Source organism: Lactobacillus sp. ESL0260, assembly GCF_003692935.1.
In the GTDB taxonomy this organism is placed as follows: Bacteria; Bacillota; Bacilli; order Lactobacillales; family Lactobacillaceae; genus Lactobacillus; species Lactobacillus melliventris.
This window is the reverse complement of the sequence record NZ_REHO01000007.1, coordinates 115,343-163,750: the sequence shown is the minus strand read 5'-3', so window position 1 is coordinate 163,750 and position 48,408 is coordinate 115,343. Positions and strand designations below refer to the sequence as shown.

General features: G+C 37.6%; 42 protein-coding genes (1 of these 42 running past the window's edge). 3 read left to right on the top strand and 39 right to left on the bottom strand.

The window, feature by feature from the left end; translation table 11 throughout:
* The first annotated feature begins 3 nt into the window (after positions 1–3).
* The gene (locus F5ESL0260_RS09615) at positions 4–96 is read left to right on the top strand and encodes an IS3 family transposase (protein ID WP_370448574.1); all 93 of its coding nucleotides are present in this window, start codon (positions 4–6) and stop codon (positions 94–96) included.
* Positions 97–145: 49 nt separating this feature from the next.
* On the opposite strand, the gene whiA is transcribed toward F5ESL0260_RS09615, so the two are convergent.
* The 17 genes from whiA to F5ESL0260_RS03360 form a co-directional block, all read right to left on the bottom strand.
* Positions 146–1,081 (bottom strand): DNA-binding protein WhiA, encoded by a 936-nt coding sequence (gene whiA, locus F5ESL0260_RS03440; RefSeq protein ID WP_122025858.1) that lies wholly within the window; start codon positions 1,079–1,081, stop codon positions 146–148.
* A 6-nt stretch (positions 1,082–1,087) separates the two neighbouring features.
* A complete protein-coding gene (gene yvcK, locus F5ESL0260_RS03435) occupies positions 1,088–2,113 on the bottom strand; it encodes a gluconeogenesis factor YvcK family protein (RefSeq protein WP_046324618.1) in 1,026 nt (341 codons plus the stop codon).
* A 5-nt stretch (positions 2,114–2,118) separates the two neighbouring features.
* Complete coding sequence (rapZ, locus tag F5ESL0260_RS03430) at positions 2,119–2,997, bottom strand: RNase adapter RapZ (protein WP_046324617.1); 879 nt, start codon at positions 2,995–2,997, stop codon at positions 2,119–2,121.
* 95 nt (positions 2,998–3,092) lie between these two features.
* A complete protein-coding gene (locus F5ESL0260_RS03425; protein ID WP_122025857.1) occupies positions 3,093–3,635 on the bottom strand; it encodes an HdeD family acid-resistance protein in 543 nt (180 codons plus the stop codon).
* 54 nt (positions 3,636–3,689) lie between these two features.
* Positions 3,690–6,539, bottom strand: a complete 2,850-nt coding sequence (gene uvrA / locus F5ESL0260_RS03420) for an excinuclease ABC subunit UvrA (protein ID WP_122025856.1) — start codon at positions 6,537–6,539, stop codon at positions 3,690–3,692.
* Positions 6,529–8,571, bottom strand: coding sequence for an excinuclease ABC subunit UvrB (gene uvrB / locus F5ESL0260_RS03415; RefSeq protein WP_122025855.1), 2,043 nt, complete (start codon positions 8,569–8,571; stop codon positions 6,529–6,531). Before uvrB ends, uvrA begins: the two co-directional genes overlap by 11 nt.
* A 99-nt stretch (positions 8,572–8,670) precedes the next feature.
* Positions 8,671–10,395, bottom strand: a complete 1,725-nt coding sequence (locus F5ESL0260_RS03410) for a phospho-sugar mutase (protein WP_122025854.1) — start codon at positions 10,393–10,395, stop codon at positions 8,671–8,673.
* Positions 10,396–10,521: 126 nt separating this feature from the next.
* On the bottom strand, positions 10,522–11,457 hold the full coding sequence (gene trxB / locus F5ESL0260_RS03405) for a thioredoxin-disulfide reductase (protein ID WP_122025853.1): 936 nt from the start codon (positions 11,455–11,457) through the stop codon (positions 10,522–10,524).
* Positions 11,458–11,515: 58 nt separating this feature from the next.
* On the bottom strand, positions 11,516–12,535 hold the full coding sequence (locus tag F5ESL0260_RS03400; RefSeq protein ID WP_122025852.1) for an NAD(P)H-dependent glycerol-3-phosphate dehydrogenase: 1,020 nt from the start codon (positions 12,533–12,535) through the stop codon (positions 11,516–11,518).
* Between the two features lie 28 nt (positions 12,536–12,563).
* Entirely contained in the window at positions 12,564–13,400 is an 837-nt protein-coding gene (lgt, locus tag F5ESL0260_RS03395; protein WP_122025851.1) for a prolipoprotein diacylglyceryl transferase, read from the bottom strand.
* On the bottom strand, positions 13,397–14,359 hold the full coding sequence (hprK, locus tag F5ESL0260_RS03390; RefSeq protein ID WP_110445862.1) for an HPr(Ser) kinase/phosphatase: 963 nt from the start codon (positions 14,357–14,359) through the stop codon (positions 13,397–13,399). Before hprK ends, lgt begins: the two co-directional genes overlap by 4 nt.
* A 17-nt stretch (positions 14,360–14,376) precedes the next feature.
* Positions 14,377–14,658, bottom strand: a complete 282-nt coding sequence (locus F5ESL0260_RS03385) for a hypothetical protein (RefSeq protein ID WP_122025850.1) — start codon at positions 14,656–14,658, stop codon at positions 14,377–14,379.
* Between the two features lie 8 nt (positions 14,659–14,666).
* Positions 14,667–15,783, bottom strand: a protein-coding gene (prfB, locus tag F5ESL0260_RS03380; RefSeq protein ID WP_199700501.1) for a peptide chain release factor 2 whose coding sequence is annotated in 2 segments (ribosomal slippage) — positions 14,667–15,710 and positions 15,712–15,783 — 1,116 coding nt in all. Because the reading frame shifts where the segments join, the coding sequence is not laid out codon by codon here.
* Between the two features lie 80 nt (positions 15,784–15,863).
* On the bottom strand, positions 15,864–18,263 hold the full coding sequence (secA, locus tag F5ESL0260_RS03375; RefSeq protein WP_046324606.1) for a preprotein translocase subunit SecA: 2,400 nt from the start codon (positions 18,261–18,263) through the stop codon (positions 15,864–15,866).
* Between the two features lie 130 nt (positions 18,264–18,393).
* Positions 18,394–18,942 (bottom strand): ribosome hibernation-promoting factor, HPF/YfiA family, encoded by a 549-nt coding sequence (gene hpf / locus F5ESL0260_RS03370; protein ID WP_046324605.1) that lies wholly within the window; start codon positions 18,940–18,942, stop codon positions 18,394–18,396.
* Between the two features lie 94 nt (positions 18,943–19,036).
* Positions 19,037–19,726, bottom strand: a complete 690-nt coding sequence (locus tag F5ESL0260_RS03365; RefSeq protein WP_122025848.1) for a ComF family protein — start codon at positions 19,724–19,726, stop codon at positions 19,037–19,039.
* A complete protein-coding gene (locus F5ESL0260_RS03360) occupies positions 19,723–21,006 on the bottom strand; it encodes a DEAD/DEAH box helicase (RefSeq protein ID WP_122025847.1) in 1,284 nt (427 codons plus the stop codon). Before F5ESL0260_RS03360 ends, F5ESL0260_RS03365 begins: the two co-directional genes overlap by 4 nt.
* Positions 21,007–21,048: 42 nt before the next feature.
* Between F5ESL0260_RS03360 and F5ESL0260_RS03355 the strand changes: the two genes are divergently transcribed.
* Positions 21,049–21,717, top strand: coding sequence for a YigZ family protein (locus F5ESL0260_RS03355; RefSeq protein WP_370448582.1), 669 nt, complete (start codon positions 21,049–21,051; stop codon positions 21,715–21,717).
* A gap of 37 nt (positions 21,718–21,754) precedes the next feature.
* Here the strand turns inward: F5ESL0260_RS03355 and F5ESL0260_RS03350 are convergent, their stop codons facing one another.
* From F5ESL0260_RS03350 to F5ESL0260_RS03260, 19 genes are all read right to left on the bottom strand, one after another.
* A complete protein-coding gene (locus F5ESL0260_RS03350; RefSeq protein ID WP_046324601.1) occupies positions 21,755–22,909 on the bottom strand; it encodes a glycosyltransferase family 4 protein in 1,155 nt (384 codons plus the stop codon).
* A gap of 142 nt (positions 22,910–23,051) precedes the next feature.
* The gene (locus F5ESL0260_RS03345) at positions 23,052–24,848 is read right to left on the bottom strand and encodes an FAD-binding protein (protein ID WP_122025845.1); all 1,797 of its coding nucleotides are present in this window, start codon (positions 24,846–24,848) and stop codon (positions 23,052–23,054) included.
* Positions 24,849–24,869: 21 nt separating this feature from the next.
* Positions 24,870–26,675, bottom strand: a complete 1,806-nt coding sequence (locus F5ESL0260_RS03340; RefSeq protein ID WP_122025844.1) for an FAD-binding protein — start codon at positions 26,673–26,675, stop codon at positions 24,870–24,872.
* A 15-nt stretch (positions 26,676–26,690) separates the two neighbouring features.
* A complete protein-coding gene (locus tag F5ESL0260_RS03335; protein ID WP_158593804.1) occupies positions 26,691–27,686 on the bottom strand; it encodes a helix-turn-helix transcriptional regulator in 996 nt (331 codons plus the stop codon).
* 147 nt (positions 27,687–27,833) lie between these two features.
* Positions 27,834–29,465 (bottom strand): ribonuclease Y, encoded by a 1,632-nt coding sequence (rny, locus tag F5ESL0260_RS03330; RefSeq protein ID WP_046324598.1) that lies wholly within the window; start codon positions 29,463–29,465, stop codon positions 27,834–27,836.
* A gap of 131 nt (positions 29,466–29,596) precedes the next feature.
* A complete protein-coding gene (gene recA / locus F5ESL0260_RS03325; protein WP_046324597.1) occupies positions 29,597–30,706 on the bottom strand; it encodes a recombinase RecA in 1,110 nt (369 codons plus the stop codon).
* A gap of 151 nt (positions 30,707–30,857) precedes the next feature.
* The gene (locus F5ESL0260_RS03320; protein WP_046324596.1) at positions 30,858–31,517 is read right to left on the bottom strand and encodes an ABC transporter permease; all 660 of its coding nucleotides are present in this window, start codon (positions 31,515–31,517) and stop codon (positions 30,858–30,860) included.
* Positions 31,517–32,452 carry an osmoprotectant ABC transporter substrate-binding protein gene (locus tag F5ESL0260_RS03315; RefSeq protein WP_122025842.1) on the bottom strand — a complete coding sequence of 312 codons (936 nt, stop codon included), beginning with the start codon at positions 32,450–32,452 and terminating at the stop codon, positions 31,517–31,519. Before F5ESL0260_RS03315 ends, F5ESL0260_RS03320 begins: the two co-directional genes overlap by 1 nt.
* Positions 32,453–32,465: 13 nt before the next feature.
* Entirely contained in the window at positions 32,466–33,089 is a 624-nt protein-coding gene (locus F5ESL0260_RS03310) for an ABC transporter permease (RefSeq protein WP_110445849.1), read from the bottom strand.
* A gap of 1 nt (position 33,090) precedes the next feature.
* Positions 33,091–34,269 (bottom strand): betaine/proline/choline family ABC transporter ATP-binding protein, encoded by a 1,179-nt coding sequence (locus tag F5ESL0260_RS03305; RefSeq protein WP_046324593.1) that lies wholly within the window; start codon positions 34,267–34,269, stop codon positions 33,091–33,093.
* 159 nt (positions 34,270–34,428) lie between these two features.
* Positions 34,429–34,989 (bottom strand): CDP-diacylglycerol--glycerol-3-phosphate 3-phosphatidyltransferase, encoded by a 561-nt coding sequence (gene pgsA, locus F5ESL0260_RS03300; protein WP_046324592.1) that lies wholly within the window; start codon positions 34,987–34,989, stop codon positions 34,429–34,431.
* A gap of 27 nt (positions 34,990–35,016) precedes the next feature.
* Entirely contained in the window at positions 35,017–36,135 is a 1,119-nt protein-coding gene (locus tag F5ESL0260_RS03295; RefSeq protein WP_122025841.1) for a RodZ family helix-turn-helix domain-containing protein, read from the bottom strand.
* A gap of 65 nt (positions 36,136–36,200) precedes the next feature.
* Complete coding sequence (ymfI, locus tag F5ESL0260_RS03290) at positions 36,201–36,929, bottom strand: elongation factor P 5-aminopentanone reductase (RefSeq protein WP_046324590.1); 729 nt, start codon at positions 36,927–36,929, stop codon at positions 36,201–36,203.
* 171 nt (positions 36,930–37,100) lie between these two features.
* The gene (locus F5ESL0260_RS03285) at positions 37,101–39,551 is read right to left on the bottom strand and encodes a DNA translocase FtsK (RefSeq protein WP_122025840.1); all 2,451 of its coding nucleotides are present in this window, start codon (positions 39,549–39,551) and stop codon (positions 37,101–37,103) included.
* A 19-nt stretch (positions 39,552–39,570) separates the two neighbouring features.
* Positions 39,571–39,963, bottom strand: coding sequence for a DUF1149 family protein (locus F5ESL0260_RS03280; RefSeq protein WP_122025839.1), 393 nt, complete (start codon positions 39,961–39,963; stop codon positions 39,571–39,573).
* 1 nt (position 39,964) lies between these two features.
* On the bottom strand, positions 39,965–40,522 hold the full coding sequence (locus tag F5ESL0260_RS03275; protein ID WP_122025838.1) for a tRNA (cytidine(34)-2'-O)-methyltransferase: 558 nt from the start codon (positions 40,520–40,522) through the stop codon (positions 39,965–39,967).
* A gap of 57 nt (positions 40,523–40,579) precedes the next feature.
* Positions 40,580–41,776 carry an AI-2E family transporter gene (locus tag F5ESL0260_RS03270; protein WP_122025837.1) on the bottom strand — a complete coding sequence of 399 codons (1,197 nt, stop codon included), beginning with the start codon at positions 41,774–41,776 and terminating at the stop codon, positions 40,580–40,582.
* Between the two features lie 13 nt (positions 41,777–41,789).
* Entirely contained in the window at positions 41,790–42,170 is a 381-nt protein-coding gene (locus tag F5ESL0260_RS03265) for a PTS glucitol/sorbitol transporter subunit IIA (protein ID WP_122025836.1), read from the bottom strand.
* Between the two features lie 80 nt (positions 42,171–42,250).
* Entirely contained in the window at positions 42,251–45,007 is a 2,757-nt protein-coding gene (locus F5ESL0260_RS03260) for a cation-transporting P-type ATPase (RefSeq protein WP_122025835.1), read from the bottom strand.
* 164 nt (positions 45,008–45,171) lie between these two features.
* Here F5ESL0260_RS03260 and F5ESL0260_RS03255 point away from each other — a divergent pair, with 164 nt between their 5' ends.
* Positions 45,172–46,206: a lactonase family protein gene (locus tag F5ESL0260_RS03255; RefSeq protein ID WP_122025834.1), complete on the top strand. Its 1,035-nt coding sequence runs from the start codon at positions 45,172–45,174 to the stop codon at positions 46,204–46,206.
* A 65-nt stretch (positions 46,207–46,271) separates the two neighbouring features.
* Here F5ESL0260_RS03255 and F5ESL0260_RS03250 read toward each other — a convergent pair whose 3' ends face one another.
* The 3 genes in view from F5ESL0260_RS03250 to F5ESL0260_RS03240 are tightly spaced (each overlapping or abutting the next) and all read right to left on the bottom strand, a layout consistent with a single transcriptional unit that may run on beyond the window.
* The gene (locus F5ESL0260_RS03250) at positions 46,272–47,156 is read right to left on the bottom strand and encodes an RluA family pseudouridine synthase (RefSeq protein ID WP_122025833.1); all 885 of its coding nucleotides are present in this window, start codon (positions 47,154–47,156) and stop codon (positions 46,272–46,274) included.
* Positions 47,143–47,949, bottom strand: coding sequence for an NAD kinase (locus tag F5ESL0260_RS03245; RefSeq protein WP_122025832.1), 807 nt, complete (start codon positions 47,947–47,949; stop codon positions 47,143–47,145). Before F5ESL0260_RS03245 ends, F5ESL0260_RS03250 begins: the two co-directional genes overlap by 14 nt.
* Positions 47,949–48,408: the 3' portion of a GTP pyrophosphokinase family protein gene (locus tag F5ESL0260_RS03240; protein WP_122025831.1), read on the bottom strand. The gene runs 170 nt beyond the window's last position; the window shows 460 of its 630 coding nt (coding positions 171–630); its start codon lies beyond the right edge, outside the window — the gene reads right to left on this strand; its stop codon occupies positions 47,949–47,951. The genes F5ESL0260_RS03245 and F5ESL0260_RS03240 overlap by 1 nt, the downstream gene beginning before the upstream one ends.

Genomic DNA, 48,408 nt, shown 5'->3' with positions numbered 1-48,408 from the left:
TGGATAAGTTATTACAATGAAGATAGAATTCGGCACAAGCTAAAAGGCTTAACTCCGATTCAATATCGGAATCAAGCCTTAAGTAAAACGATATAAAACTAACGTCCAGTTTTAGGGGTTAGCTTCACATTGATGAGTTTCTTTTTTATTGCTCTAAACTTGCAGCAATATCGTGAATTTTTTTAAAGCGATGATTGACTCCAGATTTTGAAATCGGACCATCTGGCACCTGTTGCGCTATTTCTTTCAGTGATAGTTCCGGTTCATCTAATCTTAGTCTAGCCAAACCTTGCAATTTTTCAGGAATGTTTTCTAGCCCAATTTTACGTTCAATCAACTCTATATCTTCAACCTGCTTGGCTGCTGCATTAGCCGTCTTTTTTAAATTAGCTGTATCACAATTGACCAACCTGTTAACAGAATTACGCATATCACGCATAATGCGCAAATCTTCAAAAGACAACATTGCATTTAATGCTCCGACAATATGTAAAAAGTCACCAATTTTTTCGGCTTCTTTTAAATAAACAATATAGCCACGCCTTCTTGGTGTACTTTTAGCATTCAGATTAAAGCGGTCATTCATAATATGAAGCAAATCGTCATTATGGTCTTGATAAATAGAATAAATTTCCAAATGATACCGACTCGTATTAGGATTATTCACACTGCCACTGGCTAAAAAAGCACCACGCAAATATGACATCGACCCTTCCCGTGAATTAATTATTCTTTTAGGAATGCTAGTAATTAAATTCAAGCTTGGGGTCAAAATTTCCAAATTATTCAGTATTTCTTTAACGTGATTTTGTAATCTCACCAAATACTGATTATTTTTTTTAAGCTTCATTTTGCGAGAGACTATCAGTTGTGGTTCAACCTTATATGCAGTTTTTATCAATGAAAAAATACGTCTAGCTATGGCAGGATTTTCAGTAGTGATATCAAGACTAAATTTGTGCTCATGAAAATTCAAAACGCCATTCATACGCAGGAAAGCAGCCAATTCAGCTTTGGCATGTTCGCGGTGAATGGGCAGCGAAGTCAACTCTTTTTTTACGTTACTAGCATAGCTGGCCATTATTTGTTATTCCTTCCTGCGAGCCATTGCGGCAAATGCCAGGTTGATGATCTCTTTTGCTACCTTCTTACCGTCATGAAAAACCAATCCGCTACGCTGGTCAATAAAATCATCGGTAATCACCCGACAGCCCTGCTCGCGCAGTCCGTTAAAGTCTCTTTTTACCGGCTCAATATACGCATCGTAATCACTAGGATTAAACTTAGACATGTCAATTTTGGCACCATTAACTAAAGCAGTATTAATATAATGACCACCAAGATGTGCGTTAATTACTTTAACGTGATCACAGTCTGAAAAATGATCGGTTTCACCAAGCTGCGTCATAATATTGCAAATATATATTACTTCTGCACTAGTTTTCCTAACAGCTTCGCCTAAATTAGGTATCATCAGGTTAGGTAAGATTGAAGTAAACAAGCTTCCGGGTCCTAACACTACTGCATCAGCATTTTTAATAGCATTTAGCACTTTAGACACGGCTTTTGGTTCAGAATTTGAGTTTGTATTGGTAACCCAAACTCGTTTTATCCTCTTATCCTTATCAGTGATTTCCTTTTCTCCTGCTTGAATGGTCCCATCAACAAACTCAGCATTAAGTGTTAAGGGCTCGTTAGAGGCAGGATACACGTGTCCATCTACGTGCATCATTTTAGACAAAGACTGGACAGCATCAAAAATATTGCCATGCATCTCATTCAAAGCAGCAATGATTAAGTTTCCGATAGCATGCCCTGAAAAAAATGAATCGGAGGAATCAAACCGATATTGAAAAATATCTTTTTCTTCCTGTGAAATTCCACTTAAAGAAACCAGCACATTGCGAATATCACCTGGTGGAACGACATTGATAAAGTTGCGAATTGATCCTGAAGAACCACCATCATCTGATACCGTCACAATGGCGGTTATTTCAGCTTCCTGTTCTTTAAGCGCATTCAAAACAACTGGCAACCCAGTTCCACCACCAATGACCACAATCTGTGGTCTTCTACTTCTAGTTACACGAATCACTTTTTCAGCATATGTCATGAAAATCACCTTTTTCTAGTGTAACGACTAATTTCGCGGTGCGTAATATCAACTGTATAGTCTTCAGCCAAGTCCTGTGCCAATTGCTGTGCAATTGCAACGCTGCGATGCTGACCACCCGTACACCCAATTGCAATAGTTAATTTGCTTTTGCCTTCATTAATGTACCCCGGCAAAGCAACTTTTAACAAATCTAAAAATTTTTGATAAAAAGTCTGGGTTTGTTTTTTATCCATTACATAATTAAAAACCCGTTTATCGAGTCCCGTAAATGGCCTTAATTCAGGTATATAAAATGGGTTAGGCAAAAACCTGACATCCATCACAATATCTGCATCAATTGGCATACCGTATTTGAAGCCGAAAGATAATACTTCAATGGAAAATGGCTGTTTATGCTGTTTACTAAATCTATTAATCAGCTCCTGCTTTAGTTCCTTAGGTGACAAATTAGAGGTATCTATAATGTCATTAGCTCGATTCTTTATACCTGTTAAAATTCGTCTTTCTTCTAAAATACCGTCAAGCAAGCGGCCATTGCTTGCCAATGGTGGCACACGCCTTGTCTCTTTGTAACGGGCTACTAAAGTGTTATCGGAAGCATCCAGAAATACAATTCTAGTTTGAGCGTTGCCATTATCTTCAAGCGAATTGATCTCATTATCTAAGTCTTTATAAAACCGTCTAACTCGTAAATCAATTACCACTGCTACTTTAGTAAAATCATCCGACCTGACAATTAATTCCCAAAAACTAGGTAAAAGCGATGGAGGCAAATTATCAACTATAAAATAGCCCATATCTTCCAAAGCATGAGAAGCCACGGTTTTGCCCGCGCCACTCATTCCTGTAATAATCAGTAGTTGCTTTTTGTGCTCAGCCATTTTCAAACTACCCCCCCTATTAATAAAATTATACCATACCAGGTTTTTCCTAACTTTTTTGAGTAAAAAAAAAGTTCTAATGAACTTTTTATTTATTAGCGATTGACAAAAGCTGCAATAATTTGATTAATTCCAAAAATTAATAACCAGAATGACACTAACCAAATTAGTGTTAAAGCAGACAATGCCGGATTAAACATCAGGCTGATTGCTATCAATAATCCTAGTATATTTAATATTAGGTTTAGCCAAAAGAAGAAATTAGAAATTCTTCTCATCTGCCATGAAAAAACTATACCGGTAATCGAATCAAATAAGAACCAAAAAGCAAAAAGGTAGGCAATTGTTAATCCAGCAGCGTCGTATGAGTAAAGAAACAAAATTCCAACGATAATGTCCAGTACCCCTGAAACAATTGACCACCAGCTAGAAGGGATAAAATACCGAAAACGGCTGTAAAATACCAGCCAAACAAATCCCTGGACAATAGAGACAATAGCGAACAGCAAGACAAATGCGTGTAGTGCTTTACCAGGGTGCCGCAATAGAAATAACCCGGCAATTACCATTAAAATACCAGAAATAAATGCGGCCCAATTAAAACCACGATTTTGTCCGTAACTAGAAAAATTATCCATTTTTATTCCTCCTTGCGCTATATTTTACACTTTCTCACAAACAATTAATACTATTTAATTACTTTTTGCACTAGCCTTTTTTGTTAGTGACGTGTCACGCATAAGAACTGGCTTTAAATACTGACCGGTATAACTTTCCTTAACTTGTGCTACCTGCTCTGGTGTGCCAGTGGCAACTACTTGGCCACCACCTTCTCCTCCTTCAGGACCCAGATCAATTAACCAATCAGCATTTTTAATCACATCCAAATTGTGTTCGATTATCAAAACTGTATTGCCTTGATCAACGAGTCTTTGCAGCACTTCCAGTAAACGCTTGATATCATCTGTATGCAAACCAGTTGTCGGCTCATCTAAAATGTAAAAGTTCTTACCTGTTGATAACTTCTGCAACTCCGCAGCAAGCTTCATCCTTTGCGCTTCACCACCGGATAAGGTAGTAGCAGACTGACCTAGTTTGACATAACCTAAACCGACATCCACAATTGTTTGTAATTTGCGCGCAATTTTAGGAATATTTTTAAAGAACAAGCAAGCCTCACTAATTGTCATATCTAAAACCTGTGCAATATTTTTCTTGCGATAGGTTACTTCGAGAGTTTCAGAATTATAACGACTGCCATGACAAACTTCACACGGAACATAGACGTCCGGTAAAAAATTCATTTCTATTTTAATAATGCCATCGCCATGGCAGGCTTCACAACGACCGCCTTTAACATTAAAAGAAAAGCGCGCCTTAGTGTAACCACGAAGCTTGGCTTCATTTGTTTGGGCAAATAAAGCTCTAATATCATCAAAAACACTGGTATAAGTAGCGGGATTACTTCGAGGAGTGCGACCGATCGGACTTTGATCAATATCAATGATTTTTTCAATGTTTTGGTAGCCACTGATAGTTTTATATTTGCCAGGTTTAGTTTGATTTCGATTCAATTTTTGTGCTAAAGCACGTTTTAATATCATATTTACCAAGGTTGATTTACCTGAACCTGAAACCCCAGTAACCACAATTAATTTGCCTAAAGGAAATTCAACCTTTAAATTTTTGAGATTATTTTCAGCTGCACCGGTAATCGTAATTTTTTTACCATTACCTTTACGCCTTTTTAACGGAACAGGAACGAACTTTTTACCTGCCATATATTGTCCAGTTAGAGATTTCTCATTCTGTTCTACTTCTTCAGGCGTACCGGCAGCCATGACTTCACCGCCATAAGTCCCAGCACCCGGACCCATATCGATCAGGTAATCGGCTTGTCTCATAGTCTCGTCATCATGTTCAACTACAATTAAGGAATTACCTAAATCACGCATGCGCTTCAAAGCAGCTATCAGCCGGTCATTATCACGCTGATGTAAACCAATTGATGGCTCATCCAAAACATACATGACTCCTGAAAGATTTGAACCAATTTGGGTCGCAAGTCGGATTCTTTGAGCTTCCCCACCAGATAAAGTATTAGCAGAACGTGACAAGGTCAAATAATCTAGGCCCACACTATTTAAGAAGGTGAGCCTGTCACGCACCTCCTTTAGTATTGGCTTAGCAATGACAGATTCTTGTTCATCAAGTTTGATATTATTGAAAAATTCAAGGGCATGACTGATTGCCAAATCCGATGCCTCAGCGATATCCTTGCCATTAACTTTAACAGCTAATGCTTTACGATTTAATCTTTTGCCATGACAAGTTGAGCAAGTAAGTTCTGTCATATATTTGCCCATAACATCACGCATGAATTTTGACATCGGATGATAATAACGTCTTTCAACATTCTCCATAGCGCCTTCAAAAGGCGCTGTCGTATCATTAACTCCGAAATCACCGGTAACATGAAACTTAATTTTTTTAGTTGAGCCGTGTAAGATTGTCTCTTTTTGCTTCTTAGTCAACTTAGAAAATGGTTTATCAAGCGGAATTTTCAAAGCCGTACATGCCTGCTCAAGCATTTCCCCGTAGTACTTGGAATTTTTCCAAGGTGCAACTGCTCCTTCGGCTAAAGTTTTGCTTTGATCCGGAACAACCAAATCCTCATCAACTGATAACTTGACACCTAAGCCGTCACAATCAGGACAAGCGCCAAATGGTGCATTAAAAGAGAAGAGCCGTGGTTCCATTTCTCCTACAGTAAAGCCGCATTTAGGACAAGCATAGTATTCTGAAAAGTTGATCGTTTCTGCGCCGATCACATCAACATTCATATAGCCGTCCGATAAGCGCAGAGCTGCCTCTACCGAATCAAAAAGGCGTGACCGAATACCTTCTTTAACAATCAAACGGTCAACCACGATGTCAATTGAATGCCGCTTATTTTTTTCTAAATCAAATTTTTCACCAATTTCATGCATATCGCCATCAACAATAACACGCACATAGCCTGCTCTTTGTACCCGTTTAAAGACTTCTTTATGCGCACCACGTTTAGACCTGATTACAGGTGCCAAAATTTGAATACGGCTACGTTCAGGCAAAGCCAAAATGCGATTAACCATTTGCTCAACCGACTGTCTTTCAATTAAAGTACCATCGTTAGGACAAACTGGGTGCCCAACTCGAGCCCACAAAAGTCTAAGATAATCATTTATTTCAGTAACTGTGCCCACAGTTGATCTGGGATTATGCGATGTCGTTTTTTGATCAATTGAGATTGCTGGATTTAAGCCATCGATTGAATCAACATCCGGCTTATCCATTTGTCCTAAAAATTGGCGCGCATAGCTTGACAGTGATTGAACATATCTTCTGCGCCCTTCGGCATACAAAGTATCAAAAGCCAAAGAACTTTTGCCAGAACCCGACAGGCCGGTAATAACAACTAATTTATCCTTAGGTATAGACAGGTTAATGTCTTTTAAATTGTGTTCACGCGCACCCCGAATAACAATTTTATCATTTACCATTTAATGCTTTCCCTTTTTTCTTAATTGGACTTCTAGTTGAACTTTCCAGTTCCATGATAGCATCCCGCAAGGTTGCAGCACCTTCGAAATCAAGTTTCTTAGCAGCTTCCTGCATTTGCTTACGCAAGTCTTTAATCATGGTTCTCTTTTGTTTAACGGTTAATTCGTCAAAGTTCAAATCAGCAAAACTATCAGTTTGCGTATCTTCATCCGCCACTTTTGTAGCAGAAATAACATCCCTGATCGGTTTAACGATAGTTTTCGGTTTCATACCGTGCTCTTCATTAAATTTAATCTGTAATTTACGTCTTCTCTGCGTTGCATCAATAGCTTCCCGCATTGAGTCTGTGATTGTATCGGCATACATAATTACAGCCCCATCTGCGTTTCTGGAAGCACGCCCCATTGTTTGCACTAGTGGCCGGTATGCACGTAGAAAGCCTTCCTTATCAGCATCAAGAATTGCGACCAGTGAAACTTCCGGTACATCAATACCCTCACGCAATAAGTTAATACCAATTAAAACGTCATACTTGCCAGTACGCAAGTCACGCAATATTTGCATCCGTTCCAAAGTTTTAACATCTGAATGAAGATATTGCACTTTAATCCCGAGATCTTTTAAATAATCTGTTAAGTCCTCAGCCATTTTTTTCGTTAATGTAGTAACGAAAACACGTTCATTCTTTTCAATCCGCTTGTTAATTTCAGCAACTAGATCATCAATTTGACCCTCAACCGGTTTAACCTCAATTTTAGGATCAAGCAAACCAGTTGGTCTGATGATTTGTTCGACCTTATGATTTGTCCGTTCGAGCTCATAATCTCCCGGGGTTGCTGAAACATATAATATTTGGTTAACGTGTTTTTCAAATTCAGCCAGCTTCAAGGGCCTGTTATCAAGCGCAGAAGGTAAACGAAAGCCGTAATCAATCAAAGTCTTTTTACGGTTGCGGTCTCCGTTGTACATTGCCCTAATTTCCGGCATAGTTGCGTGAGACTCATCAATTAGAATGAGAAAATCATCTGGAAAGAAGTCAAGTAAAGTATAAGGGGGTTCTCCTTCTTTTCTTCCTTCCATATGACGAGAATAGTTTTCAATACCGTTGGTATAGCCAACTTCACCCATCATTTCCATATCGAAAGTGGTCCGCTGTTTAATACGTTCAGCTTCTAGCAACTTTCCCTCGCCTTCAAACTTTTTCACCTGAATATTCATTTCTTGTGAAATGGCCTTAAGAGCCCGTCTCATTTGCTCTTCATTGGTCATGAAGTGCGTTGCTGGGAAAAGTGAAATACTCTCTCTTTCACCAATAACTTCACCGGTTAAGGCATCAACTTCTACAATTCTGTCAATTTCATCACCGAAAAATTCAATCCGATAAGCGTGGTTAGAGTTGCCTGCAGGAAAAACTTCTACAACATCTCCACGAACGCGAAAACGACCACGTTGAAAGTCAATATCATTGCGGTCATATTGAATATTGACTAGATCACGCAGTAAAGTGTTTCTGTTGTATTCTTCACCCTCATGAACCGTAATCACACTCGCAGCATATTCTTTAGGGTCACCTAAGCCGTAAATGCACGAAACTGACGCTACGACAATAACATCGTTTCGTTCCATTAAGTCACTGGTAGCTTGGTGACGTAATTGGTCAATTTCATCATTAATTGCTGAGTCCTTTTCAATATATGTGTCTGATTGCGGCACATATGCTTCAGGTTGGTAATAATCATAGTATGACACGAAATAGTCAACGGCATTATGTGGGAAAAACTCTTTAAATTCTCCATATAGCTGTCCCACCAAAGTCTTATTATGAGAAATGACTAAAGTGGGTTTATTTAACTTAGCAATAATATTGGCCATAGTGAAAGTTTTACCAGTACCGGTAGCACCTTCCAAAATCTGTTCTTTATACCCTTTTTTAAAGCCAGCAGCCAATTTATCAATGGCTTTTTGCTGATCGCCTGCTGGATTAAATTTAGAAACGAGTTCAAATTTACGTTCTTCTTGTCGTTTAATCATCGAAAGACTCCTCGTAGAAAAAGTTGGACAAAATTGCCCAACTCTTATTTGACTTATTATATTTTACTCTCTCGAACGTATTTTCGCATCCTTTTTGTCTTATTTTAACAGTTTTGCCATTGCCTTTTGATAACTTTCAGCCGCCGCGTGAGCAGTTGCAATATCGGGCTTATTAACTCCGACGTAGGCTTTAATTACTGGTTCTGTACCAGATGGTCTTAAGGCCAGCCAAGTTTCATCTGCCAAATAATATTTTAATACATTGGATTTAGGTAGCCCTGCTAGCGGTTTAACACCATTCTCGGTAATTTCCTGCTGCTTTAAAAAGTCTTGGATTTTGTTAACCTTAACCCCATTTATTTCTTCTAAATGCTCTGAACGTAATTTTGACATCAAAAGCGCCATTTTCTTTTGTCCACCAATACCCGGCATTTCAATAGCTTTAGTAATTTCGTATGAAGTACCGTATTTTTGCCAAATTTCATTGAGACCATCTAGCACGGTCATGTTGCGTGAAGCATAATAAGAAGCTACTTCAGCAAACATTAGTGCACCCTGCATAGCGTCTTTATCTCGCGCAAAAGGCTTAAAAAGATAGCCGTAGCTTTCCTCAAAGCCCATCAAGAATTTGCCATCATGCATCTTACTCATGCGATCGATTTCTTCGCCAATAAACTTGAAACCGGTCAAAACATATTTGGTTTTAATACCAAAATCTTGGGCAATTTTAAACGGCATGCTACTGGAAACTACCGAGGTAATTAACTCATAATCGCTGGCTAATTGACCATTATTTTTTAAATTAACCAGCAAATAATAAATCATTAGCGTGGCAATTTGGTTACCAGTAAGCACTTGGAAATCACCATTTTTGGTGCGCACGCATGCACCCATTCGATCAGCATCAGGATCCGTGGCAATGATTAAGTCTGCCTGTTTTTCATTTGCTAACTTTATTCCCGGATCAAAAACATCACGGTATTCCGGATTTGGTTTTTTAGTTGTTGGAAATTCCGGATCAATGATTGTCTGGCTGGGAACCGGAATTACATTAGTAAAACCTCCTTGCCTGAATGCGCGATCATAAATCATTTTACCTGTACCATGCAATGGGGTATAAATAATGGTTAATTTGTCGGCATTTTGCCGGATAAGGTCGGTGTTAACATTTACCGTTTTCAATGCTGCTAAATATGCTTCATCAATGTCTTCACCAATCAGCTGTAAAGTTTTTCGTGCACGGAGTTGCCCTACTGGCGCTGCTTTAACGTTAAAAATATCTGTTACTCTTTGAGAATACTCAAAAACTCGCTCTGCATCTTCAGGACCCATTTGGGCGCCATCAGCACCATAGACCTTGTATCCATTATATTGTTTGGCATTATGAGAAGCAGTAATATTAATTCCGGCTGCAGCGTGTAAGTACCTAACAGCAAATGATAATTCAGGTGTCGGTCTTAAATCATCAAACAGATAAACATGGATATTATGGCTTCCTAGAATTCTGGCCGCATGATCCGCAAATTCACGTGAGTGATAACGTGAATCAAAAGAAATTACTACCCCATTATTTTGAGCTTGCTCACCCTTTTCATCTATTAACCGAGCTAAACCTTCTGTTACACGGCCAACAGTGTATAAATTGATGCGATTAGTCCCCGGCTCCAGTCTGCCTCTCATACCGGCAGTACCGAAATTAATATCTTGCCCAAACGCATCTTCAATCCAATTTGAATCTTGACCAAGTTCAGACAGTTGATCTTTTAAATAATCGGGCAGATTTCGCGCCTGTTGCCATTTTTGAAATGTTTCTCTTGCTTTCATTTCAGTAATGTTCCTCTTTTTCTAGCTTTTAATTCGTTTTCATAAATTATATTCTAGCATTTATCACTATTGCTATCTGTAAAAATAAAAAAAGAATTCATTTAAGCTGAATTCTTTTTGTAATCCTTATATTTTCCGATCATTTAAATCTTGCAAATAATTGTATGCCTGTTGGCCAGCAATACTGCCGTCACCAACTGCATTAGCAATTTGGCGCAAGTCTTTTGCCCTTACATCACCCAAGGCAAAAATACCATCAACCTTAGTTCTCATATGCTCATCTGTTGGAATCCAACCATTCTCATCAGTTACGCCCAAATCTTTAAAAGGAGCAGTTTGAGGAATAACGCCAACGTAGATAAAAACACCGCGAGTCTTTAAGTGTTTTTCTTCACCGGTCTCTTTATCTTTATAGGTAACGCCAGTCACCTTATTGCCGTCACCATCAATAGATTGAGTTAAGCCATTCCAAATGAAATGCATTTTAGGATTGGCAAAAGCACGTTTTTGCAGAGTTGGTTGAGCGCGTAGTTGATCCCGCCTATGTATAACCGTAACTGACTTAGCACTTTGAGCCAAGTAAATTCCTTCTTCAATAGCTGAATCGCCGCCACCTATAACCGCAATATCTTCATCTTTAAAAAAGGCAGCATCACAAACAGCGCAATAAGAAACACCCTTACCGGAATATTCATCTTCACCAGGAACACCTAAATGACGATGATCCGCTCCGGTAGCAATAATTAAGGCAGGTGCACTGTACTCGCCAGTATCTGTTTTAACTATTTTTAGGTCACCATCAGTGGTTACAGATTGAACGTCGCCATATTCAAATTTGGCACCAAACTTCATAACAGAATTGTACATTTTTTCGCCCAACTCTGGTCCTTTAATTTCACTAAAGCCGGGATAGTTATCAATTGCATCGGTGTTATTCATTTGCCCACCATACAAACCACGATCAAGCATTAACACTGAAAGGTTTGCACGAGAAGCATAAAGAGCAGCAGTTAAGCCACCAGGTCCTGCTCCGATAATGATTACGTCATATTTTTCCGTCATAGTTTTACCCCCAGTACTTTCTTATTTTTCGTAAGTAAATATTACAACGATTTGCATGTTAAAGTCTAATCTCCTGTTTAGGACTTCTACCCATCATCTGGGTAATTTCATCATCTACATTAGAATTTTGGTATAAAACGCGGTAGATAGCTTCACTAATCGGCATATCAATATGCTTTTCTGCGCATAATTCGTGCACAGCCTTTACTGTTGTAGCACCTTCAACAACCTGACCCATATTTTGCAAGACATAGTCAAGACTCTTGCCCTCACCTAATTGCTTACCACAGCGCCAATTACGAGAATTGACTGATGTACAAGTAACAATTAAATCACCTATTCCTGCAAGACCACTAAAAGTCATTGGGTCGGCACCAAAGTAATTAACTCCTAGGCGTGTAATCTCTGCTAATCCTCGGGTCATTAAAGCCGCCTTAGCATCGTCGCCATAGTGTTTACCAACTAAAATCCCTGCCGCGATTGCAATAACATTTTTAACCGCACCAGCTACTTCGACACCAATCAAGTCGCTATTGGTATATAAACGGAAATAGTCATTTGAAAATAACTGTTGCACCTTTTGTGCATTTTCCAGACTGGTTGAAGCACATGAAATGGCAGTCAAATCTTTTTGAGCAACACTTTCAGCATGGCTAGGTCCTGAAATAGCTACAATTTTATCCTCATCATCCGGATAGATTTCTTCAGTTAAAATTTCCGATATCAGTTTTTTGGAACCCGGTTCAATACCTTTGGTAGCAGTGACTATAAGCGGCTTTGAATTAGTTTGTCTTAAAATTTTACTTACATTCTGAGCAACACTGCGAATAGCTTGAGTAGGTAAAACAAATAATACAATTTCGGCTTCCGTTAAAGCTTCATTTAAGTCACCTGTCGCAACAGCCGTTTTATTTACCTGCCAGTTTTTCATATAGTGCTCATTAGTATGATACTGGTTAATTTCGTCATTAACTTTTTCGTTATTACCATACAGAACGATATTATATCCTTTATCTGCAAGCATTGATCCTAAAACCGTGCCCCATGAACCTGCTCCTAAAACTGCAATTTTTGTCATTTTTTACTCTCTTTCACTTAAATAATTATTAATCTCGACTATAAGGGTATTTCAAGCCACTGCCTTCTAGATACCATTTAGGTTTAACAACTCGTCTGCGATAAATAAATAATACTATAACCACAATCAGCAATATGACACTAAGCATTTGCGAAACCCGAATTGATTCCAAAAGGTAAAGACTATCTGTCCGCATGCCTTCTACGAAAAAACGTACGACAGAATACCATGCCAAATAGAGCATAAATATTTCGCCTTGTTTAAACAGATGCTTTCTGTGTCTTAATAACAATATTATCAGTAAACCAATCAAATTAAAGAAAGATTCATATAAAAAAGTAGGCTGATAGTAAACTCCACCAATTTTCATCTGATTAATAATAAAATCAGGTAAGTGCAAGCTTTGTAAAAAAGCCAAGGTTGTCGGTCCACCATGAGCTTCTTGATTAATAAAATTACCCCAGCGGCCTAATATTTGAGCAGCCATTACTCCTGGCGTAATGATGTCCAGCATCAGAAATGGTGGCAACATTCTCTTATAACAAAATACCAGTAAAACTGCCAATCCAGCCAGTAAGCCGCCATAGATAGCAATGCCACCATTCCAAATAGCAATTATCTCGTCAAGATGCTGAGAATAATAATGCCATTCAAAAATAACATAGTAAATGCGAGCACCCAAATATCCAAGAGGAACAGCCCATAACAGCAAATCCATGAAGTCATCACTTTCAATTTGACGTTTGCGACCTTCAAAAATTGCCATTGAGACAGCTAAAATAATTGCGACAGCCATAATAATGCCATACCACTTGACACTTAGGTTTCCAAATTTAAATGCTACTGGATTAATGGTCAATATCATTTATTCTTATCCTTTGCTGTGTCTGCTTGAGAGTTTTTCTTAATTAATTTCGTTAAATTACTGTCAAAAGTTTTGGTGGCATTATAGCCGCTTCTCTTGGCGCGAAAATTCATAGTTGCAATTTCAATAATATCTTCCATGTTACGACCGACTTTAACAGGAATAGTGATTTGGGGAACTTCAACATTACAAATATCTCGTTTGCTTTCCTCAAAACCTAAACGATCATAATTAGCTTTCTTATCCCAATTGACAAGTTTGATAACCAGCTGGATGCTTTCACGGTTTTTAACAGCTCCAACACCGAACAGATCCATAACATCAATGATACCAATTCCACGAATTTCCATTAGGTGTTTTAATATTTCCGGAGCTTCACCCATCACGGTTTCCACATCTTTTTGATAAACATCAACTCGATCATCAGCTATTAAACGGTGACCACGATGAATTAAGCCTAAAGCAGTTTCAGATTTCCCAACACCTGAATCACCAGTCAGTAACACGCCCATACCTTTAACTTCAACTAAGACGCCGTGAATCGTATCACGGACAGCTAGTCGCTCTCTTAAATATTCCGTCAAAATACTGGAAACATAGGTAGTTGACTCTGGTGAAGAAAGAATAGGAATCTCCGCCTCATCAGCAGCTTGAGCTAGTTCCGGTGGTATTCGCAGAGAACGCGAAACAAAAAAGCAGGGCGTATCAGGGGTACAAAGTTTTTTAAAAACCTGCACTAAACTATCGTGGTCTAGTCTAGCGGCATAAGAAATTTCTGTACGCCCAAGTAACTGAATACGCTGGCGGGGGTAAAAGTCAAAGTAGCCTGTTAACTCCAGTCCTGGTCTATAAATATCAGATACAACAATCTCCTTATTATTGATATACTGCTTTCCCTGCACAACATGAACAATTTTATTATCACGAATTAAATTTCTTAATTTAACAGCGTTTGTCATTTCAAAATGCCCCTTTATTATTTGTCGACATCTTTGGTTTTAGCATCGCGTACCTTTTTTCGTTTTGGTTTAGTTTCATTATTTTCATTCCAATTGTCCCAGCTATAAGAACCAGAATTAAGATCAGAGTGTCCAACATTATTATCATCATTTTTGGTAAAATGATTGATTAACCAGATAATACCAATAATTACTAAGGCTGCCGGTAATATCATGAAAAAGATGTGAAATATGGCAAAAATAACACTTAAAATAACAACTGCCAATAATACTAAACCAACAATTCCCCAAAAACTCATCTAATCACCTACTCTGGATTTTCCTGGCTCAAAAGCCATTGTAAATATGCATAAACAAACGGTTGCAGCTTGCCATCCATTACACCACTTGTATCGGAAGTTTCATAGCCTGTGCGCAGATCTTTAACCAAATTATAAGGATGAAAAACATAAGATCTAATTTGTGAACCCCAGCCAATTTCTTTTTGATCACCTTTAAGCTCCTGCTTATGTTTACGTTTCTTTTCTTCCTCCAAGTGAAATAATTTTGCTCGCAGTTCATTCATTGCGGTTTCCCTATTTTGCAACTGTGAACGCTGCGCCTGAGACGTAGTTACGATTCCTGTCGGTAAATGAGTGATTCTGACAGCGCTTGATGTTTTATTAATATGCTGGCCGCCTGCACCACTCGACCGGTAAACGTCAACACGGAGATCTTTAGGATCGATATCCACCTTAATACTCTCATCAATTTCTGGAATAACTTCAACCGAAGCAAAAGATGTATGTCTCCTCTTGGCCGAATCGAAGGGAGAAATTCTCACCAAGCGGTGAACACCATTTTCCGATTTCATCAGGCCGTAGGCATTTTTACCAGTAATCTTGGCACTAACGCTTTTAAGACCAGCTTCTTCTCCAGGTTCATAATTACTAATTTCAAATTTAAAGCCGCGAATATCGGCATATCTCTGGTACATCCGCAAGAGCATTTTGCCCCAGTCCATCGCCTCAGTGCCACCTGCTCCCGGATGAATTTCAATCAACGCATTGTGATCATCATATTTGCCAGATAAGAGTAAATCTAGCTCATAATCATGAAACTCAGTTTGCAATTTTTGCAGATCGGTTTCAACTTCTTTTTGTAAATCTTGATCTGCTTCTTCACGCAGTAATTCTAGTGCTGTTATTTCATTTTGATAATCCTTTTCCAATTTAACAAAAGAATCACGTTTTTCTTTCAACACATTTGTTTCACTAATCAAAGTTTGTGCTTTTTCCTGATCATCCCAAAAAGTCGGCTCTTGCATCTTATTTTCATTAACAATGATACTTTCGTTTATTGAATCTAAGTCAAAGAGACCCCCTAAAGTGGTCTAACCGCTTTTTCAAACTATCTAGTTCATTTTGAATGTCACTTATTTCCATATTTTACAATAGCTCCTTTATTTTTAATAAAATTTCAGTAAAAAAGAGAAAGCAGCTGCTTTCTCCTCCCATCTTAACTATTAACGACTAAGATTTTGTCTAATTTCAGCTTTCATAAATAAACGAGTCACGTCAAATTCAATATTTGATACCATTTCTTCAAACATGTTGTAGCCAGAATCCTGGTATTCTACCAGCGGATTAAGTTGACCGTAGCCACGTAAACTGATTGATTGCCGTAATTGGTCCATAGCATCTATATGATCAGTCCAGCGATCGTCAACTACCCGCAAGATAACTACTTTTTCAAATTCAAGCATTTCTGAAGGATCAGCCAAAATCGCTTCTTTTTCTTCATAGTTGGCTTCAACGATATCATACAGCTTTTGCTTTAAGTCAGGAACCGTAATTGTCTTGAAGTCAATTGCATCAGTTTCTTCTTCATTCGTCAAACTTGAAGAAATAAAGTCACGCAGTGAATCAAGCCGCCATTTACTACGATCACCCTGTGTAAACATATCAACTTGACTATTAATAGTACGACGAATCATTGGGATTAAAACATCCTTAAGTGACTTTTCTTCACCAATAACCTGCATCCGTTCACCATAAATAATCTCACGTTGAATACGCATAACATCATCATACTGCAATGTTTGCTTACGGGTATCATAGTTATTACCTTCAACCCGTTTTTGAGCAGACTCAACTTGTCTAGTGATCAAGCGACTCTCAATTACCTTGTCATCATCATTGTCAGACAAACGGTCAAGGAAGTCTTTGACTCTATCGCCACCAAAGCGTTTCATCAAATCATCTTCAAGTGAGAGATAAAAACGAGTAACACCAGGGTCACCTTGACGACCTGAACGTCCACGGAGTTGGTTATCAATTCTACGAGACTCATGACGTTCAGTACCGATGACAGAAAGGCCACCTAGTTCTTTCACACCTGGCCCTAATTTAATGTCGGTACCACGGCCAGCCATGTTGGTCGCAATAGTGACCGCACCGCGTTGACCGGCGTTCATGATAATCTGAGCTTCCTTAGCATGGTTTTTAGCATTCAAAACGGCGTGAGGAATTCCTTCTTTGTCAAGTAACTTACTCAGTCTTTCAGAACTTTCAACCGCAACGGTACCAACTAATACCGGTTGACCCTTTGAGTGCCGTTCTTTAATTTCATTAACTACTGCCGCAAACTTGGATGACAAAGTAGGATAAAGAATATCCGGATTATCTATCCTGATCAAAGGACGGTTAGTCGGGATAGTAATTACCTGCATGTTGTAAATTTCACGGAATTCTTCTTCTTCAGTTTTAGCGGTACCTGTCATACCGGCAAGTTTTTTATACATTCTAAAGAAGTTCTGGTAAGTAATTGTCGCCTGCGTCTTGGATTCTTCTTGAATCTTAACGCCTTCTTTAGCTTCAATAGCCTGGTGCAGGCCATCAGAATAGCGCCGTCCCTGCATAACACGACCAGTGAAAGAATCAACGATCAGGACTTCACCGTTTTGCACAACATAATCGATGTCTTTAAGCATAATGTAATTTGCTCTTAAAGCCTGATCAAGGTGGTGCACTAATTTCTGATTTTCAACGTCATACAAGTTTTTAAGGCCAAAATGATCACAAGCTTTTTGGATACCAGTTCTAGTTAAAGAAATGGTCTTAGTTGGCCAGTCAATTTTGTAATCACCATAGTCCTTATCATCATCCGCATCATCATCACTTTTGTCTTCTTTAAGAGTTTTAACAAAGCGATCAGCACGAATATAGTCACCATTAGCTTGTTCTGCTTCGCCAGAAATAATTAATGGAGTTCTGGCCTCATCAATTAAAATTGAGTCAACCTCATCGATAATAGCATAGTTAAGTTCACGTTGAACCATTTGCTCCTTGTAAACGACCATATTATCACGCAGATAATCAAAGCCTAGTTCTGAGTTAGTGGAATAAGTAACATCACAATTATATGCTTCACGCTTTTCATCAGGAGACATAGCATTCAAATTAAGACCAACGGTTAAGCCTAACCATTTGTACAACTGGCCCATTTCTTCGGCATCACGACTGGACAGGTATTCGTTAACGGTAACAACGTGAACGCCTTTTCCTGTTAGTGCATTTAGATAAACAGGCATAGTCGCAGTTAAGGTCTTACCTTCACCAGTCATCATTTCGGCAATGTTACCGTAGTGCAGCGCAATACCACCTAATACTTGAACATGAAATGGGTATAGGCCTAAAACTCTTTTAGCTCCTTCACGAGAAACTGCAAAAGCTTCCGGCAAGAGCGAATCTAAGCTTTCACCATTTTTCAATCTATCACGAAATTCAGGTGTTTTTGCCTGTAATTCTTCGTCTGAAAGCCGACTGTATTCGTCTGCATGACTTTCAACTTTATCTGCAATTTTTTCAAATTTTTTCAGTTCTCTTTTATCGTTATTGTATAGTTTCTTTAAAATGTTTACCATTTAATCGATCCTTATATGTAGTTAAAGTATAAAAACACATTATAATTTTACCATGATTAGCGCTAAATGAAAAATAAACAAAACAAAGACCTCACACTAAATGTGGGGCCCTTACTTAATAATATTATTACTATTTGGTCTCAATCAAACCATAACGGCCGTCATTTCTGCGATAGACAACACTTGTACCGCCGGTTTCACCATCTTGAAAAACAAAGAAATCATGCTCTAGCATATTCATTTGCAAGATTGCTTCTTCAGGACTCATTGGTTTCAACCCAATTTGCTTATTACGAACAATTGTAAATTCATTACTTTCTTTGTCTTTTGAATCTTCCTCCGCACTTTCAACGAAGAAATCATTAATTCCTTTTTCACGGCTCTTACGATTTACACGTGTCTTATATTTTCTAATTTGTCTTTCCAATTTTTCAGAAACAAAATCAATACTGCGATACATATCGTCAGTTGTTTCTTCAGCTCTCAATACTAAGTATGGTAGTGGTATAGTTACCTCGACTTTAGCCTTGTGATCACGATACACCTTTAAATTAACATGAGCAATCATATCTTGATTTAAATCGAAATATTTTTCTAATTTTTTAAGGCGCTTTTCTACGTAACTTCTTAAAGCATCCGTTACCTCGATATTTTCACCACGAACATTATACTTTAACATATGAGATTCTCCTTTCAACTGCTTGAGGCAGTCTGATGTTATCTATATTATAGCAAAATTATAACAAAACATGAAAGCGCTGAACAATTTTGTTTTATCTACATAAGGTAAAACTACTGATTTTCGCATTAGGGAAAATTTTTGCCAGCGCATCTCGAGCATGATAAAGCGTTCTGCCAGTAGTGTATATGTCATCCAGCAAAAGGACAGTGCATTTTTGAAAATTAATCGTAAAGTTTTCCTTAACAAAAAAACTTTGCTCACTAGTTAATCTTTCAGCCCGATTCTTCTCTCCTTGGGCTCCTAGTCCTGCTTTCTTACCCAGCATGTTTGTTAAAGGAACAAGACTACCGTACAGTGCAGTGATTGTATCGAATTGTCTTTTAGCGAGGTGCTCAGGAGAAGTTGGAACTGGAACATAAACATCAGCTTTAAATTCAGATAGTTCTTTAACACACAATTCTTGCAGTGCAGCGTATAAAATGTAGTCACCATAGCGCTTATAGTTAACCATTAAATCATGAAATGCTCTGTTATATAAATACACAGAGTGATTAATTAACAACTTTTCGCCGTATATTTTTTGCCAATTCACACAGTCTGAACAAATCTGATTTTGCTTCGAACTGCCTGAGCATATTGGGCAATGCTTTTCAGGTACATGAATGAACTTTTTTAAACAGTGGTCACAAATACTTTTTCGATCCTCCTGGTGCCAGGAAAATAAATTTAAAAATGACATTTTTGAAATAAAATATTGTCCACATAATAGGCATTTTTTCATTTATTCATCTCACGAATTTGTTTCATAGCATTACGCAGACTTGAAGTATATTTTTGGTAGCAAAATAATATTAAACCCGTTGGATCAGTCTTAGAGCGACCAACTCTACCAGCAATTTGGACCAAACTAGAAGTATTATAAATTTTATCATCTGCTTGAACTACAATCACCCAAACATGATTAAAGGTTACACCACGTTCCAAAATAGTAGTGGTAACAAGCAATTGTATTTGTCCACGCCTGAAATTATCAACTTTTGCAATTCTTTGCACATCATTAGCATGTACACCCTCTATTGTTATTTGCTTAAATTCAGGCTTATTTCTAAGTGCGCTAACATATGGCTTAATCAAATCAATTCTGGGCAAAAATAAAAGTAGTGGATGCTTAGCTTTAATTACTTTGCTAATTTCTTGCACAAGTTTTGGATTAATTCGTTTACCTTCTAAAAATGGACGTAAAAACAGTTTTTCTTTTGGTACAGGCAAGGAATAACCATGAAAACGTCTATTTAACTTTAATTGCTGAATTTGGCCCTTTTTAACCAGTTTTAATAAATCTTTTGTAGGTGTTGCTGTCAGATAGACCATCTGGCCATTATTCTTAAGCGCATTTCTCGAAGCAAAATTAAGCTCAGGGTTCTGCACATATGGAAAAGAATCAGCTTCATCAATGATCAATAGGTCAAAAGCACGGAAAAATTTTAATAATTGATGGGTGGTACAGATGGTTAATTGCTCTAAGCCTGGCTCTTGGTATTCATGCCCATGATATTTACCAATTTTGATTTCAGTGAATGCCACTTGCAAGCGGGTAAATAATTCATTAACTACATCGATTCTTGGTGCGGCTATGCAGCACCGCTTACCTTCTGCTAAACAGTGAGCAATCAAAGGAAACATCATTTCAGTTTTACCAGCACCGGTTACTGCATGAACTAAAGTATTTTGCTTATTCATATAGTTCTGAACCAAATCCTGAGCGATTTTTTCTTGTTGAACTGTTAATTTACCATTCCAAGTCAAACCACCGTTTCTTGTGCGGGGGAAGTTTACTTTCTCTTCATTACGAATAAGATAATCGCCTTCAACCACTCTTCCTAAACCGATACATTCGCGACAATATCTTTTGCCATTCGGCAATTTAGCCCAAACTTTAGCATTGCAGCGTGAACACCGATCGTTGATAACAGCCTTGATTTTTGTTATACCTTTCTTTGTGCTAAAATCCAGTTGACTACTAAGCCATTGACGACCAGCAAGATGAGAAATATTTTCCATTTTGTCCTCCAATGATAAATACGCAAAAAAGGGCTGATTTTTTTGAACGAAAACGAAAAAGAAGATTATTTAACCATTAAGGAAAACGGTAACCACGAATTAGTAATTAAAAAAAGTCGCTTTATTGCCACTGTTATAAGAACTTTAACCGTTAAAGAGGCCGAAAAAGCAATTAATGCTGTTACCCAAAAATACCGTGATGCTACCCATAACACTTTTGCTTACACTATTGGATTAAACGACGAGCATGTTAAAGCAAGCGATAATGGTGAACCATCCGGAACCGCAGGTGTCCCGGAGTTAAAGGCACTTCAATTAATGAATCTGAAAAACGTTACCGTGGTAGTAACGCGCTATTTTGGTGGGATAAAACTGGGAGCTGGCGGCTTAATCCGTGCATATTCCAACAGTGTCACTAAGGCTGTTGAAGCTATTGGAGTGGTTAAGCGCGTGCAACAACAGGGCTTGAAATTTCAAGTCGATTATAAAAAATTTGACGAAACTCAGCATTATCTTAATCAAAAAAAGATTTTCATTGATAATATAGATTATGGAGCGAAAGTCACAATTTCCATTTTTATTGATGAAGATAAGCTAAAGCAGCTTGAAAATGACTTAATCAATATTTTGGCGGGCAAAGTAGAATTTGAACTTCTTCCCCAAAGATATAATGAAGTACCTGTCACTAAACACAACTATCATGAGCAGTAAAAAAACTCACATCTGAAATGTGAGTCAAGTTTAAAATTTATTCTTTTTTCTTCTTTTTTAATTGCTCAGGTTTATCCTGTCCCAGATGCCATACCTCAACTGTTGGATCTTTTTTACTACGCGAATTAATTAATTTTTGGGTTAAATTCAGTAAGGGTTTATATTTTTCACCTAAAAGCCCAATGGACTCTACAAAAAATTCAAGGGCAACTGCCAGACCAGCAATTAAGACCCACATGCCCCACATTGGTGACAATAAAAATAACAGGGAAATAAAAGAAAAGACCAGTGATATTGCATAAATGCTTAAAACCGTTTGTCTGTGGGTCAAGCCCATTCTCATTAGTTGATGATGCAAATGATGCTTATCAGCTTGAGAAACGGGCCGATTATTAAGCTTCCGCCGAATCATAGCATAAAGCGTATCGGTAATCGGCACGCCTAGAATAGTAACCGGCACAAGCAGCGAAATGAAAGTTACGTTCTTCAAGCCTTTTAGAGAAAATACGGCAATCATAAATCCGATGTATAACGCACCTGTATCACCTAAAAATATTTTAGCCGGGTGAAAGTTATATGGTAAAAAGCCCAGTAAACAAGCTGCCAGCATAAAACAGCCGATCGGAATATAGAGTTGGCCGGTGTGCAAAAAGAAATAGCCGACAATTCCCATAGTTATGAGTGAAATCATAGAGACACCATCAGCCAATCCGTCAAGCCCATCAATTAAGTCAACAGCATTAGTTAAAGCTAAGATCCAAAAAATAGTAATTGGCAGACTCCACCATCCCAAATTTATTTGTTTGTTCAAAAATGGCAGATTGAGAACATTCATTTTAATACCGGCAAGAAAATAAATTACTAGAGCACCGATAAAAATACCCAGCATTTTTTGTCTTGGCTTCAGCTCCATAATATCATCGATTATGCCAGTCAAGACAATTACACTTGAGCCTAAAAGTATGCTAAATGCTTCATGAGTTGGAAACTGATCGCGCAGAAGAATAAAAGCTCCTATATTGAAGGTGACAAAAATACCCAATCCCCCTAGGGTTGGCATAGGTTTTTTATTTACTCTTCTTTTATTGGGAATGTCGACAGCACCTAATACGAAAGCTAATCGCCTAATAAAAGGTGTGATCGCAGCCTGTATAATCACTAAAAAGAATAATTCAACAATAATTTTAAACATAGTCGGCTACTTTCATTTAAAGTTGTCTTAATTATACAGGGTAGAGCAAAAATGCACAAATTAGGTTGATTATCATAAATATTTCCAAATAAAAAAACTGGATGCAAATGTATCCAGTTTTAATTATATTTAACTCCAAAAACTAATTCAGTGAAGCACCAGAATTAGTATCAGTTTTTACTTGAGCATTCTTTGCAGCACTTTCACCGGCAATTCTGCCAAAAACAATAGCGTTTGTAATACCCATTCCGCAACCTGGATAGGTCATTCCTCGCCATCCGCCTGTCGTACTACCAGCAGCAAAGAGATTACTAATTTTTCTATCAAAATTATCCAAAACTTCTGCTTTAGTATTGATGCACAATCCTCCAGCCATATCCGGTGTTGATGGCGCAAGTTTAGCGGCATAGTATGGAGCTTTAAAAGCAGTTAAATCTTTTTGGCGACCAAATTCCATATCTTGACCATTGTTTACATCATTATTCCATTTAGCAATTGTTTTCTCTAACACATTAGGGTTTAAATTAATTTGCTCTGCTAATTCCGCGATAGTATCTGCTTTTTTAAAGTAGCCATCTTCTACTTCGCGTTTTAAATGCGGTGAAGGAGCTGGGGCAGAAAAGGCAGCTGGCATTTCATTTGCCATTCCTTCATCGAAAATCAGCCACACGAAACCATGATCTAGGTCAGCAATTTTCTTAGAAGCGTATTCGAAATACATATCTTCTCTAAAGTGTCTTTTAGCATCTGTTCCAACCCAAATATAAGGTTTTGTCCAAGCTGTGCACAAAGGCCCAATACAAACATTATCGCCTGATTGAGTTCCAATAGAATTTGCTATTGGCATCCACATATCTTTTAACTTGGCGCCAATTTCAGCACCCATTGTGATACCATCACCCATTTGCCTAATAGAACCATATGATTCCCCTACAGCAAAATCTGGTGCAAAGCTTTTAAGCATTTCTTTATTGCGTGAAAAACCTGCAGTTGCAATAACAACGCTTTGAGCTTTGTAGTTACCTTTATTAGTATGTACACCAACTACATTATTTTTCTCATCAGTAATTAAGTTCTCAGCTGTAATATTAAAAATAAATTTTGTGCCAACTGCTTTTGCCTTATTGTAAAGTGGCTTTGAAAGACCATAGCCACTTTTTTCGACAGTTAAATGAGACCTTGCTGCCGGAGTCGCATATTCTTTCATTGCTTCTTCATTGCCAATTTCTTGTACTTCTTGGAAATTGACCCCAACTTCTCCAGCAAGCCATTCATAATCTTCAGCAGCATGTTCTACTATTGTTTCACGCATGTCCGCATCTTCGTATCCTTGACCGACTGCTTTCAAATAATTATTCCAATTGTCTTTAGAGTCTTTAATACCTTGCGCTTTTTGCAAGCTAGTACCACCACCAGCATTGTAATAACCTCCAGACAGAGTCATATCAGATAGCATATAGCTTGATGTATATTCCAAACATATTACGGAAGCACTTTTTTGCCTTGCTGTAATGGAAGCTGCAAGTCCAGCGGCTCCAGCACCAATTACCAACACGTCAGCATGATCTTCAAATTGCAAATCATCTGGATTGACGTTACGGTAGTCCTTACCATCATCCTTTTTCACTGTATTTCTAAGATCAACTCTTTTATCAAGACCACTGGGATCGCCAGCTTTTGAAACAGCATCTTTGACTGCTTTTTGTACAGCTTGAAAACTAATAGTTGCTCCGGTGACTGCGTCAATATTATATGACTGATGCTCAACAATTAGCTTCGGTGCTTTTTTTAAAGCAGCAGTGCTTATGCCAGAAGTTTCATCTTGTTGATCAATTGTTATATCCGTAATTTTATTGTCTTTGACTTTTACCGAAACCTTGACTTCACCACGATTACCAGAGCCTTTTCCCTGATAAATACCATCTTTTAAATTTGCCATTTCTTATCCTTTCGTTAAAATCTATGCCTGCTTCAAAGCAGATTCTACAGCTTCTTTAAATGCGCGACTTGATGCAGAAGCTCCAGAAACAGCATCTACGTTAGCTGTTTTCTTAGCTAGCATTTCTGTTTTCATTTTCTTAATTGCTTTTTCACCGTAGTCAGGTGATTCGCTTTCTTTTAAAACTTCAACATTGCTTGGACGCTTATCATTGTCAACTGTTACTCGCACTATGATTTCATTGCCCATGCCACTTGAAGATTTACCAATGTATTGATTTTCAGCAGTTGAATAGCTTTCTTCTTTAACATCTGATTCAGGAAATGCAGTATCAGCATTATTTTCACTAACACTGGCACCTGAAACAACTTGATCATCTTTAATTTTGGCGGCATTTTCTCCAGCTATCTTACCAAATATTAAGCAGTCAGCCATGTCACCCCCGCCATTATATTGATTTGCACCTATATGACCCAGTTCACCAGCAGCATATAAGTGTGGCAAAACTTTCTGATCTGTATCTAATACTTCAGCATTTTTATTTCGGCGTGGGCCACCCTGGGTGTTTAACATGGTGTGTTGTTGAGCTAACGAATAAAATGGACCCGTAAGTGAAATTTTGGTCATTGACTCTGGCTTACGTCCACATTGGTAATCAACTCCACGATCAACGAAGAAATTATACGTGTTCAAAGTATTTTCTAAAACTGCCGGATCAACTTTTATTTCTTGAGCTAAGTCAGCGATAGTTTCTGACTTAACCACTTTGCTTAAAGCTTCCTTTTGAAATTCATCATTCTCAGCTGAGAATAGTTCATCGTATTTATTCTGATCAAAAATCATATGAGGATGCACTTGGGCTAAAGGGATTCTCCAAATACCATGATTATAGCGATGACCATGACGGGTTGGATCGTCTTCTGCTACATAACGTGTACCATCATCGCCAACTGTGATCAGTGAACCGGCAAATAATGCTTTCCAGGCCATAATGTTATGAGCTCTTTGGCCTTTGGGAGCAGCTAAATTAACAGTTCCACCTGGTTCATAATTATTCATGTGCCACAAATCTGCACCAACTTCTATAGCCATTTTGATGCCATCGCCATTGTTATAAAGCGTACCGTATGGTAATAAATTAGTTTCACCTAAATAATCCTGCACCATTTGTTCGTTATTTTCAAATCCACCAAGTGCTAAAACTACACCATTTTTTGCATGGACGTTGAACAACTTGCCTTTATTTTTAATCTGTACACCTATTATCGTCTTATCAGTATCCTGAATTAAATGCTTTGCTGGCGTTGAATAAAGCACATCAATCATGTCGCTGCGATCTAAAACATTCTGGCGCAATTTCTTCCAAAGAGCAGCATCGAATATTTGATCATGCACTAACAAGTCATCGTTTGTATCTGCACCTTCAAATTCGGGATATTCAGCACTCATGTATGCCAACATGGCAACATTTTTGTTACCTGGGTTATTTTTAACGCTGAATGCTTTACCACCGAGATACTTTTCGAAGTAATCTGGTAAATTGACCATCCCTTTTACAAAAGTTTCTAGCACCTGCTCATCTAAATCAAGTGGAGCAGTCATTTTTTGATAATACTTTTTTAGCTTTTCATAATCATAACCTGCTTCAACAATCTGTCCACAATATCTGGTATTACCACCTTCATGTCCCTCTGGTGCACTATCTACTAAAAGGACTTTTGCTCCTTTATCTGCTGCGAAACGTGCTGCTGTAGCACCTGCTCCACCAAAACCGGTTACCACAACATCATAAGTTGCATTCCATGATTCGTTATCTTTTAAAAACATTTTGTTTCCTCCTAATTAAATTACCGCATTTATACTATTAGTTTTTAATATTGCTTGAAGCCTATATTCTTTAACAGTCACTCCTGTCCATTTCTTAAAGGCTTTATAGAACGAAGAAACACTATTAAAGCCAACTAGAAAACTTACTTCTGCAGTATTTAAAGTTCTGTCTTGAAGTAGATTTTGAGCCAAAATTTTCTGCACAATACTTAACTGTTTTTTAAAAGTTGTGCCTTCATTTTGCAGCCATCTTTGTAATGTTCTTGATGAAATACCCAGTTTATTTGCTACGTCTTTTACCTGAAAATTACCTCCGGCTATCAATTTAAACAGAGTGTTTTGTACCACTGCAGAAATTGGAGGATTTATATTTAATTCTTTTATGTACTTTTTCAAACCAGGCTCCATGAAATTCCACATTACATCATTTTTGGTTACAAATGACTGCTCTAAATCATGCTTTCTAAACACCAAATAATTGTCTAAGCTATTTTGAGCTTCAATACCTAAATATTTATTTATTCTTGATCCATACTCATATTTGCTCCCAATAGATACGGGTATAACACATTTATTTGTACCTGCTCTAATCAGACTTACTAAAGAAATTTGATCTACTAATAGGCTAAAACGTGAAAATTTACGATATTTGTCCAAATATTTAATATGAATTCTTAATTTTTCACCTTCCTCAAAAGTTCCCATTTCAATTGGACCTATAAGCTGCTGGTAAGCTGCTAGGCGGGAAATTGCCTGTAAGCCATTTTTGCTTGACAAAGCTGCAAAATATGGAGGAACAAATTGGTAAAAATTACGAACATCACTACACTTCAACAGCTGTTTATCATTTGCTTCTTTGTCTAACATTTCAAATACATGAGAATTTTTAATCCATTTTGCATTCAGATATTTGTCCATTACGCTAGAATCAAGTAAACCAGAAATTGAATTAAATGGGTAACCTAATTCTAGTAGGAAATCTTTTAATTCAGTTGTTATTTTTAGATTCATAGCAGGTTCCTCCATTCAATCCGTATTGTATACCCTTTCATTTTACCAAAATGTGCTTTTTTGCGCTTTTTTATGTTAATTTGCGCCATATTTTGAAGATATATTACAAAACAAAAAAGGATTGAATTTTGCATTCAATCCTTTTATTTACTTTGCAATTGATACAGCACGTTTTTCACGAATAACTGTTATTTTAATATTACCCGGGTAATCAAGTTCTTTTTCAATTTGATTGCGAATGTCGCGTGCTAAAACTGTAATACGATCATCTGAAATCTTGTCAGGTTCAACCATCACGCGGACTTCTCGACCAGCTTGAATAGCGTATGCCTGTTTGACTCCATCATACCTATTTGCTATTTGCTCAAGGTCAGTAAGTCTTCTGATATAATTTTCCAAACTTTCGCTTCTAGCACCAGGTCTTGCAGAAGAAATGGTATCCGCTGCAACTACCAATTCAGCAATAAATGATAACTTAGGCACATCCCCATGGTGTGCTGCAATTGCATTAACAACCACATCCGGCTCATGATACTTCCTTGTCAGTTCTACACCAATTTCTACGTGTGAACCTTCAATGTCATGGTCGACTGCTTTTCCAATATCGTGTAATAATCCCGCGCGAACGGCTAATTTTTCATTTAATCCAAGCTCTGCAGCCATTGTACCAGCTAATTTTGCAACTTCAATTGAATGACCCAAAACATTTTGGCCATAAGATGTCCGGTATTTGAGTCTACCCAATATTTTAACCAGTTCTGGATTCATTTTATGAATTCCCAGCTCCATTAGAGCGCTTTCTCCAGCTTCGTAAATATCATCGTTTACTTCTTTACGGGCTTTATCAACTGTTTCCTCTATTCGAGCCGGATGAATGCGTCCATCCTTAATCAAACGTTCCATTGCCCTTTTCGCAATTTCACGCCTGATGGCATCAAAACCACTTAAAGTTACAACTTTTGGAGTGTCATCAATTATAAGATCAACTCCAGTAAGAGCTTCAAAAGATCTGATATTACGTCCTTCACGACCAATAATTCGACCTTTCATTTCCTCATTAGGCAAATCAACTACAGATACTGTAGTTTCAGCTACTGTATCTGCCGAGCTACTTTGAATTGCATCAATAATTATTTTGCGCGCATAATGGTCAGCTTTAGCTTTTACTTCTTGATTACTATTACTAATCAACTCTGCCCGTTCTTTAACTAATTCATCTGCTAATTGATCTAAAACAAGCTTTTTTGCCTGCTCTTTGTCTAAATGGGCCACTTCGTATAGCTTCTGCGTAGTCTGTTCAACTAGTTCATCAGCTTTTTGCAATTTAGCAGCTAATTCTGTTTGCTTCTGCTCTAGCTGTTCATCTTTTTTAGTTAAATCATCCTCTTTTTCTTTTAGCAAAGAGTTCTTATGATCAAGAGTATCCTCTCGTTGGGTTAAGCGATTTTGATCGCGTGCAATTTTGTCACGTTTGTCGTTTAATTCATCTTCAACTTTTTGTCGATAGTCTTGAATTTGTTCTTGAGCTTCAAGAATTTTTTCTTTTTTAGTGTTTTGCGCACTCTGTTTAATAGCATCAGCTGCTTGCTTTTGTGCATTGACTTCAGCTTTAGCAGCGTCAACTCGTGCTTTTGCTTCGGTTAAAATATGGTCGGCATCGTTTTGAGCGTTCTGAGCCCTTTTCTCCCAGATCCTTTTACGAATAGAGTATCCTACAACAACGCCAACAATAATTGAAATTATAGCTATCGCGACGGGAATCAAAAATTTACTTATCATGATTTCTATCGCCTTTTTTATTTTTTTAGATTATTCACACAATATTAATAATAAAGAACGATGGGACTTATGTCAAACGACATGAAAAAACCTTAACCCATCTTCACAGGTCAAGGTTTATTTCCTCGTAATTAGCTTTTGCTGTCTGCTTCTTTTTTAGCAGAAGCTTCCTTTTCTGTATCAGCAGCCTTTTGGGCTCTCTTGGCTTTTATTTTTTCAGGATCTTCTCTTTCAGCAACTGATTCTTCATCAATACCGAAAGCTTGACGTACCTGCTTTTGGACATCGTCATAGACATCAGGGTGATCCTCAAGGTACTTCTTAGCATTTTCTCGGCCCTGACCAATTCGTTCATCGTGATATGAATACCAGGAGCCGGCCTTGGCTATAATGTCTTTGTCGGCCGCCATATCCAACAGTTCACCACTCTGTGAAATACCCTTGCCATACATCATGTCAACTTCAGCAACTTTAAAAGGCGGTGCAACTTTGTTTTTAACTACCTTGATTTTTACACGGTTACCAGTAATTTCTCCACCGGTTTGCTTGATCTTTTCCGCTCTTCTGATTTCCAAACGAATAGTGGCATAAAACTTCAGTGCCCGACCACCAGGAGTAGTTTCAGGATTACCAAACATAATTCCAACTTTTTCACGAATTTGATTGATAAAAATTGCAATAGTTTTGGTCTTATTAATGTTACCCGAAAGCTTACGCAGAGCTTGACTCATTAAACGAGCTTGCAGACCAACATGACTGTCACCCATTTCTCCGTCAATTTCAGCTTGAGGCACAAGTGCTGCAACAGAGTCAACAACTAAAATATCAATTGCACCACTTGTAATCAACGTATCAGCAATTTGTAAACCTTCTTCACCAGTATTTGGCTGAGACAAAATAAGTGAATCAACATCAACACCTAATGCCTCCGCATAAGCCGGATCCATAGCATTTTCGGCATCGATATAAGCGGCTGTACCACCTCTTTTTTGCACTTCAGCTACTGCATGTAATGCAACCGTTGTTTTACCAGAAGATTCTGGTCCGTAAATTTCTACTATTCTACCCCGGGGATAGCCGCCAACTCCCAGGGCTGCATCAAGAGCAAGCGAACCTGAGGGAACGGTCGAGATTTTGGTGTCAGCTTTATCACCCATACGCATAACAGCGCCTTTACCAAAATTCTTTTCAATTTTCTTAAGCGCATTTTCCAGTGCAGCTTGTTTTTCATCCTTGGCCAAGACTCTTGTCCTCCTCTATCAAAATTTCTTTAATTTAGTACGTAATAATTATACTTTGCTTTAGTGTATATTTGCAAGAAAAAAGGCGAACAAATGTTTATTATTTTTATTCACATTATTAAATACGAAAAAAATGCAAAAAACTTTTAATTTATTTTTTAAGGCCTTTGGGTTCCAAAACTTTTTGCAAGAAATTCAAAATCACATCTGCCAAGATTGCCATCAATGCTGTAGGAAGGGCACCAGCTAGTATAATCGCACTGCCATTAGTAGCATTGGTGCCGCGAATAATTATGTCTCCTAAGCCACCTGCTCCAACGAACGAACCAATTGAAGTGATACCAATAGCTATGACCAAAGCGTTTTTCAAGCCGGCTATAATAACAGACATTGAGAGCGGTAATCTCACCATATAAAGTAGTTGCAGCTTTGTCATTCCCATTCCTTTTCCTGAATCAATGACATTTTTATTAACGTTCCTCATACCAGTATATGTATTCTTAATAATTGGCAAAAGTGAATAAAGCGTAACGGTGACAATAACGGTCATAACGCCTAGGCCCAAACCAATCATTACAATAGACAAAAGGGCAAGCGAAGGAATCGTTTGAATAAAATTCGCAATTTCTACAACAAAATCTCCTAAATGTCCATTGCGCGAAATAAAAATTCCAACCGGTATACCAATAATAGCTGCAAATAAAACGCCATAGATTGAAATCAAAAAAGTCCGGTTAAATTGTGCTAATACATAACTACCATTATGGACATAATAATAAATAAATTGCTGCCATAAAGATAAATGAGACATTATTTCTCCCCCCTAAAGTAATTATGTTTTTCTAAAAATTGCCGTGCAACCGTAGCGGGTTCAAGTAGCTTGTCATCTACTTGGAAGTTCATTTTACGTATATCATGAACACTCACATTACCCACTAATCTTGCCAGAATTGCCTTTAATTCAGGATGCTCTCTTAATAAATAGTTATTAATTAGCATGCCACAATTATATGGCGGAAAGAAATGCTTATCATCCTTCAACAGGTGCAAATTGTAGCTATCAATTCGGCCATCAGTAGAATAGCCTAGAATAACATCCATCTTACCGCTTTTCAGTGCAGAATATACTAAGCCGATATTCATTGGGTGTGCTTTAGAAAAGGTTAATCCATAAGCTGTTTGAAAAGCAGGATAACCGACTCCTGGAGCATTTACCCATTCGGATGCTACACCGAAAGAAAATTTATCTTTAACTTTCTTTAAATCAGAAATCTGATACAGATGGTACTTCTTTTGGTCTTTTGCTCTCACTATAAAAGCATAATTATTAGCGAAGCCATATGTATGCAAATAAGTTTGATCCCATCTCTTTTTTACTTCACGTCTGACTGTATCATTTGCCTTTTTGGAATCCTTAATAGCTGGCAATAAAAGATTTGCAGTTAATTCACCACCATCATAAGCAGCAGCTTGAATATCGGCGTCATGACGAATTAGAGCCTGATGCTGCATAGGAGCAGAACCCAAATTATTAACAATTGAAGTTTTGTATGAAGTTTCATGTTCAATCAATTGGGCAACAATATTAGCCATAATTTGTGATTCAGTAGTTGTTAGTGCCGTAATTCTAATATTTTCCTGACTGCCTTGACTATCAGAAAGTCCAGGCAAGCCACAAGCACTAGTAGTTAACATAATAAACAAGGCTGTTATCATCAGGAATATCTTTTTAAAATACTTTTTCATGATGAATACCTCCTTATATTCCTTTTGGTGTTAATTTACGTTCAAGCTTACCCAAGAGATAATCAGTTAGAAGTGCCAATATGATAACAGGAATGGTACCACCAAAAATTAGATCAGTCTGATATAAACTAAGGCCATTAAAGATGAAGTCGCCAAGGCCCCCAGCACCTATATAAGAAGCTAGAGTCGCCCACGCAATAACATAAATAGCAGAAAGTCTTATTCCCGCCATGATTACAGGCATTGCTAAAGGAATATCAACTTTCAAAATTAATTGCAGATTAGTCATACCTAAGCCACGTGCAGAATCAATAGTGTCTGGGTTTACCCCCATCAGACCAACATATGTATTCCGCAAAATGGGCATTAAACTATAGAGAAAAAGTGCAATAATTGCGGGCAGCTTACCAACACCAAAAAATGGAATCATGATCGCAAGCAGAGCCAAAGCTGGTATGGTCTGCAACATACTGGCAATAGCAATCACGACTTTTGCCACGCGCGGAAATTTCATTAATATGATACTTAATGGAACTGCTACAACAATTCCCAAGCCCAGTGAAATAGCTGAAATATATATTTGTTGCCAAGTTTTTACCAATAATTCTGAGCCATGTTGTGCAAAAAAGGCTGACATTTTAGTTCGCCTCTTTTCCCGTATTATTTTGCGTGTGGCCCTTATCGCCCCATATTTTTTGATAAACGACATTAACCAAACTTGCACGAGTAACTATACCGACTAATTTATTATCCGAATCAATTACCGGAATATAACTCTTGTTACGGCTCATAATACGACTAAAGTTATCACGCAAATATTCATCCGGACCAACTGTGCTTACTTTAGTAATCAAGATATCACTAACGCTGCTTGCCTTAGAATAATTTCGTTGCAAATCATCAATTGAAATATAGCCTTTCAGGTGATCGCTGTTATCAACCACTAAAAGGGTATCAACACGGTTTTCCTTCATCATGGTTAAGGCATCAGATAAAGAAGCACCCAAGTCAATCTTAATCGGATTAGTTAGCATCACGTTTTTAACTTTTACAGTTTCATATTTTGCTTCGGACAGGCGCTCTTCACCGATCAAACTTTTAACGTAGTCATTTGCAGGATGATGTAAAATTTCCTCAGGCGTTCCTACTTGAATCAACTGCCCATCATGCAAAACAACTACTTTAGTTGCAAGCTTTAATGCCTCATCCATGTCATGAGTGACAAAAACAATTGTTTTGCCTAATCGCACTTGTAAGTTTTGTACCAAATTCTGTAAACTTTCACGAGTTATCGGATCTAATGCACCAAAAGGCTCATCCATTAATATTAGATTTTGGTTTGCTGCCAGTGCGCGTACAACTCCAATTCTTTGTTGTTGACCGCCAGATAGCTCAGTCGGATACCTGTCTAAATATGATTCCGGCAATTCAGCCATTTGAATTAGCTTTTGCGCTTCACCAGCTAATTTTTCCTTAGGCCATTTTAATAGCTTGGGTACCAAAATAATGTTTTCTCTAATAGTCATATGAGGCATCAAACCATTATTTTGAATAACATACCCAATATGACGTCTCAAGTTGACGGGATTAAAACTTTTAACGTTTTTGCCGTTAACCAGCACCTCGCCTTTAGTTACGCTGTTCATGCGATTAATCATCCGCATCAAAGTAGTCTTTCCTGAACCGGAGGTGCCAATTAGGCAGCAAAAATCACCTTTATCTATTTCAAAACTGATATGGTTAACAGCCGGATTCTTCATTTTAGGATATATCTTGGATACATCTTTGAACTCAACCATTGGTATTTTTTCTCCCATAAATTTTCCTCCTTTTCAATATTTCCTTAATTTAATCCTAACAAGTAAATGAAGCATAATCAACAATTGACCATTTTATGCTCTTTTTTGTATTAAAAAGAAGCACAAAAAAAGCACTACCTTACAGTGCTTTTTAATAAAACTAAATTTTTCTTTAATTTACATTGAACCTTCAAAAACATCCCATGAACTGTGGAAATAATCCCAGCCAGAATAGATAGTAAAAATCAATGCAATATAAAGTAAGATGGTGCCTATATGATAAAAGTCACCAATTAACAAAAAGATAATTGAAAGCATTTGACATGTCGTTTTGATTTTACCAGGCATAGCTGCAGCCATAACTTGCCCTTTATTCTCAGCCAAAATCAAACGCAATCCAGTTACAGCCAATTCACGACAAACAATTATTGCTACAACCCAGGCCGGAGCAAGTTTTAAAGAAATTAACATTATAAATGCAGTCATAGTAAGCATTTTGTCAGCTAAAGGATCCGCAAACTTTCCAAAATTGGTAACCAAGTTGCGTGATCTGGCAATATGACCATCAAACCAATCAGTTGCAGAAGCAACTGCAAATACAATCGCAGCTATTACCAATCTCCAATAAACAGTAGTGCCAGCAACTTTAAAACTGGCATCTCCACCAAAAATGACAATTAGCATGAAAACCGGAATCAATAATATTCTAAAAACCGTTAACTTATTAGGCAAATTCATTCTTAACTTTTCCTCCAAAAATAGTTACTATTTATTATCATCATTTCCACTGGAGGAAGTACCTCCAGAATGGCCAGAATCATTACTATGCTCAGTGTTATTTGATTGATTATTATCATGGTTCGATTGACCATTATTCTGGGAACTTTGATTATTTTGAGTATTTTGTTGACCATTATTTGTATTCGAACTTGCACCATTATTACCATTAGAATTATCAGTTTGGCTATGCTGTTGATTTTGCTGGTTCGAATTACTATGTCCTGAATTATTATTCGTAGTTCCGGAATTATTTTGACTTTGATGTGGTTGATTATTTTGACTATTTTGACTATTCCGCCGTTTACCAATATAAAAGGTTAAAGAAAGACTCGAATTTTGAGCTGTATATGGTACTTTTCTGCCACCAATTGTTACTGATGTTCCTAGAGCGTTGCTAAATGTAACGACTACAGATTGAGCAGTTTCTGGAATTCTTAAAGTGTGTTTTTGACCAGCTGTTAAAGTCTGACCACTTTGAGTTACGCCATTCATTGCAATCGAAACTGTAGTTGCTTGATCACCGGCTCTAACAACTAAATTGCGGTTATTTTTAAGGCCGGTAATTTGAAACTGATTCGCAGCCAATTCCTTAATCTTAACGCTCTTCTTTTTAATTTTCTTAACTTTGCGGTGTCGTTTACCATTATCCGAAGAAACAGAAACATCATTTGCTTCGTTGTTATTTTCATTGCGACTAGAAGAAAAATGAGCAAATACAACGTAGCATACCAAAATTACTACAACTATTCCCAAACCGACAATGATTCGTGGAAGGTAATCCTGCCAAATCTTTTTCTTATTACTGGTGGTTTTACGTACTTCCTCACTTTTATTGTCAATCGAGTCTTCGACAAATTCTTCAGGTTCGGCTTTAGGTATGTCTTCGTGGTATTCACTTAGCAACTTTTTGCCATCTAAACCAACTATCTGTGCATATTGTCTAATGAAGGCTCTAACGTAAAAATCACCAGGAAGTTTATCAAAATCGTTTTGCTCGATTGCAGTCAGATATCTACCTTGAATTTTGGTTGTTTTTTCAATGTCTTCAATTGAAAGTCCCTTAGCCTCTCTGGCACTGCGTAATTTATCTCCGATATCTGCCATAGTTACCTCTTCAAATTCTAAATTTACTCTTTGAGTATAACATATACTACATATAATTATTACATTTAAATAAGCCAGCCGCCACTAACATAAATGGTCTGACCAGTTAGATACCCTGACTGAACGTCAAGTAAAGTTTTAACCCAATAAGAAATGTCCTTACCTTCTGCTAAACGACCAACAGGTATTTCACCCTTAACTTCTTCCATCGTTTCAGGGCCAAGCACGGAATTCATTGCTGTATTGACAGCACCGGGTGCGACAACATTAACCGTCAGGTTAGCTGAAGCAACTTCGCGGGCATATGCTTGTGCAAACCCTTCAAGACCTGATTTGGAAGAACTGTATGCCGCTTCCATGGCACTACCTGAACCACCGTAAACTGATCCTAAATAAACAATACGACTGTAATCATTTTTTATCAAATGAGGTTCAAATAGTCCTGTCAACTTAATTGGGGTAATCAAGTTTATGCGCATAATCTCATCAATTTTGGCCGTATCTTGACTACTAACAAAATTATAATCGGTAATTCCCTGGGCAAATACCACAGCGTTAACTGGCAGTAAATTATTAACAAATTCTTTTAAATCATTATTTTCAGCCAGAAAATCTAATTTGATGGGAATAAAATCCTGCTGAGGATATTTTTGACTCATTCCTTGAGCCAAAGAATAAGCTTTTCGCCAATTTTGACTGCAATGAATGTAAAGAGACCAACCAGCATTAGCCAACTCAACACAAATAGCTTGACCAATGCCACCTGTAGCACCAAATACAAGAGCTCGCTGCAATTAAAACATTCCTTTTACTCTATTTTTTCTTTAAATATTGAAAATGATCTTTAATAACTGAACTAATCTTCTTGAGAATAGCTCAGTTATGTATTCACATTCAATTTTATTTTACCATTATTTTTTCACAAATTTGAACTAATAAAACGACATGATAAACTTTCTTAAAAATTAGCTCTTATCTCCCTCTTTTTTAGGCGGTAATAAAACTTGGCGAGGCTTTGAACCTTCAGATGGGCCCACAATACCTTTTTCTTCCATTTCATCAACAATCCTAGCTGCACGATTATAACCAATACGAAATCTTCTTTGCAAGAGTGATACACTGGCCGTTTGTTGTTGCCTTACTAAATCCACTGCTTGATCATAGAATTCATCTTTTGGCTCATCGTCTTTATTTTCAGAATTCTCTTGGCCTTTTTGTGGAATCATGCCTTTATCATATTCGGGTTTCTGCTGTTTCTTTACCCAAGAAATGATATTTTCAACCTCATGTGACGAAACATAGGCACCCTGAATACGTTCAGGCTTTGAAGCACCAACAGGCATATATAGCATATCGCCGCGGCCAAGTAATTTTTCGGCTCCAGTCTGATCTAAAATAGTCCTTGAATCAATACCACTCGAAACAGCAAAAGAAATTCGTGAAGGAACATTTGCTTTAATCAGGCCGGTTATAACATCAACACTTGGTCTTTGAGTGGCCAAAATCATGTGAATACCAGCTGCCCGAGCCATCTGGCCCAAACGGACAATTGCTCCTTCAACATCACGTCCGCCAACCATCATTAAGTCACTAAGTTCATCAACTACCACTAAGATATATGGTAACGGCTTCATTGCCGGTTTTGATTTATCTTGGTTATTCAACCGCACCTTTTCGTTAAATTCACTCATGTTACGGGCTCCACTTGCAGCGAACAGTTTATAGCGGCGTTCCATTTCTTTAACGGCTTTACTCAAAGCATTTGCAGCCAATTTTGCATCAGTAACTACCGGTATTAACAAATGAGGCACACCATTATAAACAGAAAGCTCCACCATCTTTGGGTCTATCAAAATTAACTTAACCTGATCCGGCAATGCTTTCATTAAAATACTGGTTAAAATCGTATTAATAGCAACAGATTTACCAGAACCGGTTGATCCAGCAATCAAAAGATGAGGCATTTTAGTCAAATTAGCCGAAACAGTTTGGCCACTGACATCCTTACCCAAAGGAACCTGCATAGGATCCTCTTTGGCCCTGGCACTCTGATTTTGCATTACATCCTTAAAAGCAACAACTGAAGTGTTCTTGTTAGGTACTTCTATTCCGATATACGGTTTACCGGGTATTGGTGCTTCTATTCTGATATCTTTTGCAGCTAACGCGAGGGCTAAATCGTCAGCGAGATTAACAATACGACTGACTTTGACACCAACAGCCGGTTGAACCTCATAGCGCGTAATAGTCGGACCCAATATTGCCTTTTTAATAATAACGTTAACACCAAAACTCTTGAAGGTAGATTGTAATGTCTGAGTATTTTTGCGAATGAGAGCTTTATCAGTACTTTGGTCAATATTTTTTATATTATCAAGTAAAGTTAACGGCGGTTTTTGGTAATCCGGACTAACTTTTTGATCTTGTTTTAATTCACCGTGGTTTACTGCTCCTAATTCTTCCTTAATCTTCTTATCTTCTTCAACAAAAGAATGTGATTTAGGTAATGGTGAAACAGAAGAATTATTTTGTTGTGCTTTATCGCTATTATTTTGACTCGCAACCTGAATTTGCGGCTCAACAGGAGCATGTTCCGGAATATCACCGTATTCTGCTTTATCAGATGGAAAAGCAGTTACTTCATTTTGATCTATGTTACTTACAGAAGAGTTATCATCCACAGTAAAATCATCCACGTCCGGAAAAACTGGAGCTTTCGTACCAACTGAATTGCTATCTTCCTGTTCATGCAACTCGTTTTTTTTCTGCTCACGCTTCTCTTTGAAAGAGCCGTATTTATCTTTTATTTTGCTACCAGCTGCTTTGTTTTTATTAATAAAAAGCTGACTAACAGACTGAAATTTTTTGATAATTGTTGAGAATTTAACATCAAAAAACATCAAAATTCCACTCGGTATCAATAAAATTGCAATTACACGCAGTCCTATATGACCAAGTAAAGGGTAAAAAATCTGATAGCATAAGGCGCCTATGACTCCACCGCCGATATTTTTGGTAACAGCCATGCGACCGAATTCAGCTGAAATTTCATGCCAAAAGACATTCATAAAAGCATTATTAACGAATTCACGTTCAAAATAAATACTACTTTGAATCAATAAAATTCCCAAAATAGCAAAAAATAGTCCACAACTGCGTTTGAAGCTAAAGTGCATCGGCTTATTATAAATCAGCATAACCAAGCCGAACACAATGCAAATACCAGCTGCGAGCAAATAGGAATCTCCAAAGACCAGGCGAAAAGTATTTGCTACTTGCTTACCCAGGATCCCAAACTTGGCAAATGCTAAAGCTGAAATAACAATTTGTAAAAGTCCGACAATTGCCCATTTAATTCCAGTATTCTGATTTTTCTTTCGAGCCTTTGTGGTTTTTCTCCCTTTCTTTTTTGGCATGATATTACCTAGTCACTAGCTAAAAATTAGCTTGGAAGTTCAAGTTGACTGGTTTATCCAGCGTAATTTGAGTAACTTGATAAGTTAATGTTTCAATATACTCAACTAAAGGCCTACTAAGCAATTTGTAATCAGCCTTACTAAGATCACTGCCATCACCAAAATAATTTTTGATCTGAACGATTTGGCTAATCATCCCACTTACTGAGAATTCCCCTGGAGCAGGTGCCACATCAAAAATGATGGTGATATCAAAATAATTACCATCTACCCCTGCATCTGTTGTGCCATCATCATTTTGTTTTTCAACTTTTTTAAGGCCAAAATTAACTTGATCCTTAGTTTCAGGTTCTTCATTAATATCGTAGTGAAAATTTTTTACTAACACTGGTGTTTCTTTTGCAAAATCCATTTTAATTTCCTCCCAAATTTCTTTCATAGCGTTCAGGACGATTGTAGTTATCTTTTAACTTGTCATTTTCATAATGATGAGAAGTTTCCAGTTTAGGAAAACCTTGTTGACGTAATGCTTCAAGCAAAACTATTGCCACTGAATTAGCTAAATTGTAACAACGAATATTATTTGACATAGGTATGCGCAAATTACATTCGTAATATTCTCGCATAAAAGTTTCAGGTAAGCCAGTAGTTTCCTTACCAAATATGAAGTAATAATTTTTGGAAGAATCAGTGTAATCTACTTCAGCATAATTTTTGGAAGAAAATTTAGAAATAAGATAAAGCTCATCCTGCGGTCCTAACTGCTTCAAAAAGGCATTAAGATCATCATGAAGTCGCACATCAACTTTATCCCAATAATCAAGCCCGGCTCGTTTCATTTTTTTATTATCAATTTGAAAACCTAAGGGCTCAATTAAGTCAAGAACTGTATTAGTACCAGCACAAGTGCGAGCAATATTTCCCGTGTTTGCTGGCATTAATGGTTCGTATAACACTACATGATTTGTCAATCTTTTTTCTCCTTCAACATCAAACTTCTAAATAAACTAGCCTTATTCTTATTTTTTTCAATCAGCTTTTTCTTCATTTGGCGCAGCAATTTGAGTAGTTTCTTCGCCTTCATCTTCTCTAAAAACTTGAGAAACATTACGGTAATAATTATAAACACGTAAAATAATGATTTTTAAGATTGCATAAATAGGAATACCAAAAATGACACCCCAAAGTCCCCAAACCGCACTGGAACCAATTAACAATAAAATTGTAGTTACCGGATGCATTTCCATTTTATTACCCATTACGAGAGGACTGATAATTCTTGATTCAATTGTCTGCTCGATTGCAAAGACAATCAAAACTTTAATGACCATTGGAACTGAAAGCATGATTGCAATTACAATTGCAGGAATAAAGGAAATAAACGTACCAAAATATGGGATCAGGTTAAGTAAACCACTTAAAACAGCAAGTGCAATGCCATACGGTAAGCCCACTATACTATAACCAATGGCAAACATAATTCCTACCCAAAAGGCAACTGTGATCTGTCCCCTGATATAAGAAGCTAAAGCGGTGTTAATATCATAGAGCAGTTCACCAAAACTCTTTTGCCAGCGCTTAGGTGCAAATTGGGTTAAATAGGGCCGTAAATTATGGGCATCTTTTAACATAAAGAAGAGAATAAAAGGTGCCGTAAGTAAAGTCATAACAATAATAGTTACTACACTGATTGCTGAAGAAATATTGCTCAAAGCGGCATTTATGGCTTCGTGACCAGATTTGAAAAGCATATCCTGTGCGCGATTAATAGCATCATTAATATTGCCTTTTACACTATGAAACTGCGGTTTGCTCAGTGCTTCTTGTACAGCATTACTTGCATCCTTCCAAATATGCGGCCAATGTGCAATTAATGAATTAATTTGACTTTGAACAATTGGCAATAGCGTATTAACAATCCACACCAGCAAAATTGCCACAAGAAGAAACAGTCCCAAGATCGTAACCAGTCTCGGCACTTTAAATTTCCGCTCTAAAATATCAACCAGCGGGTTCATGATATAAAATTGAATTAAAGCAAGCATTAGTGGTGGCAAGATTGCACTCACGAATACTTTAGCAGGGTTTAAGACAAATGAAATTTTGTTGAACAACCAGATTACAAGGAAGAACAACAAAATGTTTAGTAATGCAATACTAAACCGATTATTCAAAAACCATTTTTGAAAGATGGTTCTTTTTTTATGTTTTTTCTCAACTTCCATCAAATCATCCTAATCAAATATGTTCATAAATTATATCATCGCCAACGTTAAATTCAGGCAGAGTTTGCTTGTCACCTAATGTAAGATACACAGCATTTGCCAAGGGATTTTTAGACTTTTTTTGATTAAAGAAAAGTGTGGCGTGTCCCAATGCCTTCATGTCACTGACAACCATGGCGCCAACATAATCAGCTACATATGTTTGACCATCAATTGTAATTGTATCGCCTTTTTTCAAAATAAAACCAGTCAGTGGCGACTCAGAGTCAAACTTTTGCATAATTGAAACATCCACCAGTTCAGCTGTAACATTTTCACCAAATAAAATCACCATATTGCTCTTAGGCTCTATAGCTTGTTTACCAATTTTTGTAATAGTTGCTGTCCACTTCATAATTTGTTCTCCTTAAGCTTTAATTTTAGCATAACAAAAACCGCTTAACTAATATATAAGCGGTTTTATTTGTTAGTTCTTTATTTCTGATGATAAAGGAGCCATTTTTTAATTTCATCAATTATAACTAATGGAATAGGCAGGCAGAACAGGAATAACCAGTCAACTGGCAATAATCTCGTCGTATTGAATAATTGTTGCAATCCTGGAGTTACCGTTAAAGCTAAAAATAGCAGTATTTCAAAGATAATGCCATACCAGATATTGCGGTTACTAAAGATACCTTTCTTGAATAAAGAAACTTTGTTTGTTCTACAATTCAAGACATTTGCAATCTGAGTAAAAATAATTGCTCCCAAGACCATTGTGGTTGCACGCATGTATACCGAGCCGTTAGCAGCTAAAGGCACCTGCGGCCAACCATTTTGGAAGTTAACGAAGAAGTATGCGCCAATCGAAATGGCACTGGAAATGAGACCATACCATAAAAATGCTTTGATAATTACACTTTTATTAAGCAAGTGCTCATTGCGTTTACGTGGTGCCTGTTTCATAACATCTGGATCAACTGCTTCTCCTCCTAGCCCTAATGCTGGCAACATATCTGTTCCCAAATCGACTGTCAGAATCTGCATTACTGTCATTGGTAAGGGAATCATACCTCCTGAAAACAGGAATAAAATTGAAGGAAAGGCTTCCGGCACATTTGAAGTTAGGATATAAGTCAAGAACTTACGAATATTGCTATATACTGCCCGTCCTTCTTCAATTGCGGCTACAATTGAAGCAAAATTGTCATCAGTCAATATAATATTAGCAGCGTCCTTTGCCACGTCTGTGCCAGTGAGACCCATTGCAATACCGATATCAGCTTGCTTCAGTGCAGGGGCATCATTAACTCCATCACCGGTAGAGGCGACAATTTCACCGTTTTCCTGCAAGGTCTTAACAACCTTGTATTTTTGTTCAGGAGCAACCCGGGCAAAAATCACTTCTCCTTTTAGCGCTTCTCGCAAATCTGCATCACTCATACTTTCGAGCTCATCACCAGATATAACCCGCGCCTTGTCTGAAGTCAAACCGATTTGGACAGCCACTGACTTAGCCGTTAGCTTAGAGTCACCGGTAACCATAATAATCTTAATCTTGGCTTGGTGACACCTTTTAACAGCATTATAAATTTCTGGACGAGGAGGATCGCTCATCGTAGTCAAACCGACGAATACCAAGTGTTGTTCAGCCGTTTCGATCGTTAACTTAGCAACGTCAGTATTCTCTTTTTCGACAATGCGGTAAGCCATCGCCATACTGCGGAAACCCTTAGCAGCATAATCAGCATTGTGCTTTTCCGCACGCTTTTTATCATCTTCAGTCAGAGAGCGAACCTTACCGTCAACTTGAATCTGGTCACACTGCTTAATTACGTCACTGAAAGACCCCTTAGTAAAAATAATATACTGACTGTCATTCCAGCGATGAATAGTTGACATGCGTTTACGATTAGAGTCAAAAGGCAATTCACGTAAACGAGGGTATTTAACCAGAACTTTCTGACGATCAAAGCCTGCTTTTTCAGCCATAATAATTAAACAAGCTTCAGTTGGAGTTCCCAAAATTTTTGGTTTACCCCCTTTAACTTTGCTGGGTTGAACCGCAGTATCATTATCTAAAGAAGCTATCTGTACCAGCTTATGCAAGTCGGGGTTTTCTTCATACCATAGCTGCTTCTTATTCAGCTCAATCTGACCATTATTAACATAGCCGTTACCCGTAACTGTATATTCATTTTGCGGCGTCCAAATGTAATGAATAGTCATTTGATTCTGGGTTAAAGTACCAGTTTTATCTGAACAAATAACTGTGGTTTCGCCTAAAGTTTCTACGGAATTCAATTCTTTAACTAAGGCATGCTTTTTAGCCATGCGCTTAACTCCTTGAGCTAAGCTTAAAGTAACAGTTGGAAGCAATCCTTCAGGAATAAAGGCAACAATCATACCTAACGCAAAGATAAAGGCCTTGGCAAAAGGATATTTGACGAAAAAGATTGCCGCAATTAAGAATAAAACCCCAATTGAAACTGCAATTATTGATAATTGCTTCGTCAGGCGGTTTAGTTCCTGGGTTAGTGGACTATCAACTTTATTTTGCTTTTGGGTTAGCTGCGCAATTTTACCAAATTCAGTATTCATCCCTGTGGCAAAAGCAATAGCACGAGCAGTACCAGAGCCAACTGTTGTCCCAGAATAAACCAAGTTTGCTTCCGCATAACTGCCTTCGCCTGGGGCGTATTCTGTAGTTTTTGATTCTGGCACAGATTCACCATTCAACGCACTTTGATCAACCTGCATAGAACTGGCAGTAATCAGCCTGGCATCAGCCGGAATAGCATTGCCGGCCTGAAGAATAAAAACATCTCCCGGAACCAATTCTTTGGCATCAATCTGCGTTTTTTTGCCATCACGGATTGCTTGAACATAGGTGGGCAACATATTATTCAAAGCATCTGTCGCTCTTTTGGCAGCTCTTTCCTGCCAAAAACTGAACAGTCCGTTAATGATATTGACCATCCAAATGGCAATTCCTAATTCAAGCGTCCCACTAAACATGGCTACGGCACCTGAGATCCAGAGCAAGATTGCCATCATACTAATGAAATTTTTGAAGAAAGTTTTCCACTCGGATTCTTCCTCGGACTTTTTAATTTCGTTACGACCATATTTTGCCAATCTTGCGGTTGCTTCAGCAGAAGTTAAGCCTGCCGAAGATGAGTGAAGATTAGTATAAACTTCAGAAATATCATTCTTAGCGTATAGCTCTCGAATTTTATTTTCTTCCATTTCCAACATACCTCTTGTTTAAATTTTTTGTTTTTATACTAATAAAGCCGACACCATACTTTACCACTTTTTAAAATGATAAAGTCACTCAATATTTTACAATTGCGTGTCATGCTATACTAATTATTGAGACAATTATAAATGAAATTGGAGGCTTTTCAAGCATGAAATTATTAATTGGTGGATACACCAAAAAAAAGGCAACAGGAATTTATGAGCTGCCACTTACTCCGGCTACTAATGGCGTGGAAATGCAAATGGGACCGGCAAAAGAAGTAATCCAAGTAGGCGGACCTACTTATTTTGTTCAAGATGGCAACCTCATTTTTACCATTAACAATGCTGGAGCAAAAGGTGGAATCAGTTCTTTCGAGTTAGTTAATGGCAAATATTCAGAAAAGGACTCTTATTTAACTCCAGGATCTTCACCAGCCTATATTGGAATTAACCGCGAAAAGAAATTACTATATACGGCAAATTACCATACAGCTGTCCTCAGTGTATTTTCGTATGATGATGAGGGTAAACTGACTTTTTTAGATTCCGTAACTCATACGGCAGATACTCTTGGTCCCTGTCCAGAACAAGCTGATGGCCCTCACCCCCACTTTTTCGATCAAACACCACAAGGCAATTTAGTGAGTTGTGATCTAGGTAACGACTGTGTTGATTTCTACAGTTTCAAGAATAATAAGCTGAATCACCTGGCTAAATATCAAAACGAGCCGGGTTTTGGCACACGTCATATTGTATTTAGTCCTGATGGTAATTATTTTTATGTTATCGGTGAGCTTTCAAGTAAAGTTAACTTAGTTAAGTTCGATGAGACCCACTGGAATTTTAAAAATATTGCTACTTATTCAACCATTCCTGATGATTTTTCTGACCACAACGGCGCAGCTGCCATCAAAATTAGCCATGATGGTAAATTTATTTACACTTCCAACCGCGGTCATGATACTATCACTGTTTTTGCAGTTAATGATGATCATACCCTGCAACTACGTCAGAGAATTTCAACTTTTGGTGAATTTCCTCGTGATTTTAACTGGGACAAAGATGAAAAATATGTGGTGGCAACCAACCAAAATTCAGATAATGCCACTTTATATACACGAGATGCTGAAAATGGTTGTTTGACACCAGTTCAAAAAAATATTTTTGTTCCCGAAGGTACTCGCGTACTTTTTAGTGAATAAAATTTGTAAAATAAATAAAAGAGTTGTCTAACGCAAGACAACTCTTTTATTTCTCTAAAGATCTATTAAAGTCTCTGCCATAATTTTTGCATATCAAGTGCATCAGGAATTTCAATACTAATTTGCTGGCTTTTAGTAAATGGATCAGGAAAGCCCAAATAAAAGCAGTTGAGTGCCTGACGCTTAAACTCATCATTAATGCCATATAGAGGATCACCATACAAAGGATGACCCAAATATTGCATATGAATGCGAATCTGGTGAGTTCGACCGGTATATAGGCGCAGTTCGACTAAACTGGCCCCACTTTTTTGAGCAATCACTTTATAAGCAGTTTTAGCATTCTTGCCAGTGGAATCAATGCTGCGCACAATTGAGGTCCCTTTGCGGCCAATTGGCTGATCTATCATTCCTGTCAATTCTTCTGGTGCAAAATTGCCATGAACTATTGCGTGATATTTTTTAATAAATTGAGATTTATCAATCTGGCTAAACCGAGCATGAGCGATAGCATTTTTCCCAACCAGAACCAATCCAGAAGTATCACGATCGAGTCGCGTCACTATGTGCGGTTTAAAGTCAACTTCTTCTTTACTGTTAAAATAACCTAAAACTTGGTTAACTAAAGCATCGTCATTATAACGAGATGGTATTGACAAAATGCCAGCTGGTTTATTCACTACCAAATAATTTTCAGTTTCCCGTATGACTGCTAGCGGCTTCTTTGAGGGGACTAGCCAGGGATTGGTCTTCTCTTTTCCCGGAATAAAGATTACTTCATCTCCTTGATGCAACAGGTAGTTGGTAAAACGCCTTCTATGGTTAACCAAAAGCATGCCGCCGGAATTTTTAGCATTATTCACAGCTCTTTTTGAAAAACCGCTTTGCAGTAAAAAAGCTCCTAATTTCTTGGGAACTTTGTCTTGTACAATTACTTTAAATAGTGTCATCTTTATCTCCAATAAAGGCGCTCTGAACACGAGACCAAAAATGAGTATGCCCAAAGCGATCAAAATGAATTTCCTTACTAGAAATACGATACTCAATTTGTTTAGCATTGCGGACATTAATGCGGTGACCATCAACAGTCAAAACGCAGTGATCAGCATTTGGTATGATAGTAATCCACTGCTCTGGTGCCAGCACTATTGGCGAAGATAGTGATCTGAAAATTCGGTTATTAATTGAGGCGATTTCTGCCATTTGCAAGGCTTTAAGTCTTGGGTGAATCACTGCACCACCAAGTGATTTATTATAACCGGTTGAACCAGTAGGAGTTGATATACATAAGCCATCTCCCCGAAAATTTTCAAACAATTGATCATCAATATAGACTTTTGCTTCTAATGTATGCGATACCCGTTTGACTGCAGATTCATTTAAGGCCAAAAAATGTTTCTTTTCATTCGCTTCGGTTAAAAGTTCTACTTCTAAAAGCGGATAATTGGCAGATTCCGGCTCTCTTAAAAGTAATGCATCTACCATTTTATCTACTTCCGGGCCACGCCAATCAGTGTAAAAACCTAAGTGCCCAGTGTGGATACCAATAAAGCGAATAGAACTAATTTGATTTTCATAACGGTGAAAAGCATTGATTAAAGTACCATCACCTCCGACAGTAATGACAACATCGGGGTATTTAGCATCAAAAACAATGCCCTCTTTGGCTTCCAACAGTTTTCGCAAGTGCGCCACAACTTTTAGCGTTTCAGGATTGGTGTTATGGGCAATTGTAATTCTCATTATTTTTCCTTACCCTTATTTTTGGTAAAAACCTTTTGAGCTTCCTGCACTTCATCTTTTATTAAAGACATTTCTTCATCAAGTTTATATGCTGTTTCCGCAGTAGATTTTAGTCTTTTAGAAATATCTTCTGGATAAGAACCTTGATATTTATAATTAAGAGTGTGCTCAACAGTAGCCCAAAAGTTCATAGCTAAAGTTCTGATTTGAATTTCTGCCAGCAACTTTTTAGGACCATTTGGCAAATAAACCGTATAAGAAATAACCATATGATAGGAGCGATAGCCTGAAGGTTTGGCGTTTTTAACATAATCACGTTCTTCAATGACTTCCATATCATCACGTGCATGTATTAAGTCTACCACCTTATAAATATCATCGACAAATTGACAAACTATCCTAATACCTGCAATGTCCTGCATATCGGTTTCGATCACGTCGAAACTGATTACACGCCTT

Coding starts and splice junctions, on each gene's coding strand:
- F5ESL0260_RS03385 (WP_122025850.1), bottom strand. CDS start 14,658: ATGAGTTTTTGGGGAATTGTTGGTTTAGTATTATTGGCAGTTGTTATT.
- uvrA (WP_122025856.1), bottom strand. CDS start 6,539: ATGGTAAATGATAAAATTGTTATTCGGGGTGCGCGTGAACACAATTTA.
- F5ESL0260_RS03425 (WP_122025857.1), bottom strand. CDS start 3,635: ATGGATAATTTTTCTAGTTACGGACAAAATCGTGGTTTTAATTGGGCC.
- F5ESL0260_RS03285 (WP_122025840.1), bottom strand. CDS start 39,551: ATGCCAAAAAAGAAAGGGAGAAAAACCACAAAGGCTCGAAAGAAAAAT.
- F5ESL0260_RS03410 (WP_122025854.1), bottom strand. CDS start 10,395: ATGAAAGCAAGAGAAACATTTCAAAAATGGCAACAGGCGCGAAATCTG.
- hpf (WP_046324605.1), bottom strand. CDS start 18,942: ATGTTAAAGTATAATGTTCGTGGTGAAAATATCGAGGTAACGGATGCT.
- pgsA (WP_046324592.1), bottom strand. CDS start 34,989: ATGAATTTGCCTAATAAGTTAACGGTTTTTAGAATATTATTGATTCCG.
- F5ESL0260_RS03260 (WP_122025835.1), bottom strand. CDS start 45,007: ATGGAAGAAAATAAAATTCGAGAGCTATACGCTAAGAATGATATTTCT.
- F5ESL0260_RS03305 (WP_046324593.1), bottom strand. CDS start 34,269: ATGGGAGAAAAAATACCAATGGTTGAGTTCAAAGATGTATCCAAGATA.
- F5ESL0260_RS03315 (WP_122025842.1), bottom strand. CDS start 32,452: ATGAAAAAGTATTTTAAAAAGATATTCCTGATGATAACAGCCTTGTTT.
- whiA (WP_122025858.1), bottom strand. CDS start 1,081: ATGGCCAGCTATGCTAGTAACGTAAAAAAAGAGTTGACTTCGCTGCCC.
- F5ESL0260_RS03255 (WP_122025834.1), top strand. CDS start 45,172: ATGAAATTATTAATTGGTGGATACACCAAAAAAAAGGCAACAGGAATT.
- F5ESL0260_RS03270 (WP_122025837.1), bottom strand. CDS start 41,776: ATGGAAGTTGAGAAAAAACATAAAAAAAGAACCATCTTTCAAAAATGG.
- F5ESL0260_RS03295 (WP_122025841.1), bottom strand. CDS start 36,135: ATGGCAGATATCGGAGATAAATTACGCAGTGCCAGAGAGGCTAAGGGA.
- F5ESL0260_RS03320 (WP_046324596.1), bottom strand. CDS start 31,517: ATGTCTCATTTATCTTTATGGCAGCAATTTATTTATTATTATGTCCAT.
- F5ESL0260_RS03280 (WP_122025839.1), bottom strand. CDS start 39,963: ATGGATTTTGCAAAAGAAACACCAGTGTTAGTAAAAAATTTTCACTAC.
- yvcK (WP_046324618.1), bottom strand. CDS start 2,113: ATGACATATGCTGAAAAAGTGATTCGTGTAACTAGAAGTAGAAGACCA.
- F5ESL0260_RS03400 (WP_122025852.1), bottom strand. CDS start 12,535: ATGACAAAAATTGCAGTTTTAGGAGCAGGTTCATGGGGCACGGTTTTA.
- hprK (WP_110445862.1), bottom strand. CDS start 14,359: ATGACAAACGCTGTTAAATTAAGAAATTTAATTCGTGATAATAAAATT.
- F5ESL0260_RS03265 (WP_122025836.1), bottom strand. CDS start 42,170: ATGAAGTGGACAGCAACTATTACAAAAATTGGTAAACAAGCTATAGAG.
- F5ESL0260_RS03245 (WP_122025832.1), bottom strand. CDS start 47,949: ATGAGAATTACAATTGCCCATAACACCAATCCTGAAACGCTAAAAGTT.
- F5ESL0260_RS03345 (WP_122025845.1), bottom strand. CDS start 24,848: ATGGCAAATTTAAAAGATGGTATTTATCAGGGAAAAGGCTCTGGTAAT.
- uvrB (WP_122025855.1), bottom strand. CDS start 8,571: ATGATTAAACGACAAGAAGAACGTAAATTTGAACTCGTTTCTAAATTT.
- F5ESL0260_RS03365 (WP_122025848.1), bottom strand. CDS start 19,726: ATGAAAAAATGCCTATTATGTGGACAATATTTTATTTCAAAAATGTCA.
- F5ESL0260_RS03250 (WP_122025833.1), bottom strand. CDS start 47,156: ATGACACTATTTAAAGTAATTGTACAAGACAAAGTTCCCAAGAAATTA.
- rny (WP_046324598.1), bottom strand. CDS start 29,465: ATGATAAGTAAATTTTTGATTCCCGTCGCGATAGCTATAATTTCAATT.
- F5ESL0260_RS03360 (WP_122025847.1), bottom strand. CDS start 21,006: ATGGAAAATATTTCTCATCTTGCTGGTCGTCAATGGCTTAGTAGTCAA.
- F5ESL0260_RS03335 (WP_158593804.1), bottom strand. CDS start 27,686: ATGAATCTAAAAATAACAACTGAATTAAAAGATTTCCTACTAGAATTA.
- F5ESL0260_RS03340 (WP_122025844.1), bottom strand. CDS start 26,675: ATGTTTTTAAAAGATAACGAATCATGGAATGCAACTTATGATGTTGTG.
- F5ESL0260_RS03310 (WP_110445849.1), bottom strand. CDS start 33,089: ATGTCAGCCTTTTTTGCACAACATGGCTCAGAATTATTGGTAAAAACT.
- rapZ (WP_046324617.1), bottom strand. CDS start 2,997: ATGGCTGAGCACAAAAAGCAACTACTGATTATTACAGGAATGAGTGGC.
- F5ESL0260_RS03350 (WP_046324601.1), bottom strand. CDS start 22,909: ATGTTTAAAATTATTGTTGAATTATTCTTTTTAGTGATTATACAGGCT.
- lgt (WP_122025851.1), bottom strand. CDS start 13,400: ATGATATTGACCATTAATCCAGTAGCATTTAAATTTGGAAACCTAAGT.
- trxB (WP_122025853.1), bottom strand. CDS start 11,457: ATGACGGAAAAATATGACGTAATCATTATCGGAGCAGGACCTGGTGGC.
- secA (WP_046324606.1), bottom strand. CDS start 18,263: ATGGTAAACATTTTAAAGAAACTATACAATAACGATAAAAGAGAACTG.